A 56,986-nucleotide genomic window follows, 5' to 3' on the forward strand; every position below is an offset into this window, starting at 1 on the left:
TGCCAGTGCCAAAGTGGTCAGGCGGCGGCGTAAGTCAGCGAAGTTCATAGCGGCTTTCCACATCGGACAGTATTTCTACCTTGTCTTTTTTTAGATCGGCGCGCAGGCCCTTGCCGGTGGTGAGGTTGAGGCCATCGGTGATGGTAACAACTTTGTCCGTTTCGGCGAATTCCTCGCGGGGTTTGATGACAATTTTCGGCGTGCGCAGCGTAATGCCGGGTTGGGGCAGCTCCATAACCGAGACATCGCCCTCCAGAACCACCTTTTGCCCGTTGTCATAAGCCACGCCGGTACGGGACTCCGTGCGCCACTTGGTGTCATCGCCCTGGTAAAACATCATCCGCGGCTCGGTAAGGTCAGCTCGGTCGCGGCGGGCAAACTGGAAAAAAGTAATACGTTTGGCGTCTACTTCGTAGGCCAGGTCGCCCTCGACCCCGTAATGCCGTGTGCGCGCATCGCGAATGATCAGATCGGCAGCGCGGTTGTACTCTTGCTGAGTTGGGCGCTTGCCCAGCAGTTGTTCGGGCGGACTTTCGGTGAACCATAGCCCGAGGGAGATCAGTGCAACTACGATCACCAGGGGAAGCCAGGTGCGCATCCGATATTTCTTCCTTTTTCCTGTGTCAGGTTTTAACGCAATTCAATTACTGCGCTATATAAGGAGCCAGCGCTGCGTCGAAGGTTCCCTGGGCACGCATAATGCGATCGCAAACCTCTCGCACCGCGCCCAGGCCGCCGCTGCGTTCGGTGGTGAACAGGGCGCGTTCCTGTACCGGTGAAGCCGCGTTGGGAACCGCGATCGGGCAGCCCACGCGGGTCATCAGTTGCAGATCAGGATAGTCGTCGCCGACATAGGCGATGTGTTCCAGATCGTATGGCTCGCCCGCGAAAAGCTCGAGAAAGGCGCTGTATTTGTCTTCACGGCCCTGAATCAGGCGGGTGATACCCAGGTCGTGCGCACGTTTTTCAACCAGGGCGCTGCGCCGGCCGGTGATGATAGCAACCGCGACGCCAGACTGCTGCAGCATTTTAATACCGTGGCCGTCCAGGGTGTGGAAGGTTTTCTGCTCGTTGCCCTGGTTGTCGAAGTACAGGCGGCCATCGGTGAGCACTCCGTCCACGTCGAGAATCAGGTGACGTACTTTGCTCAGCTTTTCCTGAATCTGTTGCTCGCTGGCGTGTGAATGACTCACGTGGTGTTCCTTTAGGTTGTGTGGTCCTGGTTACGGCGCGGGCGGTTGTGCTCAGATGACGCCGGCCCGCAGTATGTCGTGCATATGCAGCAGACCTATCGGGTGGTGCTCGGGGTCTTCCACAACCAGTGCGGTGATTTTGTTGTCTTCCATAATGCGCAGGGCTTCTGCGGCCAGAGTGTGCGCGCTAACTGTTTTCGGGCGGCGGCTCATCACCTGCTCCATTGTGGCGGTATCCATCTCCAGCTTCTGGTCGATCACCCGGCGCAGGTCGCCGTCGGTAAACACGCCGAGCAGGTGTCCGCTGCCGTCGACCACAGTGGTCATGCCGAAGCCCTTGCTGGTCATTTCAAGGAGTGCCTTCGACAGTGGTGTTGCCGGCGATACCTGCGGCAATTCTTCGCCGGCGTGCATTACGTCTTCGACCTTGAGCAGTAATTGGCGGCCGAGGGCGCCCCCCGGGTGCGAGAAGGCGAAATCTTCCGCGGTAAAGCCGCGGGCTTCCAGCAGGGCGACCGCGAGAGCATCCCCCATGACCAGGGTAACGGTGGTCGATGAAGTAGGTGCCAGGTTTAGCGGGCAGGCCTCGGTATCCACCGCAATATCCAGATTGACGTCGGCGGACTGGGCCAGAGGGGAGTCCGGCTTACCGGTCATGCTGACTAGCGGAATACCCAGCCTTTTCAGCAGCGGCAGCAGGGTCAGAACTTCCGCAGAGGAGCCCGAGTTGGAGATGGCGATTACCAGGTCCTGGCGGGTAATCATGCCGAGATCGCCGTGACTGGCCTCTCCGGGGTGAACGAAGAAGCTCGGTGTGCCTGTGCTGGCCAAAGTAGCTGCGATCTTGCGGCCAATATGGCCGGACTTGCCCATGCCGGACACAATCACGCGCCCAGGGCAGGCGAGGATCAGCTCGCAAGCCCTGTGAAAATCATCGCCGATGCGGGATTCCAGTGCCGCCACTGCGGCAGTTTCCATGGAGATGGTGCGGCGTCCGGCCTGGATAATCAGATCTTTACCCATCGTATGTCTCGCTTTTACTCCGCAGCTTTGGCTCGCGTGCAGCCACTTGCAAGGAGGATAGAGGTGCTAACCTATCTATATTGGTCCAAAAAACGGCGCCTCGAGGCAAAGTGATCCAAAGCCGCTTGTCCGGAGGGCCGCCATGGTATAGTTTGCCGCCGCTATTGTCAGCTGTGGAGGCCGGGCGAAGTGACCGTTGTCCTTTCCGCAACCGCCAGCATGATTTTTTCGGCGACTCACGACACTTTTTGACACTGTGGGTATCCAAGGGACGAATTGCCAATGGGAGATAATCTGTGAGCGCACTCACCTCTAGTTTCACCTCAATTTATAGTGCCGGGCAAACCCGGGGCTCTGCGGCAGTCCAAGTGGCGCGCAAGCTCGGGTTGTGGATGGCAGCCGTAATGCTTTGCGTGCTGGCTCCGCTTGCTTCAGCAGCGCAAAACCCCTATTCGCTCATTGAGGGGGTTTCCGGGCAGTTGCTGAACGTAATCCGCACGGAAGGCAAGAACCTGAATTCAAATCCTCAGCGTTACTACTCCGCTGTCGATCGCGTGCTTGAGCCCGTAGTGGATTTCAATTTTATCGCGCGCGGTGTGATGGGGGGGCATGCCAAGCAGGCGACGCCAGCGCAGCGAGCGAAGTTTGCCAGTACTTTCCGGCGCGACCTGGTGGCAACCTTTGCCCGCGGCGTGGCGACCTTTGGCAATCTGGATGTCAAAGTAATCAATCCCGGCTCCGCCCCGAGCGGGAATCGCGTCAACGTATTGCAGGAAGTGCGTAGTAAGGAAGGTTTGACCAAAGTTTCCTACACTCTGGTGCGCAATCGCAGTGGTCAGTGGAAACTGATCAACGTGATCCTGAACGGTGTTAATCTGGGCAAAACCTTCCGCGGACAATTTTCTCAGGCCATGCAGGCTAATAATGGCGATATCGACAAAGTGATCGCTGGCTGGTCTGCGGCGGACAAAGTTGCCGGCAATTGATCGGCATGAGAGATTCGAACGAAAATTTGTGCGCCGGTGCGCAGCGGCGGTGATGCGGCTGCGCAGCGGTGGCGATTCCAGTACACTTGCGCGCTCTTTTTTAGCCGATAAGTAGTCCTACCTATGCAACCAGATCAGATCAAGTCCCTGATTGAAGGGCAAATTCCTGGAAGTCAGGTTGAAGTGGCCTTCGAAGGCAGTCACCTGCAGCTCACCGTTATCAGCGATGCGTTCAACGGTCTCAGCCGCCTGAAGAAGCAGCAGCTGGTGTACGGCGCGCTATCCGACAAAATTGCCGATGGCACCCTGCACGCGGTGCAGATGAAAACCCTGACTCCGGAAGAAGTCGGCCAGTAACGCCCAGCCTTGCTCTGCAGTACTACGCTGTGGTGGTCGAGATTTTTGTACCGCTTGGAAACCAGACCGAATGGATAAACTGATTATCGAAGGGGGCAGCCCCATTTCCGGAACCCTGAAAATTTCCGGAGCCAAGAATTCCGCACTGCCGATTCTGGCGGCGGCGCTGTTGGCGGACGGCCCTGTGCAGATCCACAACCTGCCGCACCTCAACGATATCACTACCATGATCACCCTGTTGCGGTGCATGGGAACCGAAATCACAATTGACGAAAAATTGGGTGTGGAAATTGATCCGCGCTCGGTGAACGAGCTGACCGCGCCCTACGAGCTGGTGAAAACCATGCGCGCGTCGATCCTGGTGCTCGGCCCACTGCTGGCGCGCCACGGCGTTGCCAATGTGTCCTTCCCTGGTGGCTGTGCCATCGGTAGCCGTCCGGTGGATATCCACCTGAAAGGGCTGGAGGCGATGGGCGCCGAGATCACCATCGACGAAGGATTTATTCGCGCACGCAGTAATGGCCGCCTGAAGGGCGCCGATATCGTGATGGAAAAGGTCACCGTTGGCGGTACCGAAAACCTGCTGATGGCGGCGGTGCTCGCAGAGGGCGCTACGGTTCTGCACAACGCCGCGCGCGAACCGGAAATTGTCGACCTGGCGGACTTCCTGATCGCCATGGGGGCCGAGATTGAAGGCGCCGGCACGGACACCATTCGCGTGCAGGGGGTTTCGCGCCTGCACCCGTGTACTTATTCCGTGATGCCGGATCGCATCGAAACGGGCACATTTCTCGCGGCCGCGGCTGCTGCCCGCGGTAAAGTGCGCCTGACCCACACCCGCGCGGATATTCTTGATGCGGTGCTGGTGAAGTTTGAAGAGGCCGGTGCGCACCTGAGTGTTGGTGATGACTGGATTGAACTGGATATGAAGGGCAATCGCCCCAAGGCGGTGAGCTTCCGCACTGCGCCGTACCCGGCGTTCCCCACCGATATGCAGTCACAATTTACCACCATGAACGCGGTGTCTGAGGGCACCGGTACCGTGGTGGAAACCATCTTCGAGAATCGCCTGATTCAGGTGCACGAGCTCAACCGTATGGGTGCGAACATCGTGCTAGAGGGGAATACTGCAATCGTGACCGGTGTGGAGAGGTTGAAAGGTGCACCGGTGATGGCTTCTGACCTGCGCGCATCCGCCGGCCTGGTGATTGCGGGCATGGTGGCCGAAGGCACTACCATCGTGGATCGCATCTACCATATCGACCGCGGTTACGAATGTATTGAGGAGAAGCTGCAACAACTGGGTGCGAATATTCGCCGCGTACCCGGCTGATCGCCTCTTTTTTCTCTTTGTTCAAATAGCGGAAGCGGGCGGTCGCCCGTTTCCTTCTAGCGCTATTCTAGTTATGTATTGGCATGGCTCGACAAGAGTCGATAAGCTCCCCGGGGATTTTGGGGGTATTGCCCATACATTTTGGCCCGCGGAGACCGGGCGAATCACACAATCATAAACGCTATGCAGATCACTATTGCCCTGACCAAGGGACGAATTCTCAAGGAAACCCTGCCGTTACTGGCGGCCGCAGGCCTGGAGCCGGCGGAAGATATCGCCAAGAGCCGCAAGCTGATTTTCCCCACCAACCAGGAAAATGTGCGCCTGCTGATCCTGCGCGGATCGGATGTGCCGACCTATGTGCAGCATGGCGCTGCCGATATGGGCGTGGCCGGCAAGGACAACCTGCTGGAACACGACGACAGCAATCTCTACGAGCCCCTGGATCTGAACATTGCCCGCTGTCGCCTGATGACGGCTGGCATCAAGGGCGCGCCGCTGCCCAGCGGCCGTATCAAGGTGGCGACCAAGTTTGTGCAGTCTGCCAAACGCTATTACGCTGCCCAGGGTCGCCAGGCCGACATCATCAAACTGTACGGCGCGATGGAGTTGGCGCCACTGATGGATCTGGCGGATGAGATTGTGGATATCGTGGATACCGGCAACACCCTGAAGGCCAATGGCCTTGAAGCGCGGGATCAGATCGCCGATATCAGCAGCCGCCTGATCGTCAACAAGGCGTCCATGAAAATGAAATACGGCCCGATCAATGCTCTGATCCAACAGTTGGCCGAAGCGGTGCATGCACGGAGTGCCGGGTAAATTCCATGAGTGATTTTTCCGTACGTCGGCTGGATGCCGGCAATTCAGAGTTCTCAAGCCAGCTCGACGCGCTGTTGGCGTGGGAGTCCGTCGCGGACACCAAGGTCGAAGCGACGGTGGCGGAAATTCTTCGGGATGTGAAATCCCGTGGTGACGCGGCGGTAATTGAATACACCAATCGCTTTGACCGCCGTCAGTTGCAGCAGACGCAGGGTTTCTGCCTGCAGGCAGAAGATCTGCAGGCGGCGCTGGAGCGAATTCCTGCGGACAAGCGCGCGGCCCTGGAAGCGGCCGCCGAGCGTGTGCGCGCCTATCACGAGCACCAGCTGCAATCTTCCTGGCAGTATCAGGAAGCCGATGGCACAGTGCTGGGCCAGCAGATTACCGCCATGGAGCGCGTGGGTATCTACGTGCCTGGCGGCAAGGCCAGCTATCCCTCCTCGGTTCTGATGAACGCCATTCCCGCGCGGGTTGCCGGCGTGGATGAGGTGCTGATGGTGGTACCGGCGCCGGACAACCAGCTCAGCGATCTGGTGTTGGCGGCAGCCGCTATTGCCGGTGTGGATAAAGTCTTCACCATTGGTGGCGCCCAGGCTGTGGCAGCCCTTGCCTACGGAACCGAGACCATCGCCCGCGTCGACAAGATTGTTGGCCCGGGAAATATCTTCGTGGCTTCCGCCAAGCGCGCGGTGTTCGGTCAGGTGGCGATCGATATGATTGCCGGGCCCTCGGAGATTCTGGTGATCTGCGACGGCAAAACCGATCCGGACTGGATTGCCATGGATCTGCTTTCCCAGGCGGAGCACGACGAACAGGCCCAGTCGATCCTGTTGAGCCCGGATGCAGCGTTTCTCGATGCGGTGGAAGCGTCACTGCAGAAGCTGCTTGCGGACCTGCCCCGGGAAGCCATTGCCAGTCGTTCAATCGCCGACCGCGGTGCCTTGATTCTGGTCAGCGATATTGCCGAAGCGATCGCAGTGTCCAACCAGATTGCCCCGGAGCACCTGGAGGTCTCTGTGGATAACCCGGAGCAGTATCTGCCGCAGATCCGCCACGCCGGTGCCATCTTCCTTGGTCGCTATACCGCGGAAGCGCTGGGTGACTACTGCGCGGGACCGAATCACGTGCTGCCTACCAGCGGTACTGCGCGCTTCTCTTCCCCGCTTGGGGTCTACGATTTCCAGAAGCGCAGCTCGATTATTTTCTGTTCGCCGGAAGGTGCCGATACCCTGGGGCGAGTAGCGGCTACCCTGGCAAAAGGGGAGGGCCTGGATGCCCACGCCCGCTCCGCAGAATACCGGGTGCGGCCAGACGCGGACTGATTCGCGCGGGTTGGCCGGCGCGAACGGATTCGCTTGAATTGATTAAGGGTTGGCGGGCGCTGCGGATGGGATTTTCGTGGCCTGCCAGGCCAGTGCTCGCCATTCGTTATCGCGTTTGACGAAGGTGCCGGTGTTAAAAAATTCCATCTTCTCCGCCGGCTTGTCGCTGTCCGGCGCCGGCTCTGCAATCAGCCGGAAGGCAACGATCGCGGTATCGCCGAGCACGCGGATATCGGTCTCTTCCGCGCGATAGCGCATTGGAGCAGAAGCCTCTTTCGTCTCTTCTTTTTCTTCCGCCTTTTCCATTCCCCCGACAATCGCGGATTTGCCAAAGCGCTGGCCTGACGAGCTGGTGTAGATCAGGTCGTCGGCCCAGAAACGCTGGTGCACGCGAATATCGTCGGCAGCACCAGCGAGAAACTGGTTCAGCAAATTGTTTAGTGTGTCGCGGTCATCGGCAGCAGCGTTGTGGTTGAACAGTGTCACTACCAGCAGCGCTTTCAGGCCCAGAGCTTTGAATATCGTGGTCACGTTTCCCTCCGAACTAGTGGGGCGGTCACTCTGCAATTGAATCGTCACCCTTCACCCTGTGTCTGGTTGCGCTCTGCCTGTGGCCTCTCCGAGACGGTTGCACGTGTGGCGAGCGTTTCACCGTCGCGAATATAGGTAATGGTCACCACTTCACCCGGGCGCAGGGTGGCCATCGCCGCATTGCCGTGTTTGCCGTCATTGATCGGGGTGGCATTGATGTGGGTGATTACATCGCCCGGCTTGAGCCCTGCCTGATGCGCCGGCCCTTCTTTGTAAATGGCGGTGACGATGACGCCATCCGTGGATGCCAGGTTGAATGAGCGTGCCAGCAGGGGGTTCAGGTTCTGTGCCTCAATTCCCAGCCAGCCGGGCACCACCCGGCCAAACTCGATAAGATCCTGCATGACCTTGAGGGCGATGGTGGCGGGAATCGCGAAACTGATGCCACCACTGGTACCGCTCTGATTCAATCCGGTTTGGTTCAATACCGACGTGGTGTTGATACCGAGCAGTCGACCCCGGGAGTCCACCAGCGCGCCGCCGGAGTTGCCGGGATTGATCGCCGCATCGGTCTGCAGGAAGTTTTGCAGGTAGCCACCTACGCCGGTGTTGCCCACGTCCCTCCCGGTAGCACTGATAATGCCCTGAGTTACCGTCTGTCCCACCCCAAACGGGTTGCCAATGGCCAGCACCACGTCGCCGACCTGCGCTCTATCCGGGTCTCCGACTTCAATTGCGGTAAGGCTGGGAAGGTCGATCTTCAGGACCGCCAGGTCAAAGTCTGCGTCTGATCCCACCAGTTGTGCGCGGGCTTCACGGCCGTCCGCCAGTACTACGGCAATTTGCTCTGCGCCGGAAATGACGTGAAAGTTGGTAAGGACGTACCCGGTATCGTCAACGATAACGCCAGAACCCAGGTTCTGCTGCATGCGCTCTCGTTGCAGTGGGGTCATTTTGTTCAGGTAGTAGGGGAACAGGGGGTGGCTGGCCAGCGGGTGGTTACGCAGAGCCCGCTTGCTGAATACGTTTACCACCGCGGGCCCGGCAAGATTGACTGCACTGGCATAGGAGTCTGGGGCGGTGATTACTTGAGGGGTGTCAGTTCCCGCGTTTTCGCGCAGGTGGGGGAACAGGAAAAGTAGCGCTGCCGCCATCGCCAAGCCGATCGCGGCGGGGATGGCCCAGTCTTGCAGAAATCGTTGTAATGACACCAGAGGCTCCTTGGTTTGAGGTCATTATACGTCTTTCGGTTCTTGTGTCCTCACCAGATGATCTAACCCCGGTCACGCCCGATGCTTGGTGTATGGCGGGTTATCCGTATAATGTGGCGCTTAAAATTTTCCTCAGAATCCTCATTAAAAGAACTACCGCAGGAGTGTCTATGTCCCTGGTTCGTCCACACGGCAGTGTCGAGCTGCAACCCCGCTTTGTTTACGACAGTGAGCGCCACCATCAGCTGGCCCACGAAGCGGAATCCCTGCCGTCCATCGTGGTGAGCTCTGCTGCTGCGGCCAACGCTGTAATGCTGGGTGCCGGTTATTTCAACCCGCTGCACGGCTACATGAACCTGGCGGATACCCTGAGTGTTGCGGAAACCCTGCGCACCGTAGACGGTCTGTTCTGGCCGGTCCCGGTTGTGAATATGGTGGAAGACACTTCCGCGATCGCCGGTGCCAAGCGTATTGCCCTGCGCGACCCCAATGTCGAAGGTAATCCGGTACTGGCAGTGATGGACGTCGATGCCATCGAGACCGTTTCCGACGAGCAGGTCAACACTATTGCTGAACACGTATTTGGCACACTGGACGATGCCCACCCGGGTGTGGCCACTTTCAAGGCGGCTGGCCGCCAGTTGATCTCCGGCTCTATCGAAGTACTGAACTTCAGCTATTTTCAGGCGGACTTCCCGGATACTTTCCGCACCGCGGTCGAGATCCGCAACGAGTTTGTGGAGCATGGCTGGAGCAAGGTTGTGGCCTTCCAGACCCGCAACCCCATGCACCGCGCCCACGAAGAGCTGTGCAAAATGGCCCTGGAAGCGGTGGATGCCGACGGTGTACTTATCCACATGCTGCTGGGCAAGCTGAAGCCCGGTGATATTCCCGCCCACGTGCGTGATGCATCCATCCGCAAAATGGTGGAGGAGTATTTCCCCAAGAACACCGTGATGGTGACCGGTTACGGATTCGACATGCTGTACGCCGGCCCGCGCGAAGCGGTGCTGCACGCGGTATTCCGTCAGAATTGTGGCTGTAGCCACCTGATCGTTGGTCGCGACCACGCCGGTGTGGGCGACTACTACGGTGCTTTCGATGCACAGACTATTTTCGACGAGAAGGTTCCGGAAGGTGCGCTGGAGATTCAGATTTTCCGCGCGGATCACACCGCCTACTCCAAGAAACTGAACCGCGTAGTGATGATGCGTGATGTGCCGGATCACACCAAGGATGATTTCATCCTGCTGTCTGGTACCAAGGTGCGCGAGATGCTGGGTAACGGTATTGCACCGCCTCCGGAATTTTCCCGTCCGGAAGTGGCCCAGATCCTGATGGACTACTACCAGAGTCTGTGATCAGGGGATAAGGGCGGGCCGGGTTACATCTCCGGCTTGCCACCGTAAGGCATTTGCCACAAAAAAGGCGGGGTGATAGCCCCGCCTTTTTTGTGCCTGCCCTTGGCAGAGGGAGTCAGCGGTTAACCGCGGTTTCCGACGTTGGTGCGGGGGCAGGGGCTTGCGCTTCTTTTTCCAGTCCAAATTCTTCGGACAGAGTGCCTTTGGCACCGGGCTCCTTGGGTGCCCAGTCGCGGGGAGGCAGTACGCTCAGGTTTTCATCGTTGTCGCTCAGCTGACCGCTTCCGGCTTCCAGCATCTGGCGGCCGATATCCTGGCTGGACAGGCGCATGGCGCTGTTGGCCAGGTATTCGTGTACTTCCCGATAGCTCTGGGTGAGGTTGTTCACCAGTTGCGATGTCTGGTCGAAATGTTCGTTGACCTCTTGTTGGAAGTCTTCAAGTTTACTGTTGGCTTCTTTCAGGCGCAGTTCCAGCTCCTGGGTGCGGTCAACGCCTTGGCGGCTGCGGGTGGCGAGAAAGGCGAGCAGGGCGCCGATGGCCAGGCCAACAATGCCTACCAGAATCAAAACCGAAGTTGAGTGCACGATACATTCTCCTCAAAGTAAAAGTGGCACCAGCCCATCCGTGGTGGTGACCCTATTATACGCAATTCCTCTGTAAACGCTGTGCCCGGCTTGCCGCATGGTTCACTGGTTTTGTGCCAACCCGTTTCGGATTTGGTAAAGTGCGCGCCATTCGGCCGATGGCCAATCCCTCAACGCCTGCCCGGCAGTGTCGCCATGAATTTAATGAACGGTTCCTATTAGATGGTCACGGATCAGAACCAGACTGGCTCAATTTCGGCATCGATGCCTATGTCACCCATGCAGCGCTACGAGCGGGATCTGCAGCGCCCGGATTTTGTGGAAGATCCGGCGCAGCGTGCAGCGGTGGAAGAGTTGCAGGATCTATATGGGCGACTGATTGCCGCTCAGGGGCGCGGCGGTTTGTTCGGCGGCTTGCGGCGCCTGTGGAAAAAAGAGGATACCCCGGAGAAAGGATTGTATTTCTGGGGCGGGGTCGGGCGCGGCAAGACCTACCTGATGGATGCCTTTTATGAGGCGCTGCCGTTCGAGCGCAAGCAGCGCACCCACTTTCACCGCTTTATGCGCGAAGTGCACCGCCAGCTGAAAAGTCTGGCGGGGGAGAAGAATCCCCTGGAGAAGGTGGCCGATCGCATCGCCGAGCGCGCCCGGGTTCTCTGCTTTGACGAGTTCTTCGTCTCCGATATCACCGACGCGATGATCCTCGCCAATCTGCTGGAGTCGCTGTTCGCGCGGGGTGTCACCCTGGTGGCCACATCCAACATTATTCCCGAGGGCCTATATAAGGATGGGCTGCAGCGCGCCCGCTTCCTGCCGGCCATCGATCTCCTGCTGGCCCATACCAAGGTGGTCAATGTGGATAATGGGGTCGACTACCGCCTGCGCGCCCTGGAAATGGCCGAGCTTTACCACCACCCTCTCGATGCGGAGGCCGATGCCAGTCTTGAGCGTTCCTTTAATAGCCTGATGGTGGAGGGGGCAGAGGTGCGTGAGAAGATTGCCCTGGATATCGAGGGGCGGCCGATCGTTGCTACCAGAGTGGCGGACGACGTGGCCTGGTTTGAATTTTCCGAGCTCTGCGACGGCCCCCGGTCCCAGAACGATTACATCGAGCTGGCGCGGGAATTCCACACGGTACTGCTGGCCAATGTGCCGCGTTTTGACGAGCGCACCGAGAGCCAGGCCCGCCGCTTTATCAATCTGATTGACGAGTTCTATGACCGCTGCGTCAATCTGGTGATCTCTGCGGAGGAACCGGTGGAGTCCCTGTACGGTGGTCGTCACCTGCGCTTCGAGTTTGAGCGCACCGTCAGCCGCCTGCAGGAGATGCAGTCCCGGGAGTATCTGGCGCGGCAGCACCGGGTGGATTGAGGCCTGAACGGCCGGAACGGGCTGTTCACAAGTTGCTCAATTTTGTGCTTGAAAAGCCCTTGGCGCTTATGTAGTATTCGCGCTCTTTTCGTGGGACGGCCCCCATTTCGGGAGCCATATACAGGTGTTTTATAACATGAAGACTTACAGTGCCAAGCCGGAAGCGGTTACTCGCGACTGGTTCATTGTTGACGCTGCGGACAAGACTCTCGGCCGTATTTCCGCCGAGATCGCTCACCGCCTGCGCGGCAAGCACAAGCCTGAATATACGCCCCACGTGGACACCGGTGATTACATTGTAGTAATCAACGCCGAAAAGGTCCGCGTGACCGGCAATAAGGCCAAAGCGAAGATCTACCACAGCCACTCCGGCTACCCTGGTGGTCTTAAATCCATCAGCTTTGAGAAGCTGATCGACAAGGCGCCTGAGCGCACTATCCAAAGTGCTGTGAAAGGCATGCTCCCGAAAGGCCCTCTGGGTCGCGCCATGTTCAAGAAATTGAAGGTGTACAAGGGTAGCGAACATCCTCATGCGGCCCAGCAGCCGATTGAACTGTCGATCTAAACGGAATCATTCTCATGGCAACAACTCAATACTACGGTACTGGCCGCCGCAAGACCTCTACCGCTCGCGTTTTCATCGCGCAGGGTGAAGGTAAAATCAGCGTAAACGGTCGTTCCCTGGACGAATACTTCGGCCGCGAAGTGGCGCGCATGATCGTGCGTCAGCCGCTGGAAATGGTCGACATGGTCGAAAAATTCGATATCAACGTAACTGTGAAGGGCGGCGGTTCCTTCGGTCAGGCGGGTGCTATCCGTCACGGCCTGACCCGCGCTCTGATGCAGTACGACGAGTCTCTGCGTCAGCCGCTGCGTGCAGCTGGTTACGTAACTCGCGACGCTCGTGCAGTTGAGCGTAAGAAAGTCGGTCTGCGCAAAGCGCGTAAGAAGCCGCAATTCTCCAAGCGTTAAGCGAGAATTCTCTTTTTTATGGCCCGGCAAATGCCGGGCTTTTTTTTGCCTGTGGCTTTGATTGTATCGAGCTTGCTCACAGGTGCGCGTTTTGTGACCTGTTTAAAATCCCGCCAGTTCGCGGCGAGATTGCCGACGTTCGCGCCGGCATTCGCCTTGTATAGATTTGGCATTTTCTTTAACATTGCGCGAATTTCTATCCGCTTGCATATGGGGTTTGGCCATTTTGTTCTATGGCTAGGCGGGCGGGCCAGTTGTAGGGGAGTTTCTGTTTAAGTCTCTGATTTCGCGGCAATAGGGTTCTTCTGTTGTTGCGCGGGTGCTCTGTTCTCTCTGGTTTTTGGCCACTGAGGTTGCACCGTTGCTACCGGATTGCGGGTAACCCTGATTTACCGCATTGGGTGGCTCTTGGATTCTTGACAGAGGTTTTCCGGAATTTTGGGTTTGGGCCAGTCAGTCTCGGGCTTACGATCAGGTAAGTTACGGGGCGCTGTGATGGGAGATCTACGTCATGAGTGATGACGGTGTAAATGTGGGGCGTCGTCGATTCCTGACCGCCGCTACCTCCGTTGTAGGTGGTGCCGGGGCAGTGGGAGTCGCTGTACCTTTTGTCGCCTCCTGGAATCCGAGTGCCAAAGCGAAAGCCGCGGGTGCGCCAGTAAAATACAACATTGGCAAGCTGGAGCCGGGCCAGATGGTCACCGTCGAGTGGCGTGGCAAGCCGGTATATGTGGTTCGCCGCACCCAGGAAGTGCTGGACAACCTCGCCAAGGTGGATCCGTATCTGCGTGATCCCAATTCTGAAGAATCTACTCAGCCCTCCTACGTGAACCCGGAAAACCGTGCGATCAAGCCGCAGGTTCTGGTGCTTGTCGGTCTGTGTACCCACCTCGGCTGCGCGCCCATGTATCGCCCGGAAGTGGGCACCGCCGACCTCGGCGGTGATCAGTGGCAGGGCGGCTTCTTCTGTGCCTGTCACGGTTCCAAATACGATCTGGCCGGCCGCGTTTATACCGGTGTACCCGCGCCGTACAACCTGGAAGTACCTCCCTATTCCTACGAAGGGGATGACGTAATCGTAATCGGCGTGGATCAGGAGGGCAGCGCATGAACTGGCTAACCGCACTGGGGGATTGGGTCGACCAGCGACTGCCGATCTATCGCGCGTGGGATACCCATATGGGTAAATACTACGCGCCCAAGAATTTCAATTTGTGGTACTTCTTTGGTGTGCTCTCCATGCTGGTTCTGGTGAACCAGCTGCTGACCGGTATCTGGCTGGTCATGAGCTACTCACCTACTGCAGACGGCGCTTTCGCCTCTGTGGAATACATCATGCGCGACGTGGATATGGGGTGGATTATCCGCTACCTGCACTCCACCGGTGCCTCTGCCTTCTTCGTGGTGGTCTACCTGCATATGTTCCGCGGACTCATGTACGGCTCCTATAAGCCACCGCGCGAGCTGGTGTGGATCTTCGGCATGTGTATCTACCTGGTGCTGATGGCAGAAGCCTTTATGGGTTACGTACTGCCCTGGGGCCAGATGTCCTACTGGGGTGCACAGGTAATCGTATCCCTGTTCGGAGCTATCCCCGTGGTGGGCGAAGATCTGGTGCAGTGGATTCGCGGTGACTACCTGATTTCCGGTATTACCCTCACGCGTTTCTTCTCCCTGCACGTGATCGCGCTGCCGCTGGTGCTGGTGCTGCTGGTTGTACTGCACATCCTGGCGCTGCACGAAGTGGGTTCCAATAACCCCGACGGCATCGACATCAAAAAGCACAAGGACGAAAACGGTAAGCCCCTGGACGGCGTGGCCTTCCACCCGTACTACACCGTGCACGACCTGGTCGGTATCGCTGTATTCCTGTTCGCCTTCTGCGTGGTGGTGTTCTTCTTCCCTGAAATGGGTGGTTTCTTCCTTGAGTACGCCAACTTTGAAGAAGCGAACCCGCTGAAGACTCCGGAGCACATCGCGCCGGTATGGTACTTCACTCCGTTCTATGCGGTGCTGCGTGCGGTGACCATTGATATCGGCCCGCTGACGGCGAAGTTCCTCGGTCTGGTGGCCATGGGTGCGGCGATTGCGGTTCTCTTCGTGCTGCCCTGGCTGGATAAGAGCCCGGTGCGCTCTATCCGCTACAAGGGCTGGCTGCCGAAAGTGCTGCTGATGGTGTTTGCGGCGATCTTCATCATCCTCGGCTACCTGGGTGTGAAGTCTCCGACTCCGGGGCGTAACTTCCTGGCGCAGGTAGCGACCCTGTTTTACTTCGCGTTCTTTGTGACCATGCCGATCTGGACCAATCCGACTACCCGCAAGGGCCTGGCGTCCTGGATTGTGAGTGGAGCTTTTGCCTTCATGTTTCTGTGGATGGCAGTGGTGAACTTTAAAGCGAGCCTGTTTGTGTTCGTGATGACCATGGTATTTGCGGTGTTCTTCGCAGCACTGCCGTGGCTGACCGATCGCGACGAGGTGCATCCTGAGCCAGAGCGTGTAACCACCCAGTCGGGTAGCAAGTCCTTCATCCTGTTGATGACCGGTATTATCTCGGTGCTGTTACTGACCTTTATTCCGATCAAGGCGGTAGGTGCAGCGAGTTCAGTCGAGCTGGATTACATCAAGACCGATCTGACCGACAAGCCCTCGCTGCAGCGCGGAGCCAAGTACTTCGTGAACTACTGCATGGGTTGTCACAGTGCGAACTTCTCCCGCTGGGAGCGCGTGGCCACGGATCTGGACATTCCCAATGAGCTGATGGTGCAGAACCTGGTACTCGGTGACGACAAAATTGGCGATCTGATGCAGATCTCCATGAAACCGGAAGATTCCAAAGCGTGGTTTGGCGCCACTCCGCCGGATCTGACCCTGGTAGCCCGGGCTCGCTCTCCAGAATGGCTGTACACTTACCTGCGTAGCTTCTACAAAGATGACAGCCGTCCACTGGGTGTAAACAACAAGGTGTTCCCGAACGTGGGTATGCCTCATGTGCTGATGGAGCTGCAAGGTCTGCCGGAATGTGCCCCGGGCCCCAAGCGCGATCACGGTAAAGTGGTGCGCGATGAAATGGGCAATCCGATCATGGATGCCAATTGCGGCAGCCTGGCGGTGGGTAAAGTGAAAGGCTCAATGACTGATGTGGAGTATGATCAGGCAGTCTATGACCTGGTCAATTTCATGGAGTACGTAGCTGAGCCCATGGCGGAAACACGCAAGCGTATTGGCTTCTACGTACTGGCGTTTATCCTGGTGTTCTTTATCTTCGCCTGGTTGCTAAACCGCGAATATTGGAAAGACGTGCACCACTAAGCGCGAGCCAGTCATATTTCCGGGTGGTGGGCCGCCGGTATTCCGGTATCAGCCCGCCGCCCGTTTTCTGTTTTGAATAGTTGGTCCGGAATCGTTCCGGCCAGTAGATTGAGGTAGTTCCATAATGGGTGTGCCGACCAACAAGCGCTCCTCCATGACCTTCTTTTCCGACGGTCGTTGTCACTTCAGCCACCGTGTACGTATCGTACTGGCGGAAAAAGGCGTTTCCGTAGAGATCATCGATGTCGATCCCGATGACAAGCCGGCGGAACTCGCCGACCTCAACCCGTACAACTCCCTGCCTACCCTGGTAGACCGCGATCTGGTGCTGTTCGAAACCAAGGTCATGATGGAGTATCTGGACGAGCGCTTCCCGCACCCGCCGCTGCTGCCTGTGTATCCGGTTGCGCGCGCCCAGAGCCGCCAGATCATGCACCGCATCGAGCGCGACTGGTGTCCGCTGGTAGACAAGATTCTGGCTGGTGGCAAAGACGTCGCTGCAGCGCGCAAAGACCTGCGCGATAGCTTTGTGGGTATCGCCCCCATGTTCACCGACCTGCCGTACTTCTTTAACGAGGAGTTCTCTCTGGTAGATTGCTGCATGGCTCCACTGCTGTGGCGTCTGGACCAGCTGGAAATTGCCCTGCCGAAAACCAAGCAGGCCAAGCCACTGCTGGACTATATGGATCGCCTGTTTGAGCGCGAAGCCTTCCAGCAGAGCCTGACCGAGTACGAACGCGAAATGCGCGCCTGAGGTGCTGATTGAATAAGCCGTCGATGACGTCCAACCGCCCGTATCTGTTGCGGGCGTTTTACGAGTGGATCACTGATAACAAGTGCACTCCCTATCTTCTGGTGGATACCCACTTAAATGGCGTGCTGGTACCGCAGCAGCACGTCAATGAAGATGGTCAGATTGTGCTGAATGTGTCGGAATCCGCGGTGATGGGCCTCACCATGGACAACTATGCAATCCGCTTCAATGCGCGTTTTGGCGGTGTGCCTACCGATATTCAGGTGCCGGTGGGCGCGGTGGTGGGGATTTATGCCCGGGAGAATGGCCAGGGCATGGTGTTTGAGCCGGAAGAGACGCCGGAGCCGCCAGAGCCCACACCGCCAACCACCCTCAAAAAGCCCTCTAAGAAGCCGGCCTTGCGCGTCGTCAAATAGTGCAAACGTCGACGCTGGCCAAAAGCTCTGTGACGAGCTGGCGGCCGGCGCTTCGCTCTTCTCCCCCGCTGTTGTTGCTCTTTTCATTACCTTTTTGGCGCGTTTGATTTGCTGGCGTAAAAATTGACGCCAGAATCCTGTTATTCATTGGTGAATTGACCCGGCCCTTCCGATACTGCAAACAAGCGGTGTACAGGAGGACCCCAAGTGAAATTACTCAGCCATACCATTGGCATATTTACCAATCCGGACAAAGAGTGGCAGTCCATTCGCGCGGACAAGCACTCGTTTCTGCAGGTTTTTCTGAGCCATGTGCCTATCCTGGCGCTGATCCCTTGTATTGCCGGCTATATCGGTGTGACTCAGGTGGGCTTTGAACTCGGCGGGCACGTGTCGAAGTTGACGCCAGCGAGTGCCGGTAGTTTGGCGATAGTGACCTACCTGGCGTTACTGATCGGGATTTATCTGGTCGGGGAGTTTATAAACTGGATGGCGAAGGCCTACGGCGTTGAGGGCGATGAGCCTACCCGTCACTACGAAGGCACGGCGCTTGCTGTATTCGTCACAACACCGGTGCTTTTGTCGGGCATTGTAATGATTTACCCCCACCTTTGGCTGGTGGTGACCGTGATGGGGCTGGCGGCTATTTATTCTGTTTACCTGCTCTATGAGGGTATCCCCATCCTGATGAATATGAGTAAGGAGCGTGCGTTTCTGTATGCGAGTGCGGTTCTGACCATCGGGCTGGTGGGGATGGTCACAATCATGATCTGCTCTGTGATCATCTGGACCATGGGGGTCGGACCGGTCTATCAGCATCACTATTAGTGACAGAATTTCAGAGTGTGTTGCGAAAAAGCCGGCAGTTGTGCCGGCTTTTTTAGTTTTACGAACATTGCGGCCGCGTTTGCGGGTCAGATGGCTGTGCTTGTTGCCCTGGATGTGCCTGTATCCGTTTCCGGTGAGAGTGCACGGTGGCTTTCGGGGATCGGCGGCATTGGGCAATCCAGGCAGTCTGCAATGGCCCGCAGCAGCTCAACTTCACCGCCGCCGATGACACCGTCGTGGGCCAGTGTTGTCGCCAGGGCCTTGAGCACCAGAGGCTTCTGCAGGGGCCTGGTATCACGCGCAATGGCAATGGCCTTATCCAGTCGTTGCAGGGTGATATCCGTGCGTGCGGGAAGCGGTGCGGCCTTCAGGCTGAGAATGCGGGTGCCGGCCTCAAAGGCCCGTTTCGCGGTAAGGTAGTCCTCGCAGTCCGCATGGGCCATTGTGGCTAGTAGAAATTGCTGCGCATCACTGACCGCCGTTGCTTTGCCTGTGCTGGCGCCCTGCTTGCGGTGCTGGTCAGGATTGGGTTCGAGGCCGTGCATCAACACCCGGTACAGGGCCCACTCCCGGATCTCTATCTTGCCGTCGGCGCGCAGCAGCTTGATGACGTTGCGCTTGAACACCTGGAATTGTTGCGGTGCCAGCGCTTTGAGTGCAGGAATACACAGGTCAATGAGCGGCAGGCGATAGGTGACTGGCGTCTCGCTCAGCACCGGGGCGAGTCGTTGAAACTCTCGCAGCACTGCCGGGTGGGCAATTTTTTCAAGCATTGCGATCTGGGCTGCGCGGTGCGCCTGTTTATCGGCGCGCTCGGTATCTGCCATCAGCAGTCCATACACCAGCGCTCGCGCTGAAAATGGGTCGTGCGCCGCGGCCTTTAGCGGTGGAGGAATGTTCGCCAGCAATGACCTGGCAAGAGCGTGCTGCTGGTAAGAAGGGGTGGCGATATTGTTGTCGACGACCTCGACCACCTGGTCCAGGCGCGTTTTGTATGCTGTGCCCGCGGCATTGCCCGTGCCGGTTCCAGGGTGCATATGCGAAACCGGCGCTGATCCTGTATCCGTCGCGGCCCCTGAACGTATTTCGCTGCCTTCGACGAGACTGTTGCCTTGGCCTGGCCACAGAGGGTCCAGGCGTTGAATCCGAGCGTGCAGTGGCGGGTGGGTGGCGAAAAGGCCGAGAAAGCTACTCTTCAGGCCACTGGCAAAATACATATGACTGAACTCGCTGGCATTTGCAGCCTGTAGTCGGGAGCCGCTGTCGTGCCCGGCGATTTTCTTCAGCGCGTCGGTAATACCCTGATGACTGCGGGTAAATTGTACTGCTGATGCATCAGCCAGGAATTCCCGCTGGCGACTCACTGCCGATTTGATCAGATTGCCAAAAAACGTTCCGATGTAGCCGATGGCTGCGAGTCCCGCGCCAATACCGAAGAAAACCGCGCGTCCGCGGCTGCGTCCGCTGCCTCCCCAGTAGCTGCCGCGTACTAACCAGCTGCCCAGCAGGCCGATAATCAGGATGCCATATAGCAATCCGATGATGCGAATATTGAGGCGCATATCCCCGTTGAATATATGGCTGAATTCATGGGCTACCACGCCCTGAAGTTCGTCGCGGCTCAGCTGTTCGATGCAGCCGCGCGTCAGTCCTATCACTGCATCGCCGGGCGCATATCCTGCGGCGAAGGCGTTGATCGCTTCGTCTTCCAGGATATACACGTCGGGCACCGGCGTACCGGACGCCAGCGCCATCTCCTCCACCACGTTGAGTGCGCGCTGCTCCGCAAGGTTGTGCGGTGAAGTATTGATCTTGCGCCCGCCAAGGGATTCGGCGACCGCGCGCCCACCATCGGCCAGTTGCCGCAGCCGGAACAGGCTCGCGAGGCCGATAATCGCGACGATGGTGATGGCGATGCCGGCAATGGTGTCCCAGCCCAGCCTGCCGAGCATTGATGTCAGCGAGAACCCTGTACCGGCGGTACTCAGGTCGGAGTAGCTGGTGATAAACGCTACAAACAGTGTGGTAATCGCAACCAGCCCGAACACGGCTGCCACAAACAGGGCGATCAGCAGTGCGCTGTTGCGTCGGGCGCGATCCTGATACTCGAAAAAATTCATTGGTGGTGCGCGCCTCTGACTAGAACTCTACCCGGGGCGCAGCCTGGAAAGCTTCGGAATCCGCAAACTCCAGCAGCTTGCCGTTCTCGCGGTGACCAAAAAAGCCCGCGAAGAATACCGGGGGAAGCTCTGGCGGAAGACGTTGTATGTAGTGACGCCGTCGTTGAACGCCTGGCGGGCAAAGGAGACTTTATTTTCCGTGCTGGTGAGCTCTTCCATCACCTGCTGAATCGTCTGGTTGGCTTTGAGGTCCGGGTAGGCTTCCATGACGACGTTGAGCCGGCCAAGGGCGTTGCTCAGCAGGCCCTCTGCACTGCCCAGATCCGCCATAGCAGACGCACTGCCGGGGTTATTGGCGGCTGCCTTCAGCCCCGCGACGGCGGAGTTGCGTGCAGAAATGACGGCTTCAAGGGTCTCGCGTTCGTGCTTCAGGTATCCCCGGGCGGATTCCACAAGGTTTGGAATCAGGTCGTAGCGGCGTTTTAGCTGGACTTCGATCTGAGCGAAAGCATTCTCGTAGCGGTGTTTCAGTGAAACCAGTTTGTTGTAGATGCCGATAACGTAAAACACCAGGGCGGCGATGATCACCAGCCAGACAATGGTCGATATTTCCATAGAGTCCAGGGTCCAGATTGTTGTGAGGAGACCGGTGGGGACCACGATTGACGGATCCGCCAGTGCGATTGATCTGTATCGGTTTATTCCACCATTGCGCCTGATACTACCATGAGCAATACAACGAAAGGTGGATGGTCATCTCATCGGGTGTCTGGGTTATAATTCGCCACCAAATCAGGACTTGGCGCAATACTGGTCAGCCATTTGCGGCGGTTTCCGTAAAATATGGAGTGAAAATAGCATGAGCGAGCAAACAAAAGACCCTGTGGTCATCGTAGGTATTTCCCGTACGCCAATGGGGGCAATGCAGGGGGCTTTGTCCGGCCTCAGCGCGCCGGAGCTTGGCGCGGTGGCGATTCGTGGTGCCCTCGCTGATGCCGGCGTGGATGCAGCGGATGTGGACGAAGTGTTGATGGGATGTGTATTGCCCGCGGGCCTGGGGCAGGCGCCTGCTCGCCAGGCGTCTTTGGGGGCGGGTATTCCGGAGGGTACCCCGACCACCACAGTCAATAAGGTCTGTGGCTCGGGGATGAAAACCGTAATGATGGCCCGCGATGCGCTGCTTTCCGGCGATGCCAAAGTGGTTGTGGCTGGTGGTATGGAGAGCATGAGTAATGCGCCCTACCTGTTGCCGAAAGCCCGTGGCGGTATGCGTCTCGGGCACGGTGAGGTGCTGGACCATATGTTTACCGATGGTCTGGAAAATGCCTATGACGGCCAGTTGATGGGTAACTTCGCCGAGTGCACCGCGGACAAGTACAGCTTCTCCCGGGAAGAGCAGGATGCCTTTGCTATCGAGTCACTGGCACGTGCCAATGCTGCGATTGAGTCAGGCGCCTTTCGGCGCGAAATTTCTCCGGTCACCGTGAGCACCCGCAAAGGTGATCACGAGGTCTCCGTGGATGAAGGCCCGGGCAATGCGCGCCCGGACAAGATCCCCCAGCTGCGTGCGGCCTTCCGCAAAGATGGTACTGTCACCGCGGCCAACGCCAGCTCCATTTCTGACGGTGCTGCAGCTCTGGTGTTGATGCGCGAGAGCGAGGCGAAAGCCCGTGGAGTAAAAGTGCTGGCAATACTGCGTGGCCAGAGCCAGTTTGCTCACGCGCCAGAATGGTTCACTACTGCACCGGTCTCGGCTATGGCAAATCTGCTGGATAAAACTGGCTGGAGTGCGGCAGATGTGGACCTTTATGAGATTAACGAAGCGTTTGCCGTGGTCACCATGGCTGCGATGAAAGAACTGGACCTGTCTCGCGACAAGGTCAATGTGAACGGTGGCGCCTGCGCGCTGGGGCATCCGCTCGGCGCCAGTGGTGCGCGGGTAATTGTTACCCTGCTGGCGGCACTGGAGAATCGCGACCTGAAGAAGGGAGTGGCGAGCCTGTGTATCGGTGGTGGTGAAGCAACGGCGATAGCGATCGAGCGCCCGTAACGGGTTCGCTTGTTAGAAACAAAAAACGGAGGCAATGCCTCCGTTTTTTGTTTTCGGTACTTTCTTTTCTCTGCTTCGGGCTTTTCTCTGCTTGGGAAAGTCAGTCGATATATTCCACCGCTTTCACCACTTTCTGTACGCCACCGACGGTACGGGTTTTCTCCGCTGCGTTCTCGGCTTCCTGTCGGGTTAGCAGGCCCATCAGATAGACAACACCGTTTTCCGTAACCACCTTGATGCGCCCGCTGTCGATTTCTTTATCGGTAAGCAGGACACTTTTAACCTTGGTGGTCAGCCAGGTATCGCTGGTGCGAGCCAGTACGGAGGTTGTGCCGCGCACCTGAATCTCGTTGTACACCTGGCGCACCGAGTGTACCTGTTGCGCGGTTCGCCCAGCGAGGTCGCGCAAGTCGTTACTGGATACCTGACCTGTCAACAGCACTACACCATTAAAACTGGTGACGTCGATATTGGATTCTTTTAACTCCGGGTGCGCCTTGCGCAGATTTACCCGGGTGATGGTTTCCAGCTGCTGGTCATCAATATAGGTGCCGAAGCTGCGCTCGCCCGGATCGGGCTGAATAGGACCGTCGTGGGTGGCGTCCAGCACAGTGGCGCAGCCACTCACAAGGGCCAGCAGGCCGCCGGCGAGGGCCAGCTTCAGCGAGGTGGAACGTTTTCTAGAAAGATTTTTATGGGTGCTCGGTTGCATGGATTACTCCTCGAATCCGCCAAACAGGCTACTGTCGATCAGGTCGCACAGGCAGAACAGTATCAGTAAATGTACCTGGTGCACTTCCGGTGCTACCGGAGAGGGAACACGCAGTTCTATGTCGTGCACGTCGAGCAGGGCAGTACAGTCGCCATCACCTTCGCCGCCGGTCAGGGCAAGCACGCCCATATCGCGATCGTGGGCGGCGCGAATGGCCTGGACCAGGTTCGAATCCTGTCCATCGGTGCTGATGATGACCAGCAGATCACCGGGTTGCCCCAGGGCGCGAATTTGCCGCGCGTAAGACTCGGCACGGCCGTGATTGCGCGCGACAGTACCGGTGGTTACCGCATCGCCGTTCAATGCAATGGCCGGTAGCCCCGGGCGTTCGCGCTCGAAACCGCCCATCAACTGTGCTGAAAAACTTTGTGCCAGCGCGCCACTCAATCCATTGCCACAGATCAGGAGTTTGTTTTCCGCCAGCAGGGTGTGCACGATCATTTCGCTGGCTTCGGCAATGTAAGGTGCCAAAAGTTCACCCGCATTCATGGTTGCTTCAATGCTGTGGTGAAACAGCGTTACCACTCTCTGTTCCATGTACTCTGTGTTTTCCTATGGGTGAACGTAGCCGTAAAGGGGTGAACTATTGCCCGAAGGCGTTTTGTATCCAATCTAAATTCAATGGTTCGCCGCGCTGTCCCTGCTCGATGGTGATGACATCAAAGCGACAGGGGCAGTCCAGTCCGCGCATCTGCAGGTAACCGTTGGCGGTGAGCAACAGTTTCCGCTGCTTGCGCTGGTCAACGGACATTCCGGCACCGCCAAACAGGCGGTTGCGGCGGTAGCGCACTTCCACAAACACCAGCGTGTTTCTGTCGCGGGCGATCAGGTCGATCTCGCCAAAGCGGCCGCTAAAATTCCGTTCCACAATACGCAGTCCGGCCGCAATCAAATGCCGCTCGGCCTCCGCTTCCATCTGGCTGCCAATACTGGTGGTATCCATACACTTTTTCCATGCTTTCCGGGTCCGAGGAAAGCGCTAACCAAAAAGACGCGCTCGGTTGACGAGCGCGTTACGATTTTCGATCAATCGTTGTGCGCGCTGCTGTCGGAAATTGCAGGCGGTGCTTCGGCGGTGGTGATGGGCACCGGTGCTCCCTTGTCGATTTTCGCCCAGATCTGCTCGCGCACGATGCGGCCGTCAGAGGTCAGGCTCAATGCCCCGGTGAGCCCGTAAACCTGTTGCTCCGGGAACTGGCGCAGAATCGGCAAGCGCGGGTAGAGGCGGAACGCATCGGCACCCAGCGCATAGAGCCGCGCAAAGGCCGGCGCTGGAGCTGCCTGCTTCACAATATTCTGTTTGGTCTGGTTGTCGTCTTCAAACAGCCACGGCAGGGCGGTAAAGCGCACACCGTTGATATCCCGGTCGCGCTGGCGGTCCACATTGCCGGCAAAAATCTGCGAGGTGGAGTACACCGGCAGTTCGCCCGCGTAGAAGAACGACAGCATGGGTTTGATCTGGCGCGCTTGCTGCGGCTGTGCCAGCACAAACAGCATGTCTACATCGCCGCGACGGCGCGGGGTGAACTTGAGCGGGGCCGCCAGTTTGCTGCGCAGTGCGCGCTCGCGCTCTTTGCTCTCCGGGATCAGCAGTGCGTCGCTCACCAGTTGTGAGAAGTTGCTGTTGTCCTTGTAATTGCGGCTGACGCTGACACTTCCGCCGAGGCGGTTCCACTCCTCGGTAAATGCCTGCAGGCCGCGCTGGCCCCAGCCGGATTCCGGTGCCAGGATCATCGCCTGACGGTGGCCCTGGCGGTACGCCTGCTGCGCCACCTGGCGGGCTTCGTCTTCAATGGCGAGGCCAAACTGCACCAGATCGTCGGTCAGGCGGCCTTCGTCGCCGTAGTTGAGGGCCAGCGTGGGAACCGGGAGTTTCTCGGTCGCCAGCAGGTTGGCCACCTTGCTTTTGTCCAGCGGGCCCACAATTGCCTGGGCGCCGTTGTTGATGGCGGTCTGGTAAATTTCTTCAAACGGCTGCTGGGTGCCGGTGTCGTACACCTGTACCTGCGGGGTGGGTGCCCCGGCATCCAGCGCGCTGTAGTAGGCCGCCATAAAGCCGTCGCGAATGGCGTGCCCCGCGGAGCCCAGAGGGCCGGAAAGCGGCAGCAGCAGGGCGACATTCTGTGCCGGCTGGGATGCCAGTTGCTCCAGCAGCTGCAGCGCCTGGGGTGGGTGCTGTACCGCCGTGTGTGCCGGCCACTGCTGGCGCCAGCGGCTGAGCGCGGTCAGCTGGGTGCTGATATCTGCCTGGGTATCGCGCCCCAAAAGCGCCAGCTGATACCAGGCGCGCATTTCTGGTGACAGGCTCTCTTCAGCACGCAGGCGCAGCTCTTTGGAGGGGAGCTGCGTCAACAGTTGCCAAAGGCCGTCGTTGTTGGTGTAGGCCGACTGTTCATCCAGTGGCAGGCCCGCAATCCGCTGGCGTTCCTTGATTCCGCTGTCGATATCCCCCATCAGGCTCCACAGATCTGCGCGCAGATTGCGCAGGGGCAGGGCGGTGGTTGCCGGAATCTGGAACCAGGACTGCTCCAGGCGCGGTGCGCTGACCAGATCGAGCGCGGTGAAAAACTCGTCGTCGGCAGCCAGGGCGCTGCCGTAGACCTGCGCGTATTGCGCGTACTCGGAATCGGTCAGCTGCTCCGGGTCGATACTGCTCGCAGCCTGTCTGACCGTCGCGTTATCGCCCAATCCGTATAGAATGGCGGCCGCCTGCAATTGCGCCTGGTCCTTTTGCGGTGACGGCAATTGGCGCGCCTCGCTCATCAGGCGCATGGCGCTCTGGCGGTTGGCAGTGACCCCGTCCCCCGGGGTGGCAGGGATCTGCGCGCCAGGCTGGGTGCTCGGGGTCTGGCAGCCGGCCAGCGCCAGCGCCAGGGTGCCTGCGGCCAGGCTATTTAAAATGAAGGGAATGCGCCGGGAAAGGGCGGACATATTCTTCTCCCACAAAACTTATTCTGGAGTGAACTATGGGGCTTGATACAGCGGTGCTTTATATCGTCGCGACGCCCATTGGCAATTTGGCGGATATGGTACCGCGAGCCGTTGAAGTTCTACAATCCGCGGATCTCGTGGCGGCGGAAGACACCCGTCACAGTCAGAGACTTTTTTCCCACTTTTCCATCGATACGCCGCTGGTTGCCTACCATGACTACTCGGACGACGTCCGTACCGGAAAGATCCTCGAGCGACTCGCCCAGGGGCAGACCGTAGCGCTGATATCCGACGCCGGCACCCCGTTGATCTCCGACCCGGGCTATCGCCTGGTGCGCGAGGCCCGCGAGCAGGGCTTCCCGGTGGTACCCATTCCCGGCCCTTGCGCCTTCGTCGCCGCCCTGTCCGCGGCGGGGTTGCCCAGTGACCGCTTTACCTTCGAGGGTTTCCTGCCGGCCAAGTCCCTGGCCCGGGAAAAGGTGCTTTCTGCACTGTCAGGCGAAACTCGCACCATGGTGTTCTACGAAGCCCCACACCGGGTGCTGGAGACGCTGGAGGCGATGGCTGGGAGCTTCGGCGGGCAGCGCGAAGCGGTGATTGCACGGGAGCTGACCAAGGCATTCGAGACGATTCAGTTGTTGCCGCTCGCTGAACTGGTGGAGTGGGTGAGGGCGGATAGCAATCAGCAGCGCGGTGAGATAGTGCTGCTGGTGCGCGGTGCAGAGGAGGCGAAGGTCTCGGAATTGGATAGTGAGTCCGAGCGAGTAATGAAGCTGCTGCTGGCGGAGTTGCCGCCCAAGCGGGCAGCAGCCGTGGCGGCGGAGATCACCGGGGTGAACAAAAAGGTGCTGTATAACTGGTCGTTGTCGCAGAAGTAACAGTGTCAGATGAGCAGGTGACGATGCCGGGTATAGCTTTGTGAGACCTTCTGCGACAAGGATGTCGCGGAAGAGCCCCCAGGGAAGGGTTCACGGCGTGTCTCACAAAGCTATACCCGGTAGCGCCACCGCCAGGGAACTTTAAATAGGTACTGAGAGGATTTGGCTTGCATCCGGGGTCAGTGCTCATTAACCTTCGCGCCCGAGTCAGCCAGACAATCGCTGTTTTACTGCTTTCGGGCGGTAAGATGGAGGAAAGTCCGGGCTCCATAGGGTGGGACGCCAGGTAACGCCTGGGGGGCGCGAGCCTACGGAAAGTGCAGCAGAGAGTAGACCGCCGATGGCTTCCTTGGAAGCACAGGTAAGGGTGAAAGGGTGCGGTAAGAGCGCACCGCGCGACTGGCAACAGTTCGTGGCACGGTAAACCCCGTTCGGAGCAAGACCAAATAGGCCCCCTATAGCGAAAGCTAAAAGGTGTGACCCGCACTGGGGGCGGGTAGGTCGCTTGAGGTGTCTGGTGACAGGCATCCCAGATGAATGATTGTCCGCGACAGAACCCGGCTTATCGGCTGACTCGACTTATTCTTACGTAGCAGTGGCGCGTTTGTGCTGCTGGTTCAATCGGGTGGCGGTGTTGGTGCTTGAAGGGTCCGGTGGCGGTGCTGCTACCGGGTATGGCCTTGCGAGACACGAGCTAGGCGCCCCCCCTCAACCCATCCCTGGGGGCTCTTCCGCGACATCCCTGTCGCAGAAGGTCTCGCAAGGCCGTACCCGATATCAGCCCCTTCGCGTCGACTATTTGGGGCTACTTCTGCAGCAGCAACCCACACTCACGGTGTTCCTCGCCCTTCGTCGGGTCAAAGTACACATCGTTATCCGGCAGATCGTTCTCGTAAACATACTCTTCCACATCAATTTCCTTGAGGTGGAACATCGGCGCTACGCGGATGGTGCCGTGGTTGCCCTTGGTGAAGACATCCAGCCCCTTGCGGTGCGCGTTCTGGTCGTGGCGGATACCGTTTAGCCAGACGTCCGGCTTCAGCTCCTGCATGGCGCGGTTGAAGGGTTCCAGCTTCACCGTGCGCGAGAAAAAGTCGTGCTCCGGAGTGTCCAGGGGCGGAATGCCACCGTACACCGCGTTGTAGTGGGCCGCGGACATTTTCGGCGAGTAAGTGTACAGGTTCAGGTCTAGCAGCTTGATGACCTTCTCGATATGGCGGTAAGTCTCCGGCGTGTTGTAGCCATGGTCTACCCAGATTACCGGGATGTCCGGCTTGGCGCGGGTGACCAGGTGCAAAAAGGCGACGGCCAGGGGGCGGAAATTGGTGAAGACCACGGGGTTTTCGGCTTCCGCGATGGTGTAGGCCATGATTTCACTGGGTTTGCTGCCTTTGAAACGCTGGTTGAGCGCATCCAGGTCGGCACCGTGGTGGAAGGTGCGAGTGGGAACGCTCTGTTTGCTCAGTCCGGCGGATAGGCCCATGTCGATAAATTCCTGCTGAATTTTGAATAGGGCAAAGCTACAGCGTGTCGATGTCCATTAAAAATAATAAAAGCTGATTTTTATATGCCTCTCCGTTCTATCCCCGCAGACTCGACGCCCCAAGCCTTCCCCTTTGCATGAATTGTAGGGCGTGGCGCGAAAGTCCGTATTGGCGCAAATTTCCCTCCGGGTGAGTTGTGGCTGGTCAGTTCTCGTAAGTGCCTGCTTACTTTTGTGCTTTTTCAGTCTGCTCATGGGGCTTTCGCGTGAAGTTAAAGTGACTTGTTAAGTTGGCAGAGTAAGTGCTTGCTCTGCTGCAGTTTTGCGCAACCCCACCTCTGTTTGAAATGTAAACACTTCGCCTGCAGGCCGCGAAATTACTAGGCCTTTTCCCCTTTTCTCCCCGCTATTTCCTTGACTTTGTTGCGCCCAGATTTATAGTGTCGTAGGTGGAGAAAAGTGGAAATTTGTGGGGCAAAGTGGGACGAATGTGGTGGTGAGTGGTAATTCACGCAACACCGTGTCGCCGGGTGGCAGGAAGTGTCATCGCTCTGCGGATGAAATTTGATTAATAACCAGGCAATTGCTGATCCATGTATCTGGGCAGTCACGCAATCAATATGGACGCCAAGGGGCGTCTGGCGATTCCGGCGCGAGTGAGAGACTCGCTGCTGGAAGATTGCGGTGGTCGCCTGGTTGTGACAGCGCATACGGAAGAGCGCTGCCTGCTCGTCTATCCTGATGCACAGTGGCGCGAAATTCTTCCAAAGATCGAGGCGCTGTCCAGTTTCAATAAAGTGGCGCGTCGCGCCCAGCGGTTGTTGATCGGTTATGCCTGCGAGCTGCAGGTGGACGGCAACGGCCGCGTGCTGATCCCGCCCACCTTGCGCGAGTACGCGGGGCTTGAGAAAAAGCTGATGCTGGTGGGGCAAGGGAAAAAACTGGAGTTGTGGAGCGAGGACCGCTGGATGGACTGGCTCGACGACAGTGAGGGGGATGGAGAGATGCCGGAAGAAATGGCCTCTCTCTCCCTGTAAACGAATTCAACTAATCGCAGGAGAGTGGGGTGTCCCAGGATCTGCATCGCAGTGTGTTGTTGCGCGAGGCTGTGGACGCCCTGGTGGTGGATCCGGACGGCTTGTATGTCGATGGCACCTTTGGTCGCGGTGGCCACAGTGCGCTGGTACTTGAGCAGCTGAGTGACGCGGGCCGTCTGGTGGCGGTGGATAAAGACCCGCAGGCCATCGAATTTGCCCATGAACGCTTCGCCGGCGAGCCGCGCTTTGATATCTGGCACGGCTCTTTTGCGGATATGGATCAGGCCGTCGCCGGTCACGCGGGCCGGGTAACCGGAATCCTGCTGGATCTGGGTGTCTCCTCACCGCAGTTGGATCAGGCGGAGCGCGGATTCAGCTTTATGCAGGACGGTCCGCTGGATATGCGCATGGATACCAGTCGCGGCATGAGTGCGGCGGAGTGGGTGAATACCGAGTCCGAGGCCGAAATGGCGCGGGTCTTCAAAGAGTACGGTGAGGAGCGTTTTGCACGCCGTATGGCCGGGGCCATCGCGCGTCGTCGTGTCGAAAAGCCGTTTGAGCGGACGCTGGACCTGGCGGAAGTGGTCAAGGCCGCCAATCCGGCCTGGGAAAAAGGCAAGCACCCGTCCACGCGGGTGTTTCAGGCGATCCGGATCCATATCAATGGCGAGCTGGACGACCTGTTCCAGGCGCTGGACAAGTCGCTGGCGCTCCTCAAGCCGGGCGGGCGGTTGGTAATTATCAGCTTCCACTCGCTGGAAGACCGGATTGTGAAGCGGTTTATCCGCGAGCAGGAAAAGGGGCCGCAGTTGCCCCGCGGGCTGCCGGTGATGGACAGCCAGATCAACAAAACCCTGCGCTCGATTGGCAAGGCCGTAAAAGCCGAGGCGCAGGAAGTGGGCGAAAACGTCCGTTCGCGCAGTGCCGTAATGCGTGTTGCTGAGCGTCTGGGCTGATCGCAGGTTATGGCGGCGACGGCGACAAATAAGTGGTGGCTGGCGGGGCTCTGGGGGCTGGTGATGGTGTCCGCCCTGGGGGTGGTGCACACCACGCATCAGAGCCGGGTACTCACGGCGCAGCTGGAGCAGGCTCAGCGCTACCGGGATGAGCTGCGTTACGAGCAGGAGCGACTGCTATTGGAGCGCGGAGCCTGGTCGGCCTATAGCCGGATCGAGCAGGTGGCAAAAGAGAAGCTGGATATGCATGCGCCCGGGCCATCGGAGCGGGTGCTGGTAACGACAGATTAGATGGCCGAATAGACAGGTAAACAGACGGCGAAGCAGCGCCGCAAAGAAGATTGCGATAACAACAGGGATTTCGGGATAACCTCAATCATGGGTGCCGTGAAAAAGCAGCAGCAACCACAACAGCAGCCGGGTATCGCCCGCTGGCGCTTTGCGCTGGTGGCGGGGCTACTGTGTGCGCTCGCCGCAGCCCTGGTGGTACACCTGGCTGGCCTGCAGGTGCTGCCGGAGCAGGACAAGGGTTACCGCTTCCTGCAGGATCAGGGGCGCGCCCGCACAATCCGTACCGAAGAAATTGCCGCCTACCGCGGCAGTATCGTCGATCGCAACGGTGAACTGCTCGCGGTAAGTACCCCGGTGCACACCATCTGGGCCAATCCGCAACTGCTGAAAGAGGCAAGCGCCGACCAGTTGCGCCAACTGGCCTCCGCCCTGGGCACGCCGCCCGCGCGTCTCGCCAAGCGTCTGGAAAAGTACCGCAACAAGGGCTTTATGTACCTGCGCCGTCATATGACGCCAGAAGGTGCGCAGAAAGTCCTGAAGCTGGACCTCGCGGGTGTCTACAGCAAAAAAGAATACCGCCGCTTTTACCCGGCCGGTGAAGTCACTGCCCAGCTGCTGGGCTTTACTAATATTGACGACCTCGGTCAGGAAGGGCTGGAGCTTGCCTATGAGCAGTCCCTAGCTGGCGAGCCGGGCAAGCGTCAGGTAGTGAAAGACCTGAAAGGCCGCACCGTGCGCGATCTGGCAGTGAAGCAGGAGGCGCGCCCTGGTCGCGACCTGCAGCTCACTATTGATATGCGCCTGCAGTACCTGGCCTACCGGGAGCTGAAAAAGGCGGTCACGGAAAATGGCGCCGCGTCCGGCTATATGGTGATTCTGGATACCCGCACCGGCGACGTGCTGGCAATGGCCAATCAGCCATCGTTTAACCCCAACAACCGCGCCGGGGTGAAAGCGGCCGCCATGCGCAATCGCGCGCTGATCGATCAGTTCGAGCCGGGATCCACCATCAAGCCATTGACCGCACTGGCGGCGCTGGAAACCGGCCGCTGGCAGCCGCATACCCGTATCAATACCAGCCCCGGCTATATCCGTCTGCCGGGCAAGACCCTGCTGGATCCGGTGAACTACGGCGAAATCGATCTGACCCGGGTGATCACCAAATCGAGTCAGGTGGGTATCACCAAAGTGGCGATGGATCTGGAGCCGGAGACCCTGCGGGGGCTTTTTTACCGACTGGGGCTGGGTGAGGCCGTTGGCAGTGGGTTCCCCGGGGAGGCTCCCGGCATCCTGCCAACCCGGGGACGATGGCACCCCATTGAGCTGGCCAACTTTGCCTTCGGCTACGGTTTAACAGTAAACGCGGTGCAACTGGCTCAGGCCTACAGTGTGGTCGCCAACGCCGGGCTCAAGCGCCCGGTTTCGCTGATTCTGGAGCAGGGAAAAAAGGCAGAGCCCGCCGATCGGGTTGTGGAGTCGGAGCTGGCGCGGGAAGTGACCGCGATGCTGGAAACCGTGATCGGCCCTGAGGGCACCGGCAAGCACGCAGCAGTTGAGGGCTACCGGGTCGCGGGCAAAACCGGCACCGTGCACAAGGTGGGTAGAGAAGGCTATGCGGATAACCGTTATCGCTCGGTATTTGCGGGCTTTGTACCGGCAGACAATCCGCGCCTGGCGGCAGTGGTGGTGATCGACGATCCCACCAGCGCCAAGTATTACGGCGGTGAAGTCGCCGCGCCCGTGTTCGGAAAAGTAATGACTGGCGCCATGCGCTTGCTGCAGGTGCCACCGGAAGAAATTGCGCCCGCCGAGCGACAGCTGGCGACGCAGCTGGACGAGAGAGGTACCACATCGTGACCCAGCGCAATCAAAACCAAACCGGCGCGAAAGAAGTGCGCAGCGTATCCCTAACAGCGCTGGTGCCGGGCTACGCAGGTATTCCTGATATTTGTGTCACCGGTGTCGCACTCGACAGCCGCCAGGTGCAGCCGGGCGATGTGTTTATGGCGTTGCGCGGCACTGTAGTGGATGGCCGCGAATATATCGACAGTGCCATCAGCAGCGGTGCAGCAGTGGTACTGGCTGATGGTGAGGCCCTCGGCAGTGAGGAGCGCAACGGCGTGCAGGTCGTCACCGTGCCCGGTCTTGCTGCACGCGTGGGTGAAATCGCCGCGCGTTTTTACGGTAACCCCAGTGCCTCCATGTATCTCGTGGGGGTGACCGGCACCAATGGAAAGTCCACCTGTGCCTATCTGACCGCACAACTGCTGGCCGCACATTTTGGCAGTGCCGCAGTGATGGGCACCATCGGCAATGGTGTCTGGAAAAACGGCGATAGCCAGCTTGTGGACACCGGCCTCACCACCGCTGACCCGGTGCGACTGCAAAAAGACTACGCAGAGTTTTTTGCGCTGGGTGCCCGCGCTGGCGCCATGGAGGTTTCATCCCACTCCCTGGCGCAGGGGCGGGTGCACGGGCTGGAATTTGATACCGCGGTTTTTACCAATCTGACCCGGGATCATCTGGATTATCACGGCAATATGGCCGCCTACGGTGCCGCCAAAGAAAAACTGTTTGGTTTGCCGAAGCTGAAGCGCGGTGTGATCAATATTGACGACCCCTTTGGTGCGCAGATGGTTGAGCGCTGCAAGCTGCGCGGCCTGAAAACCATTACCTACGGTTTGCAATCCGGTGATCTACAGATCCGCGACCTGAAGCGCCTGGACAGTGGTTTTTCCGTACATTTAATTAGCCCCTGGGGTGAAGGCGAACTGAAAGCACCGTTGATTGGTGATTTCAATATTCACAACGCTCTGGCCGTTGTTGCTGCGGCGGGCGCCGCGGGAATGCCGCTCGACGAAATCCTCGCCGCGTTTGAAACGATTCGCCCGGTACCTGGGCGGATGGAACGTGTCGCCAGCAGTGTGGCAGAAGATATCAACGTACTGGTGGATTACGCCCACACTCCGGACGCGCTGCGCGCGGCACTGGAAGCCGCACGCCCGTATTGTCGCGGCAAACTGTGGTGTGTTTTTGGCTGCGGTGGTGATCGCGATTCCGGCAAGCGCGCCCCCATGGGGCGAATCGCAGCAGAGCTGTCAGATTGCGCGGTCGTCACCAGCGATAATCCTCGCGGTGAAGATCCGCAGAAAATTATCGATGACATAGTGCAAGGCATTGATGGTCAGCAGTGTGTGGTGAAAATCGATCGCGCAGAAGCCATCGCTTTTGCGATTGCGCAAGCCGAGCCGGGCGATACGGTTCTGATCGCCGGCAAGGGCCACGAGGACTACCAGCTGATCGGCGGTGAAAAACTGCACTTCTGCGATCGTGAGCAGGCCGCCGCCGCCCTGGATCAGCGTGCAACCGCGGGGAGCGAACAATGATTGCGCCGATCTCCCTGGAACAGTTACAGCAACGGTTTGGCGGAGAGCTGATCAATGGCTCGGTGACGTTTGATGCGGTGTGCACCGATACCCGCAAGCTGGATTCCGGTGCACTGTTTGTCGCGTTGCGCGGCGAGACCTTCGATGCCCACGACTTTCTGGAAAAAGTCGATGGCGAGGTTCTAGGCCTGGTTACCGAAAAGCGCCTGGAAAACTCCAGCATGCCCCAGTGGCTGGTGCCGGACACCAATATTGCCCTTGGGCAGATTGGTCGCCAGTGTCGCGATCAATTCAGTGGCCCGGTTATCGGCATTACCGGTTCCTGTGGCAAAACCACGGTAAAGGAAATGATGGCGGCCATTTTTGGTCAGCGTCATCAGGTGTGTGTTACCCGGGGTAATCTGAATAATCACTTCGGCGTGCCCATGACCCTGTTTTCCCTGGCGCCGGAGCATGAAGTTCTGATCGTCGAGATGGGGGCGAGCGGCCCCAATGAAATCGGCTATCTGTGCGGCATTGCCAAACCCGGGATCACTGCGGTCAACAATGTGATGCCTGCACATGTCGAAGGTTTTGGCTCGGTGGATGGCATCGCCACCGCCAAGGGGCAGATTTACACCAGCCTCGATCCGGAAGGGATTGCGGTGGTGAACGCGGACGATAACTACGCGGATTATTGGCGCGGCGAAATGCCGGAGGGCGTGCGCACGCTGGAAGTTGGTTTCGGTCATCAGTGCGCGGTACATCCGGATAACGTTCAAATAGATGAGCTGGGTTGTGCCTCTTTCGATTTGATTGTCGAAGGGGTTTCGCACCCGGTGCAGTTGCGCGTGCTCGGTGAGCACAATGTGCATAACGCGCTGGTAGCCGCCGGCTGCGCTCACGCTGCAGGAATCCCTGTGGCGGAAATTGCAAGTGGCCTGAGTGCAGCCAAAGGCGTGGGCGGGCGAATGCAGTCACAAGAGGGGCGTAATGGCGCCACGGTAATTGATGACAGCTACAACGCCAACCCTGGGTCGGTCAGTGCGGCCATTGAATTGCTGGCCCAGCGCACCGGCAAGAAAATCCTGGTGCTCGGCGATATGGCCGAACTGGGTCCGGAGGCGGATAGCGCGCACCGGGATATGGGGAAGCTGGCCCGCGAACGGGGTATCGACCAGCTGTTTACCCTGGGGACTTTGAGCGGCGCGGCGAGTGTGGAATTCGCCGCGGGCCGCCAACACGGACAAAGGAATTTTTCCGAACGCGAGCCGCTGATTCAGGCACTCGCCCCGGAACTGGATGGAAACACCACTGTGCTGGTGAAAGGTTCCCGCAGTGCGCGAATGGAACTGGTTGTGCAGGCACTGACCAACGGGATTCAAGAAAAGGTTTAATCCATGCTGCTTTGGCTGGCTGAATATTTACAACAGTACTTCAAGGGCTTTGCAGTCTTTGACTACCTGACTGTGCGCGCGATTCTCAGTGCGCTCACCGCCCTGGGGATTTCCCTGCTGGTTGGCCCACGCATGATTACCTGGCTGAACCGGTTGCAGGTAGGGCAGGCAGTGCGGGATGACGGCCCGCAATCGCACCTGAGCAAATCGGGTACGCCCACCATGGGCGGCACCCTGATTCTTGCCGCGATTTTTTCCGGCGCATTGCTGTGGTCCGACCTCAGTAATCGCCTGGTGTGGGTAACCCTGCTGGTCACTTTTGTGTTCGGTGCAGTGGGTTTTGTCGACGACTACAAAAAAGTGGTGGAGAAAAACTCCAGAGGACTGATCGCACGCTGGAAATACTTCTGGCAGTCGATTGCGGGTTTAGGGGCGGCGATCTACCTGTATATGACCGCCACCTCGCCGGCGGAAACCCAGTTGTTTGTGCCGTTTTTCAAAGATGTGGCCATTAATCTCGGCCCAGTGACTTTTATCCTGCTGACTTATTTTGTGGTTGTGGGCTCCAGCAACGCGGTTAATCTGACCGATGGCCTGGATGGCCTGGCCATTATGCCGTCAGTGATGGTTGGCGGAGCGCTGGGTGTGATTGCGTATCTGGTTGGCCACGTGGAATTTGCCACCTACCTGCACATTCCGTCGATCTCCGGTGCCGGTGAGCTGGCGGTGTTCTGTGCCGCACTGGGCGGGGCTGGCCTCGGGTTCTTGTGGTTTAACACCTACCCGGCCCAGGTGTTTATGGGTGATGTGGGTGCCCTGGCCCTGGGCGCGGCCCTGGGCATTATTGCGGTGATCACCCGCCATGAAATTGTGCTGTTCATTATGGGCGGTGTGTTCGTAATGGAAACTGTATCGGTGATCCTGCAGGTGGCCTCGTTCAAGTTGACCGGAAAACGCATCTTCCGGATGGCGCCACTGCACCACCACTTTGAATTGAAAGGGTGGCCGGAGCCGCGGGTGATTGTGCGCTTCTGGATTATCACCGTGGTGCTGGTACTCGCGGGTCTGGCGACCCTCAAATTACGTTAATCCATAGAAAAAATCGACGCGGAAAGCATAAAAAACCAATGAGCCTAATCGCAACTTCAGAGAGAAAAGTGGTGATCGGACTGGGCGCTACCGGGCAATCGGTGGTGCGCTATCTGCTGCGCCAGGGTATTTCTCCTGTGGTTGTTGACAGCCGCGAGGCGCCGGCCCCACTGGCGCAATTCCGTGCAGATTACCCGGATGTGCCGGTGGAGTGTGGCCCGCTGAACAGCGAAACCCTGCTGGCCGCGAGCGAAATCATTGCAAGCCCAGGTATTGGTGTGGCCGAGCCGGCCATTGCGGCTGCGATAGGTGCCGGGATTCCGGTGATCGGCGATATCGAACTGTTCGCGCGGGAAATCAATCGCGCGGAAACAAAACCGAAAATCATCGCCATCACCGGTTCCAATGGCAAAAGCACCGTGACTACCCTGATGGGCAAGATGGTCGAGGCTGCGGGCCTGAGAGTGGAAGTGGGCGGAAATATCGGCGTGCCGGTACTGGATATGCTGGCGCAATGTGGGCCTGCACTGCCGGATGTATTTGTGCTTGAACTATCGAGTTTTCAGCTGGAAACCACGCATTCGCTCGCGCCCGATGTGGCCACCATTCTGAATATTAGTGCGGACCATATGGACCGCTACGCAAACCTGGCGGCTTATCACCAGGCCAAGCAGCGGGTGTACCGCCATGCGGAGCAGCTGGTTATCAATCGCGCGGACCCGCTTACTCGCGGCCCATTGGGTAAAGACCGGGTGGAGTGGAGTTTTGGCCTTGATCGTCCGGACCTGCGCCAGTTCGGCGTGGTCACCGACGACGCCGGGCAGTGGCTGGCGAAAGGCGCCGAAAAGCTGATGCGCACCGACGATATGGCCATGGTGGGCAGCCACAACGTGGCCAATGCACTGGCGGCGCTGGCGCTGGGCAATGCGGTGGGAATTTCCATGGAGCCAATGCTTCAGGCTCTGCGTACCTTTGCCGGCCTTACACATCGCTGTGAGCGGGTGGGCGATCAGGCTGGTGTCATTTATGTGAATGATTCCAAGGGCACCAATGTGGGTGCGACGCGGGCGGCACTGGATGGCCTGGCTGAAGGCGAACGCAAGATCGTTTTAATTGCGGGTGGTGATGGCAAGGGCGCCGATTTTTCGCCGCTTGCAGAGGCGGCTAATACCCTGCGTGGCCTTGTGACCATCGGTGTGGATGGCCCCAGAATCGCTTGTGTGTTCGACGGCAAAGTCCAGCAGGAAACCGCTGGAGATATGTTTGATGCGGTAAATAAGGCGAGCGCGCTGGCCAATCCCGGCGACTATGTACTGCTGTCTCCGGCCTGCGCCAGTTTTGATATGTACCGCAATTTTGAAGCGCGGGGTGAAGAATTCCGGCGCGTGGTGCTGGAGCGTTTGTCGGATGCTGGTTTGAAAAACAGTGTGAATGAAGGAGGCAGCCAGTGAGCAGGTTGCCCCTTGATGCCGCCAACCAGCAAGTGGACCCCTACGCGTGGGTATTGCCATTCTGCGTGGCGGCACTGGCGAGCATCGGTGTGGTGATGGTTGCATCGGCGTCGGTGGCCTACGCCGCAGATCTGTACAACGACGAGTGGCACTTTTTAAAGCGGCATCTGGTATTTCTTGCCGCAGGCATATTCGGAGCATTCGTGCTGAGTCGAATCTCCCTTAGCACCTGGTCGAACCTGTCGTGGACCCTGCTGATTTTCGCCTGCGCCATGCTGGTAGTGGTGTTGATCCCCGGAGTGGGGCGCGCGGTTAACGGCAGTATGCGCTGGATTGCACTGGGGCCGATCACCGTACAGCCGGCGGAGATTGCGAAATTTTGTTGCCTGGTCTTTTTCGCCAGCTTCCTGACTCGCCGTCAGGAAAAGCTCCGGCACTGGAGCAGCTTTATGGTGCCGATTTCGGTGCTGGGCATCGTAGCGATTCTGCTGTTGCTGGAGCCGGATTTTGGCTCTGTTGTAGTAATTGCCGGCACTGCACTGGCGATGGTGTTTCTCGCCGGTGCGCGTCTGCCCCATACCTTTATGCTGGTGGCACTGGCAGCCTGTGGTCTGGTGATGATGGCGATTTTCAGTCCATACCGGCTGCAGCGCCTCACCACGTTCTGGGACCCCTGGGCGGAGCAATACGCTGCCGGCTACCAGCTAACTCAGTCTCTGATTGCCTTCGGGCGTGGTGAATGGTTCGGCGTCGGTCTTGGCAACAGCGTACAGAAATTGTTTTACCTGCCGGAAGCGCACACGGATTTTGTGTTTGCAATTCTTGCCGAGGAGTGGGGTCTGATTGGTGGTCTGCTGGTGATTTGCCTTTACAGCGCACTGACCTGGTCGCTGTTGCGCCTGGTGCGGAAAGCGCTGCAGAAGCAGGCTTACTTCGCCGCGCTATTGACCTTTGGTATCGCGGTGCTTCTGGCCGGCCAGGCATTTGTGAATATGGGGGTGGCATCTGGCCTCTTGCCCACCAAGGGATTGACGCTGCCGTTTGTCAGCTCAGGTGGCTCCAGCCTTGTGGTGTGCTTTGGCCTGTTCGCTCTGGCCTGGCGCGCACAGAAAGAGTTGAGCAGCGATGAAGGTGAGGACGAAGGTCGCCTCGCCAAAATCAGCCAGCTACCGATTTTCAATCCGTTGCAGCTGGGCGACAGAAAAACCGGGGAGGCCGCGTAATGAGTGCGCACGAAGTAGACAAGCCTTTTACCGGCAAAAAAATTCTGATGATGGCCGGCGGTACCGGCGGTCATGTGTTTCCGGCGCTGGCGGTGGCCAACGCTTTGCGGGGACAGGGTGCTGCCATCGAGTGGTTGGGCACCATGCGCGGTATTGAATCGCAGTTGATTCCGGCTGCTGATATTCCGCTGCACTTTATTACCGTGGAAGGTATTCGCGGCAAAGGCAAGGCGGCACTGCTGAAGGCGCCACTGCAGATCAGTAAGGCCGTATGGCAAGCGCGCAACGTCGTGAAAGCGGTAGCCCCTGATGCGGTGCTGGGCTTTGGTGGTTTTGCTACTGGTCCCGGTGGCGTGGCAGCGCGACTCGCTGGCATACCGCTGATTATTCACGAGCAGAATGCGGTGGCGGGAACCACGAATCGGTTGTTGGCAAAAGTGGCCGCGCGGGTGTTGGAAGCATTCCCCAGCGGACTTCCAAACGCAGAAGAAGTGGGGAACCCGGTACGTGAGGAAATTTCCAGTTTGCCAGCACCGGCTGAACGGGTGGGAACAAAACAGCCTCTGCGCCTGTTGATTCTGGGTGGCAGCCTGGGTGCCGTAGCCATTAATGAGTTGGTTCCGCAGGCGCTGGCCAAAATAGACCGGGACAAGCGCCCGCAGGTTGTACACCAAGCAGGACAGCGCCATCTGGACGTAGCGAAGGAGGCTTACGAGCGTGTTGGTGTCACTGCGGAAGTGGTGCCATTTATCGCGGATATGGCCGCGGCCTACAGCCAGGCGGATCTGGTGATCTGCCGCTCCGGTGCGCTGACGGTCTCCGAAATTGCTGCCGCTGGCCTGGGCGCAATCATGGTGCCTTTCCCATTTGCTATTGACGACCACCAGACCAAAAACGGTGAGTGGTTGCAGCAGGCGGGTGCCGCACAGGTGATCCAGCAGGATGATCTGGATGCAGAACAGTTGGCGAGCTTGCTGGAAAGCCTGTTTGCCGATCCGAAAAAATTACTGGCCATGGCCGAGGCTGCGCGTCGCGCGGCCAAGCCCGACGCAACCGGTCGGGTGCTGGCGGTGTGCCGCGAAGAGTTGGGGTGCTGATATGTCCGACGAAACACCAGAGAGCGCCGAGTCAGGAAAAATTATGAGTGAAACCGGCGAGCGCCACTATCACGTTCCCGCCATGCGCCGTATTCGCCGCATCCATTTTATTGGTGTCGGCGGCGCGGGTATGAGCGGCATTGCGGAAGTGCTGCAGAACCAGGGCTACGAAGTGTCCGGTTCGGATCTGCGTGAAAGCAAGGTAACCGATCGGTTGCGCAACCTGGGTGTAAAAGTGCAGATTGGCCACACCGCTGAAAATGTCAGCGATGTGGATGTCGTGGTGAACTCCTCGGCCATCTACGGGGACAATCCCGAATTAACCGCCGCGCGGGAAAACAGGATTCCGGTGGTGCGCCGTGCGGAAATGCTGGGCGAGTTGATGCGCTATCGCTACGGCATCGCCGTAGCCGGTACGCACGGAAAGACCACGACTACCAGTCTGATCGCATCGATCTTTGCCGCGGACGGCAAGGATCCGACTTTTGTGATCGGCGGTCTGGTAAACAGTGCCGGGGCCAACGCGGCACTGGGAGAAAGCCGTTACCTGGTGGCGGAAGCGGACGAAAGTGATGCGTCCTTCCTGCACCTACAGCCGATGGTCACCGTGGTGACCAATATCGATGCAGATCATATGGAAACCTACGGTGGTGATTTCGAAAAGGTTAAACAGATCTTTATCGACTTTATCCACAACCTGCCGTTCTACGGTTTGGCGGTGATGTGTGGCGACGATGAAAACGTTCAGGAGATTATCCCCAAGCTGTCACGCCCGGTGGCTACATACGGGTTTGATGAGGGTAACGATTTCCTGATCAGCGATGTGCGTCAGGAGCCGCTGCGCAGCTTTTTCAATGTGCAGCGCCCGGATGGCAGTGTGATCGATGTCTGCGTCAATGTGCCGGGTATTCACAACGTACTGAATGCGACCGCGGCAATAGCGGTTGCTTCTGAAGAAGGGGTGAGCGATGACGCAATTCGTGAAGGTCTGAAGGGCTTTCAGGGGGTTGGTCGCCGCTTCCAGATTTACGGCGAGTACCCGGTCAGCGACGACAAGGACTCAGACAAGGTCATGCTGGTGGACGATTACGGCCACCACCCGCGGGAAGTGGATGCCACCATCAAGACCGTACGCGACGGCTGGCCCGAGCGCCGACTGGTCATGGTGTACCAGCCGCACCGCTATACGCGCACCCGGGATTTGTTTGAAGACTTCGTACAGGTGCTTTCTCAGGTCGACAAACTGGTTCTTCTGGATGTATATAGCGCGGGCGAAGCGGTAATCCCGGGCGCGGACAGTCGAACCCTGGCGCGCAGTATTCGCAACCGCGGCCAGGTAGATCCGATATTTGTGGAAAAAATCGACCAGGTACCACCGATGCTCGCGGATCTTCTGGAGCCCGGCGATATCGTGCTGACACAGGGCGCCGGTAACGTGGGCGGCCTGGCGCAGCAACTGGCGGAATGGCGCCTGGGCGACAAGTAGCGAGCAACAGTTAGCAACCGTGGCCAGAGAAAAAAAGTCGTCTCGAGAAAAAGCGGCGAAGACAAAAAAGGGGAAGAAGCCGGTGCGCGGCGCGCGCGCGCTACCAAACCCTGACCAGGATGCCGGGACGGGCCTGCTGCGAATTCTGGGTATGGTCGCCATGTTGCTTCTGGTGGCAAGCGGTCTCGGTTACAGCGCCCACTGGCTGTGGCAGCGGGCACCGGCGGTGGAATTGAGCCGCGTAGATGCACTGGAAAATGTGCGCGTGAGAGCGCCGTTTCGTGCGCTCAGCGAAAAGGCGGTAGAAGATATTTTGTTGCCGCACCTGCGCAGCGGTTTCTTCTCGATGGATATCGACGAGATTCGCGGTGCACTGCTGGCCGACCCCTGGATTGTGAATGCGTCGGTCAGCCGGCGCTGGCCCAACGGGGTGGATGTGGTGGTCGAAGAGGCGGAGCCCCTTGCCATCTGGGGGGAAGATCAACTGTTGATCGCCAGTGGCGCATTATTGCCACGACCAGAAAATTTAAAAGATCTGCGCTTGCCGGAACTGGCGGGCGATGCGGATCTGGTGGAACGAATAATGATGCAGTACCAGGCTCTGGCCGGACTGTTGACCACCAAAGATATGGAAGTGCGCCGCCTGTCCTTCGATGACCTGGCGGGCTGGCAGCTGGAGCTGGTGAGCGGTATTCGCCTGCAGCTCGGGCACGATGAACTGCTGGAGCGGGTTGATCGCTTCCTCAGTCTGACCCGCGGCGTACTGGCGCCGCATCTGCAAAAAATTGCGGGCGTGGATGCCCGTTATAACAACGCAGTTGCGGTGCAATGGAAACCAACGGAAAACAAACAAAACTGACAACAAAACAGGCAGATAAAAAGCGGGGCTCGGCCCTGATCCGACATGCTCTATGTGGATCGGCGCATCGTCCCGCGAGGTTGAAAATCCAATGACACAATCCTCTGAACCACGCATGATCGTCGGGCTGGATATCGGTACATCCAAGGTGGTGGCGATCGTCGGTGAAGTTTCCGGAGACGGCGAATTGAATATCGTCGGCATCGGCTCTCACCGCTCGACCGGTATGAAGCGTGGCGTGGTGGTGAATATTGAATCCACGGTGCAGTCCATTCAGCGCGCGGTGGAAGAAGCCGAGCTGATGGCTGGCTGTGAAATTCACTCGGTGTATGCGGGGATTGCCGGTAGTCATATTCGCAGTCTGAACAGCCACGGAATTGTGGCGATCAAAGATCGCGAAGTGACCCAGCAGGATCTGGATCGGGTAATCGATGCGGCACGTGCAGTAGCGATCCCTGCTGACCAGAAAATCCTGCACACCCTGCCGCAGGAATACCTGATCGATAACCAGGAAGGGGTGAAGGAACCGCTGGGGATGTCCGGCGTGCGTCTGGAGGCCAAGGTACACCTGGTGAGCGGTGCGGTGAACGCAGCGCAGAATATTGAAAAATGTATCCGTCGCTGTGGTCTTGAAGTGGAAGACATCATTCTTGAGCAGCTCGCTTCCAGCTACGCCGTGCTGACTGACGATGAAAAGGAGTTGGGCGTGTGTATGGTGGATATTGGTGGTGGCACCACCGATATCGCGGTATTTACCGGCGGCTCTATTCGCCATACCGGTGTTATCCCGATTGCTGGCGACCAGGTTACTAATGATATCGCCATGGCCCTGCGCACACCGACGCCGCACGCGGAAGAGCTGAAAATCAAATATGCCTGCGCGCTGGCGAAGCTGGCGCGGGAAGGGGAGACCATCAAAGTGCCGAGCGTGGGCGACCGCGCACCGCGGGACCTTTCACGTCAGGCGCTGGCCGAAGTGGTAGAGCCCCGTTACGACGAGTTGTTCACGCTGGTGCAGGCGGAATTGCGCCGCAGTGGCTTTGAGGATCTCTGTGCGGCAGGGATCGTGCTGACCGGCGGCTCGTCGAAAATGGAAGGTGCTGTCGAGCTGGCTGAAGAAATTTTCCATATGCCCGTGCGCCTGGCGGTGCCGCAGGGTATTGCTGGACTGACCGACATTGTCAGTAATCCCATCTATTCCACTGGGGTGGGTTTGCTGATGTACGCCATCAAGGCAGAGGAAAACAAGGGTAGCCAGCCCCGCGTCAAGCGAGAGGACAACCAGTGGTGGGACAAGGTCAAACACTGGTTCAGAGGCAACCTGTAGCAAGAGAGCCTTCAAGCCGAAAATAAATACCCGGACAGATTAATAAATTTGGACATGAGCAAAAAAGGGGAACAGCAATGTTCGAACTCGTAGATAGCGTACAGGATAAACCTGTCATTAAAGTGATTGGTGTGGGCGGCGGCGGCGGTAACGCCGTGAAGCACATGATTGCCAGCGAAGTGGACGGTGTGGATTTCATCTGCGCCAACACTGATGCCCAGGCGCTGAAAGATGTGGAAGCGCAAACCATTCTGCAGCTGGGTAACACCATTACCCGCGGACTGGGTGCCGGCGCCAATCCGGATGTGGGCCGTCAGTCCGCACTGGAAGATCGCGAGCGCATCGCCGAAGTACTGACCGGTGCCGACATGGTGTTTATCACCGCGGGCATGGGTGGCGGTACCGGTACCGGTGGTGCACCGATCGTGGCAGAAATCGCCAAGGATCTGGGTATCCTCACCGTAGCGGTGGTCACTCGTCCCTTCATGATTGAAGGTCGCAAGCGCACTACCGTGGCAGAAGAGGGCATCCTCGAACTGCGCGACAAGGTCGACTCCCTGATCACCATCCCTAATGATCGCCTGCTGGAAGTACTCGGCAACAAGATCACCATGAAGGCCGCGTATAAAGAGGCCGACAACGTACTGCTGGGTGCCGTTCAGGGGATTGCGGACCTGATGATCCGTCCGGGCATCATGAACGTGGACTTCGCCGATGTGCGCACCGTGATGTCTGAAATGGGTATGGCAATGATGGGCTCCGGCTCCGCCATTGGTGAGAACCGTGCTCGTGAAGCGGCGGAGAAAGCCGTACGCAGCCCGCTGCTGGATAACGTCAATCTGCAGGGCGCGCGCGGTATTCTGGTGAACATCATCACCGGTAGCGAGGAGGCTGGCTGTCAGGAGCTGACTCTGGGGGAATACTCCGAAGTCGGTCAGATTGTGCAGGAAATTGCCTCTGACGATGCCACCGTCGTGATCGGTACTGCGGTCGACGACAAATTGGGTGACGAGATGCGTGTAACTGTAGTTGCTGCCGGTCTCGGTGATGCAGGTGCTCAGGTGGCCCGTCCGACCAAGGTCGTGGATAACACTCGACGTGAGCAACCTCGAGAAGCGGCCCGTGCCGCTGCGCCGACGGAAGCGACCCGTGAGTCTCAGGAAGTTCGGTCTTCTGCCCGCGCCGATGTGAAGCGCGAGCGTGCTATGCCGCCGATCAACCCGGCAGACCAAGATATGGAATACCTGGATATCCCGGCGTTCCTGCGCCGCCAGGCAGACTGACGTCGCCCGGCTCTTCGGGACCCTTTTGTGCGGGCACCTTGTGCTTGTTGGGGGCTCGTCCGAGCAGCGGCGGCATCTGCTCATGTCTATGTCCGGTGAAATTCCGGGCATTCGCCCGCTCTGGCGAGGGCGGCGGAGTCTCACTGAGCGTGGGGCTTCGTCTCCCGGAGGGCTGAAAGCAATGCTTTTGGATGACATTCAGCAGGGAAGAAAGTGGCAGTACACCGCAGGAAGTCGGTGATATTCAGGGGGAATTCAGTAATTCGACGATAGAATCTGGTGACCGTCAGGTTTTCGGGCGTGCGTTAACACTTGTTAACCGCCGGCAGCCTGGTAAAGGCGTACAATTAACACCGTTAGTTTCTGGCCTGTGCGCTGGTTTGGCGCAGTAGTCTTCTCTCTGGACTATGCTTAGTGGAAGCAGGGTGGAAATGGTGTGCCGCACTAACAGAATTGCCCGGGAAGTGACTGAACGGGTTTCTGTAGTTTTGGCGTATATTTTCTGTTACTATCGCCGGCTCGCTGCGGTTCGTGCGCAGCTCACCGATTGGGAACCTAGATATAGATGATCAAACAGCGCACTCTCAAAAACGCTATTCGTGCCACTGGTGTTGGCCTGCATACCGGTAAAAAGGTCATTTTGACCCTGAAACCGGCGCCGGTGAACAGTGGTATCGTATTCCGTCGGGTCGATCTGGATCCGGTGGTTGAGATTGAAGCGCGTGCTGAAAACGTGGGTGACACACTGCTTTCCACCACTCTGGTGAAGGGTGACGTGCGCATTGCCACGGTAGAGCACCTGCTGTCCGCCATGGCTGGTCTGGGTATCGACAATGCGATTGTCGAGCTGTCCGCCCAGGAAGTGCCGATCATGGATGGTAGCGCGGGTCCTTTCGTATTTCTGATTCAGTCTGCAGGTATCCAGGAGCAGGCTGCTCCGAAGAAATTCCTGCGGATCAAGAAGCCGGTTACCGTGGAAGAGGGCGACAAGGTTGCCAGCTTTCTGCCGTTTAACGGCTTCAAGGTGTCCTTCACCATCGACTTCGATCACCCTGTGTTCGAGGGGCGCAACCTGAGCTCCTCTGTAGATTTCTCCAGCACCTCTTTCGTAAAAGAAGTGAGCCGTGCGCGCACCTTCGGTTTCATGCACGAGATCGAATATCTGCGCTCCAAAGGTCTGGTGCAGGGTGGTAGTGTGGATAACGCCATCGTTATCGACCAGTACCGTATCCTCAACGAGGGCGGCCTGCGTTACGAAGACGAATTCGTGAAACACAAAATCCTCGACGCCATTGGCGACCTGTACCTGCTGGGTACCAGCGTTATTGGTGAGTTCAAGGCCTTTAAATCCGGCCACGCACTGAACAACAAGTCTCTGCGCACCTTGATGGCGCAGGAAGATGCTTGGGAAATGGTGACGTTCGAGGACGAACAGGAAGCGCCTATCTCTTACGTCAAGCCAATCCTGGCGGTGTAAGAGGCGCTTCACGCAAAAGCCGGCACGAAAATTGCCGGCTTTTTTGTTTATGGCGGGCAACGATTTGTGCGCCAGTATTCTTATTTCGCCGCCAGTGCGTGTTACATTGGCTGGCAATCCGCCATGAGGATGGCGCCGGGGCAAGCAGGATGCGGCAGTCCCGGTCTCGACAGAGCCTCCCGCAGTGTGTGACCGGCAGCTTCCGGTCGTTTCCTGTGTGTTAACCAATGGGCTGTCGACGACCAAATTATTAAAACAACAATTTGTCGCAAACCTTGCACGTCAGAAATGCGCCTGAAATGAAAGTTATCCTCGTCAATGATCGCGGCGGTGTGTCCCGCACTTTCAACTTCGGTGGCCTGAGTAAAGCTCTGCTCGGCCTCTGCCTGTTGGGCCTGCCCGTTGGTGCGCTATTGATTGGCGCCAATCTCCCGGCCTCAGAATCCGACGTATTCGATTCCCGCGCGGTAAAGGCGTGGAATAAGGCTTTGCGCAAGCAGCAGGATCAGATTCAGGAGGCAGACCAGCAGGCGCGCGAGCAGCTGACTGCGCTGACGGTAAAGCTCGCCGAGATGCAGGCGCGCCTGACTCGCCTGGATGCGATGGGCGAACGCCTGACCACAATGGCGAAGCTCGACGAAGGCGAGTTCCAGTTTGGCAGTATGCCCGCCGTAGGCGGCCCGGAAGACCCGGGTATCAGCGGTGCCAGTGAACTCCCTTACCAACCCCCTGAATTCCTCGAAGTGATCGGCGATTTGTCCGATCAGATTGAAGACCGGCAGATGCAGCTGCAGACGCTGGACAACCTGATGGCTCGTCGTCAACTGCAAGACGAGCAGTTTATTGCCGGCCGCCCGATTACCCGCGGCTGGATGTCTTCCCGCTACGGCTATCGCACCGATCCCTTCAGCGGTCGCCGCTCCTGGCACAAAGGTGTGGATTTTGCCGGCAAGAACGGCTCCGACGTGGTGTCCGTGGCCGCGGGAGTGGTGACCTGGGCGGAAGACCGCTACGGCTATGGCCAGCTGGTGGAAATCAACCACGGCAATGGCTACAAGACCCGCTACGGCCACAACAGTGAGCTCAAGGTCAAGGTAGGCGACGTGGTCAAACGCGGCCAGGTGATTGCTCTGATGGGCTCCAGTGGCCGCTCCACCGGTCCGCACGTACATTTCGAAGTCTACAAAAACGACCGTCCGGTCGATCCCGCCAGCTATATCCGCCGCACCGGCAGATAACAACTATTCTCTATTCTTGCGCACGGGACCCTTGTAATCCCGTAGGAACGCCCGCAACTCAGGTGTTTGCACCAAGTTAGACTGTTGCGGCGTCTGGCGCCTTCCTGTTTACTTGCACTCTTTCTGCGCAGAGGCCCCACTTTTAGGCCCTGCAGGCAAAATCAGCATTAATGTGGTTTCTGAATAATGATTGGCAAACTGATAAAAACAGTCTTCGGTTCAAAAAATGACCGCGAACTCAAGCGCATGCGCAGAGCGGTCGTCAAGATCAACGCGCTGGAAGACGAGTACAAGGCGCTGGATGACACCGCGCTGAAAGCCAAAACCGACGAATTCCGCCAGCGCCTGGCGGATGGTGAAACCCTCGACAAGATTCTCCCCGAAGCCTTTGCGGCGGTGCGCGAAGCCAGTGACCGCACCCTGGGCATGCGCCACTTCGATGTGCAGATGATTGGTGGTATGACCCTTCATGAAGGGCATATCGCGGAAATGCGTACCGGTGAGGGTAAAACTCTGGTGGCGACCCTGCCGGCTTACCTGAATGCTCTGGAAGGCAAGGGCGTTCACATCGTTACCGTGAATGACTATCTCGCCAGCCGTGACGCCAACTGGATGCGCCCGGTATACGAATTCCTCGGTCTTACCGTGGGTATCGTGGTTTCCCAGCAGCACCCGGAAGACAAGAAGGCGGCCTACCAGGCGGACATCACCTACGGCACCAACAACGAATTCGGCTTCGACTATCTGCGCGACAACATGGTGCTGCGCAAGGAAGATCGCACCCAGCGCCCGCAGAACTTCGCCATTGTGGATGAGGTGGACTCCATCCTGATCGATGAAGCCCGTACCCCGCTGATTATCTCCGGTGCCGCGGAAGATTCCTCCCAGCTGTATATGGCCATGAACAAACTGGTGCCGCAGCTGGAGCGCGGCGAAGAGGGAGGCGAAGGTCACTACACCGTGGACGAAAAGAGTCGTCAGGTGGAAATGACCGAAGACGGTCACCAGCTGATTGAAGATCTGCTCACTCGCAGTGGCCTGCTGAAAGAGGACGAATCCCTCTACGCGCCGGGTAACCTCGGTTTGCTGCACCACGTCAACGCCGCCCTGCGCGCCCACGTGCTGTTCAACAAGGATGTGGATTACATCGTACAGAACGGCCAGGTGGTGCTGATCGACGAGCACACCGGCCGCACCATGCCTGGCCGCCGTTTGTCCGAAGGCCTGCACCAGGCGCTGGAGGCAAAGGAAAACGTACAGATCCAGAGCGAGAGCCAGACCCTCGCCTCCACCACCTTCCAGAACCTGTTTCGCTTCTATCCGAAGCTCGCCGGCATGACCGGTACCGCGGATACCGAAGCCTTCGAATTCCGTCAGATCTACGGCCTCGACGTGGTGGTGATCCCCACCAACCGCGAAAAACAGCGGGAAGACCTAAACGACCTGGTGTACCTCACCAAGGACGAAAAGCTCGAAGCCATCATCGAAGACATCAAGTACTGTCGCGACAAGAAGGCGCCGATCCTCGTCGGTACCGCGTCCATCGAGACCTCTGAGGAAATGTCACGCCTGCTGCAGAAAGCCAAGATCGAGCACCAGGTACTGAACGCCAAGTTCCACGAAAAAGAAGCCCAGATCATTGCCCAGGCCGGTCGTCCGGGCACTGTGACCATCGCCACCAACATGGCAGGCCGCGGTACCGATATCGTGCTCGGCGGTAACTGGGAGGCGGAAGTCGAAGAGCTGGCGCAAAGCCAGGGTCGCGAGGCAACCGCCGAAGAGATTGAGAAGATCAAGGGCGAGTGGAAGAAGCGTCACGAAACCGTGATCGAGGCCGGCGGCTTGCACATCATCGGTACCGAGCGCCACGAATCCCGCCGTATCGACAACCAGCTGCGTGGCCGCGCCGGCCGTCAGGGAGACCCGGGCGTGACCCGCTTCTACCTCTCGCTGGAAGACAACCTGATGCGTATCTTCGCCTCCGACCGGGTGAAGAACTTTATGCAGATGCTGGGTATGGAGCGCGGCGAGGCCATCGAGCACCGTATGGTGTCCAACGCCATCGAAAAAGCCCAGCGCCGTGTGGAAGGCCGCAACTTCGATATTCGTAAGCAGCTGCTGGAATACGATGATGTGGCCAACGATCAGCGTCAGGTAATCTACTCCCAGCGCAACGAGCTGCTGGAGGCGGACACCATTGGCGACACCATCACCGCCATTCGCGACGATGTAGTCAACGAGCTGATCTCTGCCCATGTACCGCCGCAGAGTGTGGAAGAGCAGTGGGATATCCCCGCGCTGGAACAGCAGCTCGCCTCCGAGCTGGGAATTCAATTGCCGGTCCAGCAGTGGCTGGACGAAGACCGCACCCTGCACGAAGAGAGCCTGCGCGAGAAAATCGTCGAAGAAACCCAGGGTGCCTACCAGCAGAAGCTGGCGCGGATTGCCGAGAGCACCGGCGACGAGAACCTGATGCCCACCATCGAGCGCCAGGTCATGCTGCAGGTTCTGGATCAGTTGTGGAAAGAACACCTGTCCAGCATGGATCACCTGCGCGCCGGTATCGGTCTGCGCGCCTACGCCAACAAGAACCCCAAGCAGGAGTTCAAGCGCGAGTCCTTCCAGCTGTTCCAGACTCTGCTGGAAAACCTCAAGCACGAGGTGATCCGCGTATTGGCGCACGTAGAGCCGATGACCCGTGAACAGATGGAGGAGATGGAGCAGCGCCGTCTGGAGGCCCAGCGCCGCCAGCAGCTGGAGCTGCAACACGCCCAGGCCTCCGCCATGCCGGAAACTGAAGCCGCCACGGCAGAAGCGAATCCGGAGCCGGTACGCCGCGGCCCCCGTGTTGGCCGCAACGATCCATGCCCCTGCGGGTCTGGCAAGAAGTACAAGCAGTGCCACGGCAAGCTGACTTCCTCCACTCCCACCTGAAAACTACTGCGCGGTAGTTAGGTAATTAATAGAAAGGCCCGCTCTTACCCAGCGGGCCTTTTTATTTATAATCCGCGCATTCTCTGTTTTTGCTCAAGGACGTAATTTCATGGCGCAGCCACTCCCTCAGATCCCCGGTGTTCGCCTCTCCGCCGTTCCCGCCAAAATCAAAAACTGGCAGCGCGACGATCTGTTGCTGATCGAAATCGCTGAGGGCGCTAGTGTCTCCGCCACGTTTACCCAGAATGCCTTCTGTGCGGCACCGGTACTGGTGGCCAAGGAGCATATCCGTCAGGGCAATATCCGCGCGTTGCTGATCAATGCCGGCAATGCCAATGCCGCGACCGGTGAGCGCGGCCTGAAAACTGCGGAGCAGAGCTGCGAAGGGGTTGCTGCGGCGCTGGGAATCAAGCCGCAACAGGTGTTGCCATTCAGTACTGGCGTGATCGGTGAGCACTTGCCGGTACAAAAAATTCTTGATGCGCTGCCGGCGGCTGTGGATAACCTGCAAGCGAATGCCTGGGATAGTGCCTCCAGAGCCATCATGACCACCGACACCCGCCCAAAGACCGCGAGCCGCACCCTCGAAATCGCCGGTGAGACCATTACCATTGCCGGCATCGCCAAGGGCGCCGGCATGATCCAGCCAAATATGGCAACCATGCTCGCCTACGTCGCCACCGATGCGCGTATCGCACAGCCGTTGTTGGATGAGCTGGTGAAAGAGGCGGTAGGGGCATCGTTCAACCGCATCAGTGTGGATGGGGATACTTCCACCAATGATGCGTGTGTACTGATTGCCAGTGGCGCCACCGGCAGTGAAGTCGAACGTGGCAGCGAGGCTTACACACAGCTCAAAGCGGCCGTCATTGATGTGCATATCGAGCTGTCGCAGGCCATCGTGAAAGACGGTGAGGGCGCGACCAAATTTGTTACCGTACAGGTGAACAATGCGGCGAGCTCAAAAGAAGCCTTGCGTATGGCGTTTGAGATCGGCGAGTCGCCGCTGGTAAAAACCGCAATGTATGCATCTGACCCGAACTGGGGGCGCCTGGTAATGGCGATCGGCAATGCCGGCGCCGAAAACCTGGATACCAGTAAGATCAGTGTGTTTCTCGATGATGTACAAATAGTGGAAGCGGGTGGTCGCGCCGATAGCTATACCGAGGAAGCTGGGCAGAAAATATTTGGGCAAGCGGAATTCACTATTACCGTCGACCTGCAACGGGGCGACGCTAGTGAACATATCTGGACCTGCGACTTCTCCCACGAGTATGTGACAATCAACGCCGAGTACCGCACCTGATGGGAGAGTCGGCCATCAAGCATATTCACGTTGCGGTCGGTGTTATTCTCGGTGCCGACGGTCGAATCCTGTTGGCCAAGCGCCCGGATCACCTGCATATGGGTGGACGATGGGAATTTCCGGGCGGCAAGGTCGAGGGCAGTGAGACCATTCAACAAGCGATGAGTCGAGAGCTGAAAGAAGAGCTCGATATTGAAGTGAAAGCCATGGAGCCGCTAATCGAGGTTCGCCATGACTATGGGGATAAGCAGGTGTTTCTGGATACCTGGTTTGTTACCCAGTTCAGCGGAAAAGAGCGCGGTGTTGAGGGGCAGGAGCTGGCTTGGGTTTCTGTTTCGGAGTTATCAGATTTTCATTTTCCTGATGCCAATCAACCTATTGTTGAGGCGATACAAAAGAGCGACCTTCTTGGTTCGTAAAAGTCCGAGGTTCCGCTAGTTGGGTTTCGGGCAGTAAAGCAGCGGGTATTCGTTTTCGAAACCGAGCTAGGCGCCCCCCTTCAATACATCCATGTACGCTGCGTCGGCGACGTCCCTGTCGCCGACGCTTTCGAAAACGAATCCCCGCTACTTTACTTTCGCTTCGGCCTCTGCGCATTGTTCGTTCAACAATGTAACCTATTCAAAAGCGAGAATTTCAAATCTAAGACAAAGTGCTGGGTGTGGGTTTTCAGGATCGTCGCAAACAGGATGTTTGCGCCGAAGCGCCCAGGGATGGGTTCACAGCGGTCCTGAAAACCCACACCCAGTGCTTTGTCGCCACTGAACTGTCTAAGTGGGGCCCCGAAACTCAAGGGCTAATAAAAATCCCACGCTTGAACAAGAACCGCAGCACCAACCACTGCAGCAAAATCACACCACAGGCAATCACCAAAATCCCCGCTGCTTCGGGCAAGGCTGAAGCAATCCCGCCGAACACACTCTTACTGGTATATGTCCAGTTCACCAGGCTGGTGCCGAGATACACCAGAATCGCATTACAACCAATCACCGAGAAGAAGTAGGTGAAGGTTTTCCAGTGCCACATATCCACAACCAGGTAGAAAATACCCAGCAGAAGTAAGCAGCAGCCGCAGGTGATCAGTACAAACGAGCTTGTCCACAGCTCCTTGTTCACCGGGTAATTCCAATGCCATAAAAATCCAATGAGCAGACAGGTCGCGGCGCCGATAAACAGGCCTTTGAGAATGGCCCCGTGATCACCCGCATTCTTGCTGAGCCAGCGGCCGGCGAAGACGCCGAACATCGCATTGGCTATCGCCGGAATGGTTGAAAGAACACCTTCCGGGTCGTAGGCACGGTTCTGATAAGTGATACCCGGCAGGAAATGCTGATCCACCCAGGCATTGATCGAGCCCTTAGGCGTGTAATCTCCAGCGATAGCCTGAATCAGCCAGTACGCAAGCAAGATACCGGCTGTAATCGCGTACTGAGCGCGAATACCAAAATGCCAAACGATCATCGCAGCAAAAAACCAGGCAAAACCGATACGAGCCAGCACACTGGCATAGCGGATTTCACCCAGGTCTGCCGGGATTCCGGTACCCCAACCGTGGTTGTAAAGAACTCCCAGCAGGATCAGCAAAAACAGACGTTTTATCGCCCTGCGGTAGATCGGTGCCCGCTGGCTGATCGGCAGCCCCTGCAAAGACTTGTTGGCAAGTCCGAGGGTGACACCGGAAAGAAAAATAAACAGCGGAAAGATCAGGTCGTAAAAACTGAAGCCGTGCCACTCGGTATGCTGCATCTGACCGTGGCCAAACTGGAAAATGGACCAGCCGGTGAGTGCAAACAGCGGCAGGAACAGCGCCTCGCCCCCGATAATCCAGAACATATCGAAGCCGCGCAAAGCGTCTACGGATGCAAGTCGTTGCTTTTTACTGACCATGGTTACTACTTTCTAAGTCAATGTTTTCGGTTTTGAAGTACGGAGCGATCCAGATCGTTCCGTACTTATAGGTGAAGATTCAGCGCATCAAAGTCCGCAGGGAGACTCCAGCTTGGGGTTCCAGTCGGGCACGGTGTCGGTAAACGCGATCTTTTCTGCGCGCAGGTTTTGTACCTGTTGGGAAACCTCTTCGGGACTGAGTACTTCATCCGCGATGTGATAAACCCAGTCTACTTCCTGTCATAGGTGCGCAGCTCGTTTGAGTCGATAAGTCCCTCCTGGGTGAACCACAGATTGAAATTGATCGACATCGGTTCTTCTGGATATACATGTTCACTGTGCTCCGCAAACAGTTCGCCGTCGACATAGTAGCGGATCTTGTTCTCTGCGGCTTGTAGAACCAGAGTGTGCCAGCCGGCGAAGCTGCCGGGCTTGGTGCTGTACTCGTTGTCTTTCACAAGCGGGTCGAGCTTGAATGTTTGCCAGCTGGTAGCAAAAAGTGCATTGTCGGGCTCTCCCCAACCGCCGTTGGCGAGATACTCGAAATCCATCTCGCTGTAGTCCGGGTCCATGTCTGCCTTGAGAGGGCTGATGGTGTAGAAGGTCTCGATGATTTGATCGCCAGTGCAGCAATCGCGGTGACAATATACAGGGGGCGCATATTCATAATTATTGCCATCGTGGTTTCCTTATTTTTATTGCGTAATTAAACGAAAAAAGCCCCGACGGAAGCCGGGGCGAACATAGGAGCAAATCCTGCAAAGGAATTCCTATTGGTCACAACGCAGAGAGAGAATTGTTAAACGACTCTTATCGACTACCCATCCTGTGAGAGTGGACCGGCGCTGCGTCGCCGGTCCGGCTAGATTCGTTGTGCATCGAGCTTCAGATATTGCAGACGAAGCTCCAGCTGCCGTCCGCGGTGCCCGGTTCGGACTGGGTCCACCATTTGGCTTCGAAAACACTGTCATTGTGGATGATCTGATCACCCCCGGCCGCGTGATTGCCTCGCGGCCATTCGGGGTAGGTGACCAGATTGCTGGTATCTACGCCCGCATCGCTGCAGCTATCACCACTGCCGCCGCCTGAGCTGCCGCCGGAAGAGCTGCCACCGCCGCTGCCGAGCTCGGCGATTGGCAGGTCGGGGTACTCAAACGCCAGGGCATAGGTACTACCGTTAACGGTTGCGGTATAGGCCTGAGGGCCGGAAACCGGAAGGTAGTAGTTGAGTGTCATATCCCAGCTTTCACCGTCGGCCAGATCCTGCCATTCCGGAAGGCTGAAGCGCACGCGATGGAACTCGTTTTCCAGGCCGCCCACGTTGCCGCCACCGGCATTGGCGCCGTCTTCGATCACTTCCAGTCCGGCACCACTCTGGTCGGTGATGATATTGGAGGTGGAGGTCGGCATATCGAACTCAAACACGGTGCCGCCGGGCAGTACACCGCCGGTGTTGTTGGTGATGTAGAGCTTCGGATTCAGCGGGTAGTTCTGGTCGCCCAGCTTGAAGTCGGTGATCTCGATACCAATATCCAGTGCCTCTTCCGGTACGGCGCGATCGGTGCGCAGATGTCGGTAATCACTGGCGCTGGTGAACTTGTCATAGGCCAGAGTCGTCAGTGTGTCACCCATGAAGTACTCGCCCTTGGACGCGTCCCAGTCGTAGTCGCCGGCCAGCTCCCAGAACATGATGCCGCCAACGCCTTCGTCGATCACATACTGCACCTTGGCGTCCATGGACTCTTCATCTTCAGTGGAGATGAATACGTCTTTCTGGTCATTCCACAACCAAGGCGCTTCAGAAACACTGTCGTAGTTACGCACATAGGTGCCTACCAGCGCATCTTCCGGATCGTTGGCCGGATCCAGACCGTAGTCGCTGAGGTAGCTGCCGAGGATACCGTCTTCCAGGTTCTTGGCGTGCCACATGGGGTTGGAGCCCGCCCCCATTTCGTCTCCCAGGCTGTTTTTGTCGTGCCACATGTTGTCGATGCCGACCGCCCCGTTTCCGCAGTCGGCAGCGCCGCCGGTACCTTCAGGGCACTCGGATTGTGCCGGTAGTGGCGCAGAGCCGCCCAGGCCATTGGTGCCGCCGGATACCCCCTGCCAACCGCGAGTGTAGTAAGGGATACCGATGTTGATGCGGCCCGCGGGCATGGAACCGCGGAAGTACTTCACTGCCCAGTCGATGTTCAGGTAGCCGATGCCACCGTACTGGGATGTGCTGTACACACTGGCGGCCGCCAGTTCCGGGTCATTGCCGTTGTCGAACAGCGCGGAATTGTGGCCAACATATTCATTCCACGCCCCGTGCAGGTCGTAGGTCATGATGTTGACGTAATCCAGGTACTGGGTGATCTGCATGGTTTCCATGCCCCGCAGCAGGTAGCCGGAGGAGGGAGAGGCGATGGTCAGCATGTAGTGAGTGCCGTCGGTTTCGCCCGCCTCGTCCAGCTTCTCCCGCAGTACGCGCATCAGCTCCACATAAGACTCCATCAGGGAGCCACGCATGGGATTGGAAATCCCGAAATCCAGTGGATTACCGGCGTCGTTCATGCTGGTGGGGTATTCGTAGTCAATATCCACACCGTCAAAGCCGTACTGGCGGATAAAGTCCACGGAAGAGTTGGCGAAGGCCTCGATACCCTGGTGGTTAATACTGCCGTCGGCATTG

Annotated in this window: 52 protein-coding genes, 1 other RNA gene and 1 pseudogene (2 of these 54 cut by a window edge); 36 read left to right on the top strand and 18 right to left on the bottom strand. The window is 58.1% G+C overall.

All coding sequences use genetic code 11. The features are described from left to right. The 4 genes in view from lptA to ACYX4K_RS02315 are tightly spaced (at most 51 nt apart) and all read right to left on the bottom strand, a layout consistent with a single transcriptional unit that may run on beyond the window. Positions 1-48, bottom strand: the 5' end (the start) of a protein-coding gene (lptA, locus tag ACYX4K_RS02300; protein WP_475093714.1) for a lipopolysaccharide transport periplasmic protein LptA. It extends 489 nt beyond the left edge of the window; the window shows 48 of its 537 coding nt (coding positions 1-48); its start codon is at positions 46-48; its stop codon lies beyond the left edge, outside the window. Then, the gene (gene lptC, locus ACYX4K_RS02305) at positions 35-598 is read right to left on the bottom strand and encodes an LPS export ABC transporter periplasmic protein LptC (protein WP_475093713.1); all 564 of its coding nucleotides are present in this window, start codon (positions 596-598) and stop codon (positions 35-37) included. The genes lptA and lptC overlap by 14 nt, the downstream gene beginning before the upstream one ends. A gap of 46 nt (positions 599-644) precedes the next feature. Continuing rightward, positions 645-1,193, bottom strand: a complete 549-nt coding sequence (locus tag ACYX4K_RS02310) for a KdsC family phosphatase (RefSeq protein WP_475093712.1) — start codon at positions 1,191-1,193, stop codon at positions 645-647. Positions 1,194-1,244: 51 nt separating this feature from the next. Further along, positions 1,245-2,216 carry a KpsF/GutQ family sugar-phosphate isomerase gene (locus ACYX4K_RS02315; protein WP_475093711.1) on the bottom strand — a complete coding sequence of 324 codons (972 nt, stop codon included), beginning with the start codon at positions 2,214-2,216 and terminating at the stop codon, positions 1,245-1,247. A 392-nt stretch (positions 2,217-2,608) separates the two neighbouring features. Here ACYX4K_RS02315 and ACYX4K_RS02320 point away from each other — a divergent pair, with 392 nt between their 5' ends. From ACYX4K_RS02320 to hisD, 5 genes are all read left to right on the top strand, one after another. Beyond that, positions 2,609-3,202 carry an MlaC/ttg2D family ABC transporter substrate-binding protein gene (locus ACYX4K_RS02320; RefSeq protein WP_475093710.1) on the top strand — a complete coding sequence of 198 codons (594 nt, stop codon included), beginning with the start codon at positions 2,609-2,611 and terminating at the stop codon, positions 3,200-3,202. A 123-nt stretch (positions 3,203-3,325) separates the two neighbouring features. Then, entirely contained in the window at positions 3,326-3,559 is a 234-nt protein-coding gene (locus tag ACYX4K_RS02325) for a BolA family protein (protein WP_475093709.1), read from the top strand. A gap of 70 nt (positions 3,560-3,629) precedes the next feature. Further along, positions 3,630-4,892, top strand: a complete 1,263-nt coding sequence (gene murA / locus ACYX4K_RS02330) for a UDP-N-acetylglucosamine 1-carboxyvinyltransferase (protein WP_475093708.1) — start codon at positions 3,630-3,632, stop codon at positions 4,890-4,892. Positions 4,893-5,075: 183 nt separating this feature from the next. Then, on the top strand, positions 5,076-5,714 hold the full coding sequence (hisG, locus tag ACYX4K_RS02335) for an ATP phosphoribosyltransferase (RefSeq protein WP_475093707.1): 639 nt from the start codon (positions 5,076-5,078) through the stop codon (positions 5,712-5,714). A 5-nt stretch (positions 5,715-5,719) separates the two neighbouring features. Beyond that, positions 5,720-7,036, top strand: a complete 1,317-nt coding sequence (gene hisD, locus ACYX4K_RS02340) for a histidinol dehydrogenase (protein ID WP_475093706.1) — start codon at positions 5,720-5,722, stop codon at positions 7,034-7,036. Positions 7,037-7,078: 42 nt separating this feature from the next. On the opposite strand, the gene ACYX4K_RS02345 is transcribed toward hisD, so the two are convergent. Then, a complete protein-coding gene (locus ACYX4K_RS02345; protein ID WP_475093705.1) occupies positions 7,079-7,567 on the bottom strand; it encodes a nuclear transport factor 2 family protein in 489 nt (162 codons plus the stop codon). Between the two features lie 44 nt (positions 7,568-7,611). Continuing rightward, the gene (locus ACYX4K_RS02350; protein WP_475093704.1) at positions 7,612-8,778 is read right to left on the bottom strand and encodes a S1C family serine protease; all 1,167 of its coding nucleotides are present in this window, start codon (positions 8,776-8,778) and stop codon (positions 7,612-7,614) included. A 170-nt stretch (positions 8,779-8,948) separates the two neighbouring features. On the opposite strand from ACYX4K_RS02350, the gene sat reads away from it, so the two are divergent. Next, complete coding sequence (gene sat, locus ACYX4K_RS02355) at positions 8,949-10,139, top strand: sulfate adenylyltransferase (RefSeq protein WP_475093703.1); 1,191 nt, start codon at positions 8,949-8,951, stop codon at positions 10,137-10,139. Positions 10,140-10,254: 115 nt separating this feature from the next. On the opposite strand, the gene ACYX4K_RS02360 is transcribed toward sat, so the two are convergent. Further along, positions 10,255-10,725, bottom strand: a complete 471-nt coding sequence (locus ACYX4K_RS02360) for a Z-ring associated ZapG family protein (RefSeq protein ID WP_475093702.1) — start codon at positions 10,723-10,725, stop codon at positions 10,255-10,257. 264 nt (positions 10,726-10,989) lie between these two features. Between ACYX4K_RS02360 and zapE the strand changes: the two genes are divergently transcribed. From zapE to rpsI, 3 genes are all read left to right on the top strand, one after another. Further along, positions 10,990-12,096 carry a cell division protein ZapE gene (zapE, locus tag ACYX4K_RS02365; RefSeq protein WP_476178757.1) on the top strand — a complete coding sequence of 369 codons (1,107 nt, stop codon included), beginning with the start codon at positions 10,990-10,992 and terminating at the stop codon, positions 12,094-12,096. A gap of 136 nt (positions 12,097-12,232) precedes the next feature. After that, a complete protein-coding gene (gene rplM, locus ACYX4K_RS02370) occupies positions 12,233-12,661 on the top strand; it encodes a 50S ribosomal protein L13 (RefSeq protein ID WP_475093701.1) in 429 nt (142 codons plus the stop codon). Positions 12,662-12,675: 14 nt separating this feature from the next. Continuing rightward, a complete protein-coding gene (gene rpsI, locus ACYX4K_RS02375) occupies positions 12,676-13,068 on the top strand; it encodes a 30S ribosomal protein S9 (RefSeq protein ID WP_043317418.1) in 393 nt (130 codons plus the stop codon). On the opposite strand, the gene ACYX4K_RS02380 is transcribed toward rpsI, so the two are convergent. After that, a complete protein-coding gene (locus ACYX4K_RS02380; RefSeq protein WP_475093700.1) occupies positions 13,065-13,253 on the bottom strand; it encodes a hypothetical protein in 189 nt (62 codons plus the stop codon). The genes rpsI and ACYX4K_RS02380 overlap by 4 nt on opposite strands. Positions 13,254-13,579: 326 nt before the next feature. Between ACYX4K_RS02380 and petA the strand changes: the two genes are divergently transcribed. The 5 genes from petA (at position 13,580) to ACYX4K_RS02405 (ending at position 18,375) form a co-directional block, all read left to right on the top strand. Next, the gene (gene petA / locus ACYX4K_RS02385; protein ID WP_475093699.1) at positions 13,580-14,179 is read left to right on the top strand and encodes a ubiquinol-cytochrome c reductase iron-sulfur subunit; all 600 of its coding nucleotides are present in this window, start codon (positions 13,580-13,582) and stop codon (positions 14,177-14,179) included. After that, positions 14,176-16,377: a ubiquinol-cytochrome c reductase gene (locus ACYX4K_RS02390; RefSeq protein WP_475093698.1), complete on the top strand. Its 2,202-nt coding sequence runs from the start codon at positions 14,176-14,178 to the stop codon at positions 16,375-16,377. The genes petA and ACYX4K_RS02390 overlap by 4 nt, the downstream gene beginning before the upstream one ends. Positions 16,378-16,501: 124 nt before the next feature. Then, on the top strand, positions 16,502-17,131 hold the full coding sequence (locus ACYX4K_RS02395; protein ID WP_475093697.1) for a glutathione S-transferase N-terminal domain-containing protein: 630 nt from the start codon (positions 16,502-16,504) through the stop codon (positions 17,129-17,131). A gap of 23 nt (positions 17,132-17,154) precedes the next feature. Next, on the top strand, positions 17,155-17,547 hold the full coding sequence (locus ACYX4K_RS02400; protein WP_475093960.1) for a ClpXP protease specificity-enhancing factor: 393 nt from the start codon (positions 17,155-17,157) through the stop codon (positions 17,545-17,547). A 207-nt stretch (positions 17,548-17,754) separates the two neighbouring features. Beyond that, complete coding sequence (locus tag ACYX4K_RS02405; RefSeq protein ID WP_043317409.1) at positions 17,755-18,375, top strand: Yip1 family protein; 621 nt, start codon at positions 17,755-17,757, stop codon at positions 18,373-18,375. Positions 18,376-18,461: 86 nt separating this feature from the next. Here ACYX4K_RS02405 and ACYX4K_RS02410 read toward each other — a convergent pair whose 3' ends face one another. Next, positions 18,462-20,495 (bottom strand): M48 family metallopeptidase, encoded by a 2,034-nt coding sequence (locus ACYX4K_RS02410; RefSeq protein WP_475093696.1) that lies wholly within the window; start codon positions 20,493-20,495, stop codon positions 18,462-18,464. Positions 20,496-20,514: 19 nt separating this feature from the next. After that, positions 20,515-21,110, bottom strand: a pseudogene (locus ACYX4K_RS02415) (LemA family protein). A 244-nt stretch (positions 21,111-21,354) separates the two neighbouring features. Here ACYX4K_RS02415 and ACYX4K_RS02420 point away from each other — a divergent pair. Next, positions 21,355-22,545 (top strand): acetyl-CoA C-acyltransferase, encoded by a 1,191-nt coding sequence (locus tag ACYX4K_RS02420; RefSeq protein WP_475093694.1) that lies wholly within the window; start codon positions 21,355-21,357, stop codon positions 22,543-22,545. A gap of 100 nt (positions 22,546-22,645) precedes the next feature. On the opposite strand, the gene ACYX4K_RS02425 is transcribed toward ACYX4K_RS02420, so the two are convergent. The 4 genes from ACYX4K_RS02425 to ACYX4K_RS02440 form a co-directional block, all read right to left on the bottom strand. Further along, entirely contained in the window at positions 22,646-23,257 is a 612-nt protein-coding gene (locus ACYX4K_RS02425; protein WP_475093693.1) for a BON domain-containing protein, read from the bottom strand. Between the two features lie 3 nt (positions 23,258-23,260). Further along, a complete protein-coding gene (locus ACYX4K_RS02430) occupies positions 23,261-23,854 on the bottom strand; it encodes an SIS domain-containing protein (protein ID WP_475093692.1) in 594 nt (197 codons plus the stop codon). Between the two features lie 46 nt (positions 23,855-23,900). Then, a complete protein-coding gene (locus tag ACYX4K_RS02435) occupies positions 23,901-24,260 on the bottom strand; it encodes a YraN family protein (protein WP_475093691.1) in 360 nt (119 codons plus the stop codon). Positions 24,261-24,343: 83 nt separating this feature from the next. After that, complete coding sequence (locus ACYX4K_RS02440; protein ID WP_475093690.1) at positions 24,344-26,248, bottom strand: penicillin-binding protein activator; 1,905 nt, start codon at positions 26,246-26,248, stop codon at positions 24,344-24,346. Positions 26,249-26,283: 35 nt separating this feature from the next. Here ACYX4K_RS02440 and rsmI point away from each other — a divergent pair, with 35 nt between their 5' ends. After that, entirely contained in the window at positions 26,284-27,126 is an 843-nt protein-coding gene (rsmI, locus tag ACYX4K_RS02445; RefSeq protein WP_475093689.1) for a 16S rRNA (cytidine(1402)-2'-O)-methyltransferase, read from the top strand. 203 nt (positions 27,127-27,329) lie between these two features. Beyond that, positions 27,330-27,707: RNase P RNA component class A (gene rnpB / locus ACYX4K_RS02450), an RNA gene on the top strand. 224 nt (positions 27,708-27,931) lie between these two features. Here rnpB and ACYX4K_RS02455 read toward each other — a convergent pair. After that, positions 27,932-28,609 carry a phosphoadenosine phosphosulfate reductase domain-containing protein gene (locus ACYX4K_RS02455; RefSeq protein ID WP_475093688.1) on the bottom strand — a complete coding sequence of 226 codons (678 nt, stop codon included), beginning with the start codon at positions 28,607-28,609 and terminating at the stop codon, positions 27,932-27,934. Positions 28,610-29,202: 593 nt separating this feature from the next. Between ACYX4K_RS02455 and mraZ the strand changes: the two genes are divergently transcribed. The 19 genes from mraZ (at position 29,203) to mutT (ending at position 52,844) form a co-directional block, all read left to right on the top strand. After that, positions 29,203-29,646 (top strand): division/cell wall cluster transcriptional repressor MraZ, encoded by a 444-nt coding sequence (gene mraZ / locus ACYX4K_RS02460; RefSeq protein WP_231759774.1) that lies wholly within the window; start codon positions 29,203-29,205, stop codon positions 29,644-29,646. A gap of 29 nt (positions 29,647-29,675) precedes the next feature. Then, the gene (rsmH, locus tag ACYX4K_RS02465; protein WP_475093687.1) at positions 29,676-30,602 is read left to right on the top strand and encodes a 16S rRNA (cytosine(1402)-N(4))-methyltransferase RsmH; all 927 of its coding nucleotides are present in this window, start codon (positions 29,676-29,678) and stop codon (positions 30,600-30,602) included. A 9-nt stretch (positions 30,603-30,611) separates the two neighbouring features. Further along, the gene (gene ftsL / locus ACYX4K_RS02470; RefSeq protein ID WP_475093686.1) at positions 30,612-30,893 is read left to right on the top strand and encodes a cell division protein FtsL; all 282 of its coding nucleotides are present in this window, start codon (positions 30,612-30,614) and stop codon (positions 30,891-30,893) included. 87 nt (positions 30,894-30,980) lie between these two features. Continuing rightward, the gene (locus ACYX4K_RS02475; RefSeq protein WP_475093685.1) at positions 30,981-32,750 is read left to right on the top strand and encodes a peptidoglycan D,D-transpeptidase FtsI family protein; all 1,770 of its coding nucleotides are present in this window, start codon (positions 30,981-30,983) and stop codon (positions 32,748-32,750) included. Further along, on the top strand, positions 32,747-34,279 hold the full coding sequence (locus ACYX4K_RS02480) for a UDP-N-acetylmuramoyl-L-alanyl-D-glutamate--2,6-diaminopimelate ligase (protein ID WP_475093684.1): 1,533 nt from the start codon (positions 32,747-32,749) through the stop codon (positions 34,277-34,279). The genes ACYX4K_RS02475 and ACYX4K_RS02480 overlap by 4 nt, the downstream gene beginning before the upstream one ends. Continuing rightward, positions 34,276-35,655, top strand: a complete 1,380-nt coding sequence (locus ACYX4K_RS02485) for a UDP-N-acetylmuramoyl-tripeptide--D-alanyl-D-alanine ligase (protein WP_475093683.1) — start codon at positions 34,276-34,278, stop codon at positions 35,653-35,655. Before ACYX4K_RS02480 ends, ACYX4K_RS02485 begins: the two co-directional genes overlap by 4 nt. Positions 35,656-35,658: 3 nt before the next feature. Further along, a complete protein-coding gene (gene mraY, locus ACYX4K_RS02490) occupies positions 35,659-36,744 on the top strand; it encodes a phospho-N-acetylmuramoyl-pentapeptide-transferase (RefSeq protein WP_475093682.1) in 1,086 nt (361 codons plus the stop codon). Positions 36,745-36,782: 38 nt separating this feature from the next. Beyond that, complete coding sequence (murD, locus tag ACYX4K_RS02495) at positions 36,783-38,195, top strand: UDP-N-acetylmuramoyl-L-alanine--D-glutamate ligase (RefSeq protein WP_475093681.1); 1,413 nt, start codon at positions 36,783-36,785, stop codon at positions 38,193-38,195. Continuing rightward, positions 38,192-39,418, top strand: a complete 1,227-nt coding sequence (gene ftsW, locus ACYX4K_RS02500) for a putative lipid II flippase FtsW (protein WP_475093680.1) — start codon at positions 38,192-38,194, stop codon at positions 39,416-39,418. Before murD ends, ftsW begins: the two co-directional genes overlap by 4 nt. Then, entirely contained in the window at positions 39,418-40,515 is a 1,098-nt protein-coding gene (murG, locus tag ACYX4K_RS02505; RefSeq protein ID WP_475093679.1) for an undecaprenyldiphospho-muramoylpentapeptide beta-N-acetylglucosaminyltransferase, read from the top strand. Before ftsW ends, murG begins: the two co-directional genes overlap by 1 nt. Before the next feature lie 43 nt (positions 40,516-40,558). After that, complete coding sequence (murC, locus tag ACYX4K_RS02510; RefSeq protein WP_475093959.1) at positions 40,559-42,001, top strand: UDP-N-acetylmuramate--L-alanine ligase; 1,443 nt, start codon at positions 40,559-40,561, stop codon at positions 41,999-42,001. 82 nt (positions 42,002-42,083) lie between these two features. Beyond that, positions 42,084-42,860 carry a cell division protein FtsQ/DivIB gene (locus tag ACYX4K_RS02515; RefSeq protein ID WP_476178758.1) on the top strand — a complete coding sequence of 259 codons (777 nt, stop codon included), beginning with the start codon at positions 42,084-42,086 and terminating at the stop codon, positions 42,858-42,860. A 91-nt stretch (positions 42,861-42,951) separates the two neighbouring features. Next, positions 42,952-44,187, top strand: coding sequence for a cell division protein FtsA (gene ftsA, locus ACYX4K_RS02520; RefSeq protein ID WP_475093677.1), 1,236 nt, complete (start codon positions 42,952-42,954; stop codon positions 44,185-44,187). 77 nt (positions 44,188-44,264) lie between these two features. After that, positions 44,265-45,470: a cell division protein FtsZ gene (gene ftsZ, locus ACYX4K_RS02525; RefSeq protein WP_475093676.1), complete on the top strand. Its 1,206-nt coding sequence runs from the start codon at positions 44,265-44,267 to the stop codon at positions 45,468-45,470. Positions 45,471-46,035: 565 nt separating this feature from the next. Continuing rightward, entirely contained in the window at positions 46,036-46,947 is a 912-nt protein-coding gene (gene lpxC / locus ACYX4K_RS02530) for a UDP-3-O-acyl-N-acetylglucosamine deacetylase (protein ID WP_043317379.1), read from the top strand. Between the two features lie 299 nt (positions 46,948-47,246). After that, complete coding sequence (locus ACYX4K_RS02535) at positions 47,247-48,185, top strand: M23 family metallopeptidase (RefSeq protein ID WP_475093675.1); 939 nt, start codon at positions 47,247-47,249, stop codon at positions 48,183-48,185. 186 nt (positions 48,186-48,371) lie between these two features. Next, entirely contained in the window at positions 48,372-51,119 is a 2,748-nt protein-coding gene (secA, locus tag ACYX4K_RS02540; RefSeq protein WP_475093674.1) for a preprotein translocase subunit SecA, read from the top strand. 109 nt (positions 51,120-51,228) lie between these two features. Beyond that, positions 51,229-52,425 (top strand): bifunctional glutamate N-acetyltransferase/amino-acid acetyltransferase ArgJ, encoded by a 1,197-nt coding sequence (gene argJ, locus ACYX4K_RS02545; protein WP_475093673.1) that lies wholly within the window; start codon positions 51,229-51,231, stop codon positions 52,423-52,425. Further along, a complete protein-coding gene (mutT, locus tag ACYX4K_RS02550; protein ID WP_475093672.1) occupies positions 52,425-52,844 on the top strand; it encodes an 8-oxo-dGTP diphosphatase MutT in 420 nt (139 codons plus the stop codon). The genes argJ and mutT overlap by 1 nt, the downstream gene beginning before the upstream one ends. 370 nt (positions 52,845-53,214) lie before the next feature. Here mutT and nagX read toward each other — a convergent pair whose 3' ends face one another. From nagX to ACYX4K_RS02565, 3 genes are all read right to left on the bottom strand, one after another. Then, a complete protein-coding gene (gene nagX / locus ACYX4K_RS02555) occupies positions 53,215-54,312 on the bottom strand; it encodes a transmembrane glucosamine N-acetyltransferase NagX (RefSeq protein WP_475093671.1) in 1,098 nt (365 codons plus the stop codon). Positions 54,313-54,542: 230 nt separating this feature from the next. Beyond that, the gene (locus ACYX4K_RS02560; protein WP_476178822.1) at positions 54,543-54,926 is read right to left on the bottom strand and encodes a glycoside hydrolase family 16 protein; all 384 of its coding nucleotides are present in this window, start codon (positions 54,924-54,926) and stop codon (positions 54,543-54,545) included. A 271-nt stretch (positions 54,927-55,197) separates the two neighbouring features. Next, a protein-coding gene (locus ACYX4K_RS02565) for a glycosyl hydrolase family 18 protein (RefSeq protein WP_475093669.1) crosses the window boundary here: on the bottom strand, positions 55,198-56,986 show its 3' portion. 1,328 nt of this gene lie beyond the right edge of the window; only the last 1,789 of its 3,117 coding nucleotides appear in the window; its start codon lies off the right edge, out of view — the gene reads right to left on this strand; its stop codon occupies positions 55,198-55,200.

The sequence above is a fragment of the Microbulbifer sp. ABF4_107 genome, from assembly GCF_056312215.1.

What these genes read in the sequence shown, in the direction of transcription:
- lptC (WP_475093713.1), bottom strand. Translation starts at nt 598, where the DNA reads ATGCGCACCTGGCTTCCCCTGGTGATCGTAGTTGCACTGATCTCCCTC.
- ACYX4K_RS02315 (WP_475093711.1), bottom strand. Translation starts at nt 2,216, where the DNA reads ATGGGTAAAGATCTGATTATCCAGGCCGGACGCCGCACCATCTCCATG.
- ACYX4K_RS02320 (WP_475093710.1), top strand. Translation starts at nt 2,609, where the DNA reads ATGGCAGCCGTAATGCTTTGCGTGCTGGCTCCGCTTGCTTCAGCAGCG.
- ACYX4K_RS02325 (WP_475093709.1), top strand. Translation starts at nt 3,326, where the DNA reads ATGCAACCAGATCAGATCAAGTCCCTGATTGAAGGGCAAATTCCTGGA.
- murA (WP_475093708.1), top strand. Translation starts at nt 3,630, where the DNA reads ATGGATAAACTGATTATCGAAGGGGGCAGCCCCATTTCCGGAACCCTG.
- hisG (WP_475093707.1), top strand. Translation starts at nt 5,076, where the DNA reads ATGCAGATCACTATTGCCCTGACCAAGGGACGAATTCTCAAGGAAACC.
- hisD (WP_475093706.1), top strand. Translation starts at nt 5,720, where the DNA reads ATGAGTGATTTTTCCGTACGTCGGCTGGATGCCGGCAATTCAGAGTTC.
- sat (WP_475093703.1), top strand. Translation starts at nt 8,949, where the DNA reads ATGTCCCTGGTTCGTCCACACGGCAGTGTCGAGCTGCAACCCCGCTTT.
- zapE (WP_476178757.1), top strand. Translation starts at nt 10,990, where the DNA reads ATGCCTATGTCACCCATGCAGCGCTACGAGCGGGATCTGCAGCGCCCG.
- rplM (WP_475093701.1), top strand. Translation starts at nt 12,233, where the DNA reads ATGAAGACTTACAGTGCCAAGCCGGAAGCGGTTACTCGCGACTGGTTC.
- rpsI (WP_043317418.1), top strand. Translation starts at nt 12,676, where the DNA reads ATGGCAACAACTCAATACTACGGTACTGGCCGCCGCAAGACCTCTACC.
- ACYX4K_RS02380 (WP_475093700.1), bottom strand. Translation starts at nt 13,253, where the DNA reads ATGTTAAAGAAAATGCCAAATCTATACAAGGCGAATGCCGGCGCGAAC.
- petA (WP_475093699.1), top strand. Translation starts at nt 13,580, where the DNA reads ATGAGTGATGACGGTGTAAATGTGGGGCGTCGTCGATTCCTGACCGCC.
- ACYX4K_RS02390 (WP_475093698.1), top strand. Translation starts at nt 14,176, where the DNA reads ATGAACTGGCTAACCGCACTGGGGGATTGGGTCGACCAGCGACTGCCG.
- ACYX4K_RS02395 (WP_475093697.1), top strand. Translation starts at nt 16,502, where the DNA reads ATGGGTGTGCCGACCAACAAGCGCTCCTCCATGACCTTCTTTTCCGAC.
- ACYX4K_RS02400 (WP_475093960.1), top strand. Translation starts at nt 17,155, where the DNA reads ATGACGTCCAACCGCCCGTATCTGTTGCGGGCGTTTTACGAGTGGATC.
- ACYX4K_RS02410 (WP_475093696.1), bottom strand. Translation starts at nt 20,495, where the DNA reads ATGAATTTTTTCGAGTATCAGGATCGCGCCCGACGCAACAGCGCACTG.
- ACYX4K_RS02420 (WP_475093694.1), top strand. Translation starts at nt 21,355, where the DNA reads ATGAGCGAGCAAACAAAAGACCCTGTGGTCATCGTAGGTATTTCCCGT.
- ACYX4K_RS02425 (WP_475093693.1), bottom strand. Translation starts at nt 23,257, where the DNA reads ATGCAACCGAGCACCCATAAAAATCTTTCTAGAAAACGTTCCACCTCG.
- ACYX4K_RS02430 (WP_475093692.1), bottom strand. Translation starts at nt 23,854, where the DNA reads ATGGAACAGAGAGTGGTAACGCTGTTTCACCACAGCATTGAAGCAACC.
- ACYX4K_RS02435 (WP_475093691.1), bottom strand. Translation starts at nt 24,260, where the DNA reads ATGGATACCACCAGTATTGGCAGCCAGATGGAAGCGGAGGCCGAGCGG.
- ACYX4K_RS02440 (WP_475093690.1), bottom strand. Translation starts at nt 26,248, where the DNA reads ATGTCCGCCCTTTCCCGGCGCATTCCCTTCATTTTAAATAGCCTGGCC.
- rsmI (WP_475093689.1), top strand. Translation starts at nt 26,284, where the DNA reads ATGGGGCTTGATACAGCGGTGCTTTATATCGTCGCGACGCCCATTGGC.
- ACYX4K_RS02455 (WP_475093688.1), bottom strand. Translation starts at nt 28,609, where the DNA reads ATGGGCCTATCCGCCGGACTGAGCAAACAGAGCGTTCCCACTCGCACC.
- mraZ (WP_231759774.1), top strand. Translation starts at nt 29,203, where the DNA reads ATGTATCTGGGCAGTCACGCAATCAATATGGACGCCAAGGGGCGTCTG.
- ftsL (WP_475093686.1), top strand. Translation starts at nt 30,612, where the DNA reads ATGGCGGCGACGGCGACAAATAAGTGGTGGCTGGCGGGGCTCTGGGGG.
- ACYX4K_RS02475 (WP_475093685.1), top strand. Translation starts at nt 30,981, where the DNA reads ATGGGTGCCGTGAAAAAGCAGCAGCAACCACAACAGCAGCCGGGTATC.
- ACYX4K_RS02485 (WP_475093683.1), top strand. Translation starts at nt 34,276, where the DNA reads ATGATTGCGCCGATCTCCCTGGAACAGTTACAGCAACGGTTTGGCGGA.
- mraY (WP_475093682.1), top strand. Translation starts at nt 35,659, where the DNA reads ATGCTGCTTTGGCTGGCTGAATATTTACAACAGTACTTCAAGGGCTTT.
- murD (WP_475093681.1), top strand. Translation starts at nt 36,783, where the DNA reads ATGAGCCTAATCGCAACTTCAGAGAGAAAAGTGGTGATCGGACTGGGC.
- murG (WP_475093679.1), top strand. Translation starts at nt 39,418, where the DNA reads ATGAGTGCGCACGAAGTAGACAAGCCTTTTACCGGCAAAAAAATTCTG.
- murC (WP_475093959.1), top strand. Translation starts at nt 40,559, where the DNA reads ATGAGTGAAACCGGCGAGCGCCACTATCACGTTCCCGCCATGCGCCGT.
- ftsA (WP_475093677.1), top strand. Translation starts at nt 42,952, where the DNA reads ATGACACAATCCTCTGAACCACGCATGATCGTCGGGCTGGATATCGGT.
- ftsZ (WP_475093676.1), top strand. Translation starts at nt 44,265, where the DNA reads ATGTTCGAACTCGTAGATAGCGTACAGGATAAACCTGTCATTAAAGTG.
- lpxC (WP_043317379.1), top strand. Translation starts at nt 46,036, where the DNA reads ATGATCAAACAGCGCACTCTCAAAAACGCTATTCGTGCCACTGGTGTT.
- ACYX4K_RS02535 (WP_475093675.1), top strand. Translation starts at nt 47,247, where the DNA reads ATGAAAGTTATCCTCGTCAATGATCGCGGCGGTGTGTCCCGCACTTTC.
- secA (WP_475093674.1), top strand. Translation starts at nt 48,372, where the DNA reads ATGATTGGCAAACTGATAAAAACAGTCTTCGGTTCAAAAAATGACCGC.
- argJ (WP_475093673.1), top strand. Translation starts at nt 51,229, where the DNA reads ATGGCGCAGCCACTCCCTCAGATCCCCGGTGTTCGCCTCTCCGCCGTT.
- mutT (WP_475093672.1), top strand. Translation starts at nt 52,425, where the DNA reads ATGGGAGAGTCGGCCATCAAGCATATTCACGTTGCGGTCGGTGTTATT.
- nagX (WP_475093671.1), bottom strand. Translation starts at nt 54,312, where the DNA reads ATGGTCAGTAAAAAGCAACGACTTGCATCCGTAGACGCTTTGCGCGGC.